Source organism: Burkholderia sp. B10 (genome assembly GCF_004368385.1).
Lineage (GTDB): Bacteria > Pseudomonadota > Gammaproteobacteria > Burkholderiales > Burkholderiaceae > Burkholderia > Burkholderia vietnamiensis.
The window spans coordinates 166,323-221,069 of sequence record NZ_PQMX01000001.1 but is presented as its reverse complement, the minus strand read 5'-3'; the positions used below and the strand labels follow the sequence as shown (position 1 = coordinate 221,069).

General features: G+C 69.2%; 58 protein-coding genes and 3 pseudogenes (2 of these 61 running past the window's edge). 40 read left to right on the top strand and 21 right to left on the bottom strand.

Features of this window, described 5'->3' with window-relative positions; all coding sequences use genetic code 11:
• Both C3Y15_RS01030 and C3Y15_RS01025 read right to left on the bottom strand, forming a co-directional pair.
• Positions 1 to 47 carry the 5' end (the start) of a GTP cyclohydrolase I gene (locus C3Y15_RS01030; protein WP_046427402.1) on the bottom strand. Its footprint begins 685 nt before the window's first position, so only the first 47 of its 732 coding nucleotides appear in the window; it begins with the start codon at positions 45 to 47; the stop codon falls past the left edge of the window.
• Between the two features lie 93 nt (positions 48 to 140).
• Entirely contained in the window at positions 141 to 941 is an 801-nt protein-coding gene (locus C3Y15_RS01025; RefSeq protein WP_045579631.1) for a hypothetical protein, read from the bottom strand.
• Positions 942 to 1,259: 318 nt separating this feature from the next.
• Here C3Y15_RS01025 and C3Y15_RS01020 point away from each other — a divergent pair, with 318 nt between their 5' ends.
• The gene (locus tag C3Y15_RS01020; RefSeq protein WP_124259692.1) at positions 1,260 to 1,448 is read left to right on the top strand and encodes a hypothetical protein; all 189 of its coding nucleotides are present in this window, start codon (positions 1,260 to 1,262) and stop codon (positions 1,446 to 1,448) included.
• 36 nt (positions 1,449 to 1,484) lie between these two features.
• Here the strand turns inward: C3Y15_RS01020 and C3Y15_RS01015 are convergent, their stop codons facing one another.
• From C3Y15_RS01015 to C3Y15_RS00970, 10 genes are all read right to left on the bottom strand, one after another.
• Positions 1,485 to 1,655, bottom strand: coding sequence for a DUF2256 domain-containing protein (locus tag C3Y15_RS01015; protein WP_080484387.1), 171 nt, complete (start codon positions 1,653 to 1,655; stop codon positions 1,485 to 1,487).
• Positions 1,656 to 1,749: 94 nt separating this feature from the next.
• Positions 1,750 to 2,286 carry a chalcone isomerase family protein gene (locus C3Y15_RS01010; RefSeq protein ID WP_124259693.1) on the bottom strand — a complete coding sequence of 179 codons (537 nt, stop codon included), beginning with the start codon at positions 2,284 to 2,286 and terminating at the stop codon, positions 1,750 to 1,752.
• Between the two features lies 1 nt (position 2,287).
• Complete coding sequence (locus tag C3Y15_RS01005; RefSeq protein WP_124259694.1) at positions 2,288 to 3,505, bottom strand: cyclopropane-fatty-acyl-phospholipid synthase family protein; 1,218 nt, start codon at positions 3,503 to 3,505, stop codon at positions 2,288 to 2,290.
• Positions 3,502 to 4,356, bottom strand: a complete 855-nt coding sequence (locus C3Y15_RS01000) for a DUF1365 domain-containing protein (protein WP_124259695.1) — start codon at positions 4,354 to 4,356, stop codon at positions 3,502 to 3,504. The genes C3Y15_RS01005 and C3Y15_RS01000 overlap by 4 nt, the downstream gene beginning before the upstream one ends.
• Positions 4,353 to 5,663: an FAD-dependent oxidoreductase gene (locus C3Y15_RS00995; protein WP_124259696.1), complete on the bottom strand. Its 1,311-nt coding sequence runs from the start codon at positions 5,661 to 5,663 to the stop codon at positions 4,353 to 4,355. Before C3Y15_RS00995 ends, C3Y15_RS01000 begins: the two co-directional genes overlap by 4 nt.
• A gap of 92 nt (positions 5,664 to 5,755) precedes the next feature.
• Positions 5,756 to 6,370 (bottom strand): lipocalin family protein, encoded by a 615-nt coding sequence (locus C3Y15_RS00990; RefSeq protein WP_011880042.1) that lies wholly within the window; start codon positions 6,368 to 6,370, stop codon positions 5,756 to 5,758.
• A gap of 8 nt (positions 6,371 to 6,378) precedes the next feature.
• Positions 6,379 to 7,479, bottom strand: coding sequence for a class I SAM-dependent methyltransferase (locus C3Y15_RS00985; protein WP_011880043.1), 1,101 nt, complete (start codon positions 7,477 to 7,479; stop codon positions 6,379 to 6,381).
• Positions 7,479 to 8,309, bottom strand: coding sequence for a DUF1295 domain-containing protein (locus C3Y15_RS00980; protein ID WP_046427407.1), 831 nt, complete (start codon positions 8,307 to 8,309; stop codon positions 7,479 to 7,481). The genes C3Y15_RS00985 and C3Y15_RS00980 overlap by 1 nt, the downstream gene beginning before the upstream one ends.
• A 155-nt stretch (positions 8,310 to 8,464) precedes the next feature.
• Positions 8,465 to 9,196: an anti-sigma factor gene (locus C3Y15_RS00975; RefSeq protein ID WP_124259697.1), complete on the bottom strand. Its 732-nt coding sequence runs from the start codon at positions 9,194 to 9,196 to the stop codon at positions 8,465 to 8,467.
• On the bottom strand, positions 9,193 to 9,804 hold the full coding sequence (locus tag C3Y15_RS00970) for a sigma-70 family RNA polymerase sigma factor (protein WP_124259715.1): 612 nt from the start codon (positions 9,802 to 9,804) through the stop codon (positions 9,193 to 9,195). Before C3Y15_RS00970 ends, C3Y15_RS00975 begins: the two co-directional genes overlap by 4 nt.
• 242 nt (positions 9,805 to 10,046) lie before the next feature.
• Here C3Y15_RS00970 and C3Y15_RS00965 point away from each other — a divergent pair, with 242 nt between their 5' ends.
• Complete coding sequence (locus C3Y15_RS00965) at positions 10,047 to 10,616, top strand: lipocalin family protein (RefSeq protein ID WP_124259698.1); 570 nt, start codon at positions 10,047 to 10,049, stop codon at positions 10,614 to 10,616.
• A gap of 139 nt (positions 10,617 to 10,755) precedes the next feature.
• On the opposite strand, the gene C3Y15_RS00960 is transcribed toward C3Y15_RS00965, so the two are convergent.
• Complete coding sequence (locus tag C3Y15_RS00960; RefSeq protein ID WP_014725781.1) at positions 10,756 to 11,415, bottom strand: carbonic anhydrase; 660 nt, start codon at positions 11,413 to 11,415, stop codon at positions 10,756 to 10,758.
• 25 nt (positions 11,416 to 11,440) lie between these two features.
• Here C3Y15_RS00960 and C3Y15_RS00955 point away from each other — a divergent pair, with 25 nt between their 5' ends.
• From C3Y15_RS00955 to C3Y15_RS00945, 3 genes are all read left to right on the top strand, one after another.
• Positions 11,441 to 11,698, top strand: coding sequence for a hypothetical protein (locus C3Y15_RS00955; RefSeq protein WP_134206798.1), 258 nt, complete (start codon positions 11,441 to 11,443; stop codon positions 11,696 to 11,698).
• A 111-nt stretch (positions 11,699 to 11,809) separates the two neighbouring features.
• Positions 11,810 to 12,763 carry a GlxA family transcriptional regulator gene (locus C3Y15_RS00950; RefSeq protein ID WP_046427413.1) on the top strand — a complete coding sequence of 318 codons (954 nt, stop codon included), beginning with the start codon at positions 11,810 to 11,812 and terminating at the stop codon, positions 12,761 to 12,763.
• 530 nt (positions 12,764 to 13,293) lie between these two features.
• A complete protein-coding gene (locus C3Y15_RS00945; protein ID WP_046427415.1) occupies positions 13,294 to 13,935 on the top strand; it encodes a response regulator in 642 nt (213 codons plus the stop codon).
• Between the two features lie 198 nt (positions 13,936 to 14,133).
• Here the strand turns inward: C3Y15_RS00945 and C3Y15_RS00940 are convergent, their stop codons facing one another.
• Entirely contained in the window at positions 14,134 to 15,375 is a 1,242-nt protein-coding gene (locus tag C3Y15_RS00940; protein ID WP_243860155.1) for a sensor histidine kinase, read from the bottom strand.
• A 378-nt stretch (positions 15,376 to 15,753) separates the two neighbouring features.
• Between C3Y15_RS00940 and C3Y15_RS00935 the strand changes: the two genes are divergently transcribed.
• Together C3Y15_RS00935 and C3Y15_RS00930 are read left to right on the top strand one after the other, a co-directional pair.
• A complete protein-coding gene (locus C3Y15_RS00935) occupies positions 15,754 to 16,203 on the top strand; it encodes a DUF3331 domain-containing protein (protein WP_043292624.1) in 450 nt (149 codons plus the stop codon).
• Positions 16,204 to 16,376: 173 nt separating this feature from the next.
• Positions 16,377 to 16,709, top strand: a complete 333-nt coding sequence (locus C3Y15_RS00930; protein WP_045579636.1) for a response regulator — start codon at positions 16,377 to 16,379, stop codon at positions 16,707 to 16,709.
• Positions 16,710 to 17,001: 292 nt separating this feature from the next.
• Here C3Y15_RS00930 and C3Y15_RS00925 read toward each other — a convergent pair whose 3' ends face one another.
• Positions 17,002 to 17,358: a hypothetical protein gene (locus C3Y15_RS00925; protein WP_226092221.1), complete on the bottom strand. Its 357-nt coding sequence runs from the start codon at positions 17,356 to 17,358 to the stop codon at positions 17,002 to 17,004.
• Here C3Y15_RS00925 and C3Y15_RS00920 point away from each other — a divergent pair.
• A complete protein-coding gene (locus C3Y15_RS00920) occupies positions 17,357 to 18,556 on the top strand; it encodes an AraC family transcriptional regulator (protein WP_226147637.1) in 1,200 nt (399 codons plus the stop codon). The two genes, C3Y15_RS00925 and C3Y15_RS00920, sit on opposite strands and share 2 nt — an antisense overlap.
• Positions 18,557 to 18,774: 218 nt before the next feature.
• Here the strand turns inward: C3Y15_RS00920 and C3Y15_RS00915 are convergent, their stop codons facing one another.
• Both C3Y15_RS00915 and C3Y15_RS00910 read right to left on the bottom strand, forming a co-directional pair.
• Positions 18,775 to 19,671, bottom strand: a complete 897-nt coding sequence (locus C3Y15_RS00915; protein WP_059496354.1) for an oxidoreductase — start codon at positions 19,669 to 19,671, stop codon at positions 18,775 to 18,777.
• Entirely contained in the window at positions 19,668 to 20,888 is a 1,221-nt protein-coding gene (locus C3Y15_RS00910) for an MFS transporter (RefSeq protein ID WP_011880058.1), read from the bottom strand. The genes C3Y15_RS00915 and C3Y15_RS00910 overlap by 4 nt, the downstream gene beginning before the upstream one ends.
• A 138-nt stretch (positions 20,889 to 21,026) precedes the next feature.
• Here C3Y15_RS00910 and C3Y15_RS00905 point away from each other — a divergent pair, with 138 nt between their 5' ends.
• Positions 21,027 to 21,962, top strand: a complete 936-nt coding sequence (locus tag C3Y15_RS00905) for a LysR substrate-binding domain-containing protein (protein ID WP_059496356.1) — start codon at positions 21,027 to 21,029, stop codon at positions 21,960 to 21,962.
• Here the strand turns inward: C3Y15_RS00905 and C3Y15_RS32095 are convergent.
• Positions 21,959 to 22,285, bottom strand: a pseudogene (locus C3Y15_RS32095) (IS3 family transposase); the annotation flags it as partial. The gene C3Y15_RS00905 and the pseudogene C3Y15_RS32095 sit on opposite strands and share 4 nt — an antisense overlap.
• Positions 22,286 to 22,348: 63 nt before the next feature.
• On the opposite strand from C3Y15_RS32095, the pseudogene C3Y15_RS32090 reads away from it, so the two are divergent.
• Positions 22,349 to 22,477: pseudogene (locus C3Y15_RS32090) on the top strand (IS110 family transposase); the annotation flags it as partial.
• Positions 22,478 to 22,483: 6 nt separating this feature from the next.
• On the opposite strand, the pseudogene C3Y15_RS32085 reads toward C3Y15_RS32090, so the two are convergent.
• The 3 genes and pseudogenes from C3Y15_RS32085 to C3Y15_RS00875 form a co-directional block, all read right to left on the bottom strand.
• Positions 22,484 to 23,052: pseudogene (locus C3Y15_RS32085) on the bottom strand (IS3 family transposase); the annotation flags it as partial.
• Positions 23,053 to 23,282: 230 nt separating this feature from the next.
• The gene (locus tag C3Y15_RS00880) at positions 23,283 to 24,893 is read right to left on the bottom strand and encodes a carbamoyltransferase C-terminal domain-containing protein (RefSeq protein WP_059493742.1); all 1,611 of its coding nucleotides are present in this window, start codon (positions 24,891 to 24,893) and stop codon (positions 23,283 to 23,285) included.
• Positions 24,894 to 24,924: 31 nt separating this feature from the next.
• Entirely contained in the window at positions 24,925 to 25,992 is a 1,068-nt protein-coding gene (locus tag C3Y15_RS00875) for a HoxN/HupN/NixA family nickel/cobalt transporter (RefSeq protein ID WP_059493744.1), read from the bottom strand.
• Positions 25,993 to 26,658: 666 nt separating this feature from the next.
• Here C3Y15_RS00875 and C3Y15_RS00870 point away from each other — a divergent pair.
• The 30 genes from C3Y15_RS00870 to C3Y15_RS00725 form a co-directional block, all read left to right on the top strand.
• The gene (locus tag C3Y15_RS00870) at positions 26,659 to 27,735 is read left to right on the top strand and encodes a hydrogenase small subunit (protein WP_011880062.1); all 1,077 of its coding nucleotides are present in this window, start codon (positions 26,659 to 26,661) and stop codon (positions 27,733 to 27,735) included.
• Positions 27,736 to 27,792: 57 nt separating this feature from the next.
• Positions 27,793 to 29,649, top strand: coding sequence for a nickel-dependent hydrogenase large subunit (locus C3Y15_RS00865; protein WP_059493746.1), 1,857 nt, complete (start codon positions 27,793 to 27,795; stop codon positions 29,647 to 29,649).
• A 118-nt stretch (positions 29,650 to 29,767) separates the two neighbouring features.
• On the top strand, positions 29,768 to 30,478 hold the full coding sequence (cybH, locus tag C3Y15_RS00860) for a Ni/Fe-hydrogenase, b-type cytochrome subunit (protein ID WP_059493951.1): 711 nt from the start codon (positions 29,768 to 29,770) through the stop codon (positions 30,476 to 30,478).
• Between the two features lie 7 nt (positions 30,479 to 30,485).
• The gene (locus tag C3Y15_RS00855; protein ID WP_059493748.1) at positions 30,486 to 31,163 is read left to right on the top strand and encodes a HyaD/HybD family hydrogenase maturation endopeptidase; all 678 of its coding nucleotides are present in this window, start codon (positions 30,486 to 30,488) and stop codon (positions 31,161 to 31,163) included.
• Positions 31,154 to 31,504, top strand: coding sequence for a HypC/HybG/HupF family hydrogenase formation chaperone (locus tag C3Y15_RS00850; protein WP_059493750.1), 351 nt, complete (start codon positions 31,154 to 31,156; stop codon positions 31,502 to 31,504). Before C3Y15_RS00855 ends, C3Y15_RS00850 begins: the two co-directional genes overlap by 10 nt.
• The gene (locus tag C3Y15_RS00845; RefSeq protein WP_059457498.1) at positions 31,501 to 32,034 is read left to right on the top strand and encodes a hydrogenase; all 534 of its coding nucleotides are present in this window, start codon (positions 31,501 to 31,503) and stop codon (positions 32,032 to 32,034) included. Before C3Y15_RS00850 ends, C3Y15_RS00845 begins: the two co-directional genes overlap by 4 nt.
• Positions 32,035 to 32,051: 17 nt before the next feature.
• Entirely contained in the window at positions 32,052 to 32,915 is an 864-nt protein-coding gene (locus C3Y15_RS00840) for a hydrogenase expression/formation protein (RefSeq protein WP_059493752.1), read from the top strand.
• Positions 32,916 to 32,917: 2 nt separating this feature from the next.
• Positions 32,918 to 33,145 carry a rubredoxin gene (locus tag C3Y15_RS00835; RefSeq protein WP_011880069.1) on the top strand — a complete coding sequence of 76 codons (228 nt, stop codon included), beginning with the start codon at positions 32,918 to 32,920 and terminating at the stop codon, positions 33,143 to 33,145.
• A 2-nt stretch (positions 33,146 to 33,147) separates the two neighbouring features.
• Positions 33,148 to 33,696, top strand: a complete 549-nt coding sequence (gene hybE / locus C3Y15_RS00830; protein ID WP_081052185.1) for a [NiFe]-hydrogenase assembly chaperone HybE — start codon at positions 33,148 to 33,150, stop codon at positions 33,694 to 33,696.
• Entirely contained in the window at positions 33,693 to 34,946 is a 1,254-nt protein-coding gene (locus C3Y15_RS00825) for a hypothetical protein (protein ID WP_059493754.1), read from the top strand. Before hybE ends, C3Y15_RS00825 begins: the two co-directional genes overlap by 4 nt.
• Complete coding sequence (locus C3Y15_RS00820) at positions 34,934 to 35,281, top strand: hydrogenase maturation nickel metallochaperone HypA (RefSeq protein ID WP_011880072.1); 348 nt, start codon at positions 34,934 to 34,936, stop codon at positions 35,279 to 35,281. The genes C3Y15_RS00825 and C3Y15_RS00820 overlap by 13 nt, the downstream gene beginning before the upstream one ends.
• A gap of 29 nt (positions 35,282 to 35,310) precedes the next feature.
• Positions 35,311 to 36,348 (top strand): hydrogenase nickel incorporation protein HypB, encoded by a 1,038-nt coding sequence (hypB, locus tag C3Y15_RS00815; RefSeq protein ID WP_059493756.1) that lies wholly within the window; start codon positions 35,311 to 35,313, stop codon positions 36,346 to 36,348.
• Entirely contained in the window at positions 36,345 to 37,520 is a 1,176-nt protein-coding gene (locus C3Y15_RS00810) for a hypothetical protein (RefSeq protein WP_059493758.1), read from the top strand. The genes hypB and C3Y15_RS00810 overlap by 4 nt, the downstream gene beginning before the upstream one ends.
• Positions 37,511 to 37,768: a HypC/HybG/HupF family hydrogenase formation chaperone gene (locus tag C3Y15_RS00805; protein WP_059493760.1), complete on the top strand. Its 258-nt coding sequence runs from the start codon at positions 37,511 to 37,513 to the stop codon at positions 37,766 to 37,768. The genes C3Y15_RS00810 and C3Y15_RS00805 overlap by 10 nt, the downstream gene beginning before the upstream one ends.
• Complete coding sequence (gene hypD, locus C3Y15_RS00800) at positions 37,765 to 38,901, top strand: hydrogenase formation protein HypD (RefSeq protein ID WP_059457503.1); 1,137 nt, start codon at positions 37,765 to 37,767, stop codon at positions 38,899 to 38,901. The genes C3Y15_RS00805 and hypD overlap by 4 nt, the downstream gene beginning before the upstream one ends.
• A complete protein-coding gene (gene hypE, locus C3Y15_RS00795) occupies positions 38,898 to 39,974 on the top strand; it encodes a hydrogenase expression/formation protein HypE (protein WP_059457504.1) in 1,077 nt (358 codons plus the stop codon). Before hypD ends, hypE begins: the two co-directional genes overlap by 4 nt.
• A gap of 120 nt (positions 39,975 to 40,094) precedes the next feature.
• Positions 40,095 to 41,597, top strand: a complete 1,503-nt coding sequence (locus C3Y15_RS00790; RefSeq protein WP_045579647.1) for a sigma-54 dependent transcriptional regulator — start codon at positions 40,095 to 40,097, stop codon at positions 41,595 to 41,597.
• Positions 41,594 to 42,631 carry an NADH-ubiquinone oxidoreductase gene (locus C3Y15_RS00785; RefSeq protein WP_011880079.1) on the top strand — a complete coding sequence of 346 codons (1,038 nt, stop codon included), beginning with the start codon at positions 41,594 to 41,596 and terminating at the stop codon, positions 42,629 to 42,631. The genes C3Y15_RS00790 and C3Y15_RS00785 overlap by 4 nt, the downstream gene beginning before the upstream one ends.
• A gap of 8 nt (positions 42,632 to 42,639) precedes the next feature.
• On the top strand, positions 42,640 to 44,097 hold the full coding sequence (locus tag C3Y15_RS00780; protein WP_059493762.1) for a nickel-dependent hydrogenase large subunit: 1,458 nt from the start codon (positions 42,640 to 42,642) through the stop codon (positions 44,095 to 44,097).
• 54 nt (positions 44,098 to 44,151) lie between these two features.
• Positions 44,152 to 45,555 (top strand): ATP-binding protein, encoded by a 1,404-nt coding sequence (locus tag C3Y15_RS00775; protein WP_081052186.1) that lies wholly within the window; start codon positions 44,152 to 44,154, stop codon positions 45,553 to 45,555.
• 770 nt (positions 45,556 to 46,325) lie between these two features.
• Positions 46,326 to 47,030: a beta-ketoacyl synthase chain length factor gene (locus C3Y15_RS00770; protein ID WP_059493764.1), complete on the top strand. Its 705-nt coding sequence runs from the start codon at positions 46,326 to 46,328 to the stop codon at positions 47,028 to 47,030.
• Positions 47,014 to 47,808, top strand: coding sequence for a lysophospholipid acyltransferase family protein (locus C3Y15_RS00765; RefSeq protein ID WP_059493766.1), 795 nt, complete (start codon positions 47,014 to 47,016; stop codon positions 47,806 to 47,808). Before C3Y15_RS00770 ends, C3Y15_RS00765 begins: the two co-directional genes overlap by 17 nt.
• On the top strand, positions 47,783 to 48,088 hold the full coding sequence (locus tag C3Y15_RS00760) for a phosphopantetheine-binding protein (RefSeq protein WP_059454731.1): 306 nt from the start codon (positions 47,783 to 47,785) through the stop codon (positions 48,086 to 48,088). The genes C3Y15_RS00765 and C3Y15_RS00760 overlap by 26 nt, the downstream gene beginning before the upstream one ends.
• The gene (locus C3Y15_RS00755; protein ID WP_011880087.1) at positions 48,085 to 48,333 is read left to right on the top strand and encodes an acyl carrier protein; all 249 of its coding nucleotides are present in this window, start codon (positions 48,085 to 48,087) and stop codon (positions 48,331 to 48,333) included. The genes C3Y15_RS00760 and C3Y15_RS00755 overlap by 4 nt, the downstream gene beginning before the upstream one ends.
• A gap of 17 nt (positions 48,334 to 48,350) precedes the next feature.
• Positions 48,351 to 48,971 carry a hypothetical protein gene (locus C3Y15_RS00750; protein WP_059493957.1) on the top strand — a complete coding sequence of 207 codons (621 nt, stop codon included), beginning with the start codon at positions 48,351 to 48,353 and terminating at the stop codon, positions 48,969 to 48,971.
• Positions 48,968 to 50,659: an AMP-binding protein gene (locus C3Y15_RS00745; protein ID WP_059493772.1), complete on the top strand. Its 1,692-nt coding sequence runs from the start codon at positions 48,968 to 48,970 to the stop codon at positions 50,657 to 50,659. The genes C3Y15_RS00750 and C3Y15_RS00745 overlap by 4 nt, the downstream gene beginning before the upstream one ends.
• The gene (locus tag C3Y15_RS00740; RefSeq protein WP_059493774.1) at positions 50,656 to 52,362 is read left to right on the top strand and encodes a glycosyltransferase family 2 protein; all 1,707 of its coding nucleotides are present in this window, start codon (positions 50,656 to 50,658) and stop codon (positions 52,360 to 52,362) included. The genes C3Y15_RS00745 and C3Y15_RS00740 overlap by 4 nt, the downstream gene beginning before the upstream one ends.
• A complete protein-coding gene (locus C3Y15_RS00735; RefSeq protein ID WP_059493961.1) occupies positions 52,349 to 53,959 on the top strand; it encodes an aromatic amino acid ammonia-lyase in 1,611 nt (536 codons plus the stop codon). Before C3Y15_RS00740 ends, C3Y15_RS00735 begins: the two co-directional genes overlap by 14 nt.
• Positions 53,956 to 54,384: a thioesterase family protein gene (locus tag C3Y15_RS00730; protein ID WP_034192762.1), complete on the top strand. Its 429-nt coding sequence runs from the start codon at positions 53,956 to 53,958 to the stop codon at positions 54,382 to 54,384. The genes C3Y15_RS00735 and C3Y15_RS00730 overlap by 4 nt, the downstream gene beginning before the upstream one ends.
• Positions 54,385 to 54,410: 26 nt before the next feature.
• On the top strand, positions 54,411 to 54,747 hold the 5' portion of the coding sequence (locus C3Y15_RS00725) for an outer membrane lipoprotein carrier protein LolA (RefSeq protein ID WP_059457749.1). It continues 302 nt past the right edge of the window; only the first 337 of its 639 coding nucleotides appear in the window; the start codon lies at positions 54,411 to 54,413; the stop codon falls past the right edge of the window.

The window sequence follows — 54,747 nt, the reverse complement described above, 5'->3', positions numbered from 1 at the left end:
TCGATCGCGGTCAACGTGTGCTCGGGCGCGTCGATTACATTTCCCATTTCGGTTCGTTTCTCGAGGTTGGATGGTGGTGCGGCAGATCGTGATCCGGTGCGATGCCGTGCGTGCCCGAAGAGGTATCGGCCGCGCGTGGCTCAGGTGCGAACGCGCGCGCGTGCCTGCCGACCGGGCCGGCCCGCGCGCTCGCGACGGCGGCGTGCGTGCGATGTGCGGTGTCGCGCGGCAGGCGTCGTGTCGTCGCGATGCCGCATGCGCGGCAACTCCGGTTCGCTGTCGGTTCGTTCCGGCGCGAACGTGGCGGCGACCGCGCGTTTCAGTTTCGCCAGCACGAACTGACGGTCGACCTGACCGTCGGCCGCACGGAACAGATCGAAGCCGGCGACACGCAGCAGCTCGACGGCGCGCACGCTGCCGTATTCGTAGACGACCGCGGCCGCACGGACGCGACGCCCGTGCGCCAGCGACACGAGGAGCTGCGCAACGTCGCTGTGCAGCCACGTGACGTGCGCGACGAATGAATCGACGAATAGCTCCGGATGCCGCAGCGCCTGGAACACCGACTCGGCGCGCTCGCTTATGCGCAATCCGGGCGGCGCGGCCGGCGCGACCGGCATGTCGGCGGCGAACAGGTCGCCCATCACCAGCAGCGTCGGATAGGCGGGCGTACCGAGGTCGGCTTCGGCGAGCGTCGTTCCGTCAGTGCGGACGAACGTCGCTTCGGCGCGCGCGCATCGGTCGATCGCCTGTGGTTGCGGGCGACGACGGCGTTCCCCGCGCGTCAGCGCCGCGAGCCGCTGGCGCGAAGCGGGTTCGTCGGCGTTCGCGGCGGGACGGTGCGAGCGCGCGCGCGCGGTGGCGGCGGCCGCACGCATCCGGCCCGCGGCCGCACGGATGGCGAGACGGCTCAGCTTGATGTGGTCGTTGCGTGTTGGCACGGGGCCTCCCTTGGGTCGATACCTGCGTCACGGCTCGATTGTATGCAAATTTTCGGGAATGTGAAGCAGAAAAGCGAGTCAAGAGTTGTGAAAATGCGAATTTAGTGGGTCATTGTCTCTGAGGTATGGGGTATTCGTGTGGAATTGTGCGCGTGATATGGCCTGTTGAGCCGAATCTGCTTCAATTTTGTGCCGATAGAAACGGAATTGTGAGTCACGAATCCGTGATGAATCTGCGCCAAACGATACGCATCATACGAATGCAAGGCAGTGGAGTGGGGTGTGTTGGGCGTCTGACTCAGGATATGACTCAGATAGATGAGTCAATGGCTCAAATTCGATTCATTCAACCTCGGTGGCGCGCTGGATCTCCTCCTGCTGGCCCATCTCGACCGGACACCGGCAGGGACAGCCGGCGTGCAGCTCTTTCGACTTGCGTCAACCGCGGAGAACGCACGGCGCGCATGGGCCAACAGCGCTCAACCGCGCGACGAGGTTCACCCCTGATTGGCCCGGCGCTATGCGCGACGAGCCAGCGCGACCTCAATCGCGCGAACCGACCGACTTCCCCCTCCCGGTCGATCGCCGGTTTCGCCGGCAGCGATCCGAGCAATATCGGACGTCCTCCCACACTGCCTTCCACTTCTTTCTCCAGCTGAAAGGCAACCCACAGGCGGCACACGTTTTTCGAGGCAAGTGAATCTTGTCGACCATGGCGAACGACGCGTTGAAAGCGATCCTCACGAAGTTCGATCACGCGGCAACGCGGCCGCGTGCGGTATTCGGCCGGCCGCGCCCGCCGGCCGAATCAGCGCGCGTCGTCGCCGAGCAACTGGCGGCGCAACGACGTCGCGCGTGTGCGCGGATCGAGCCAGATCTCGAAGAACGCGCGCGCGAACGCCGGATCGGCCACTTCCGCGGTGAAGCGGCCGTTCGTATAGAAGCGTGCGCCGCGCTCGGGCAGATACACGCCGCAGAGCACGTCGCCGCGCGACACGTCGGTGAACGCGCGGGCGATGTCGCGGCGCCACGCGTCGCGCGTCGCGGCGGGCAAGGGCGCCGCTGCGAGGCGCTCGATTTCGTCCATGCCGGTCGATACGAGCCGCTCGCCCGTCACGTCGTGGCGATAGGCCAGCGACAACGCGAACGGCGTGTCGAACGCGCCGGGCGCGCGACGCGCCCACAGCTGCGCGTCGTACAGACAGATCCCGAACACGCAGAAGCGGCCCGAGCCGATCAGCCGCGCCGACGCGACATCGTCGACGCAATTTGCATCGGCGGCGCCCGGCATCGCGAACGCCGCCCACGCCGAAACGGCCGCGAGGACCGCGAACCGGCGCGTCACGTCAGCGGCCCGCCGACACGACGAAATGCATCACGTCGGTCCGCCGTTCGGCAAATCCCGCTTCGCAATAGGCGAGGTACAGCCGCCACGTGCGAATGAAGGTCTCGTCGAATCCTTGCGCGCGCACCAGATCGGCGTGTGCATCGAACGTCGCCCGCCACGTGCGCAGCGTGCGCGCGTAGTCGTCGCCGAACGCGTGCACCGGTGCGGCGGCCAGTCCGGCGCGGCGCGCTGCGGCGACGAAGCGCTCGGCGCTCGGCAACATCCCGCCGGGAAAGATGAATTCGCGGATGAAGTCGCTCGACGCGCGGTACGCCTCGAATTGCGACTCGGCGATCGTGATCGATTGGATCAACGCGCGTGCACCGGGCTTCAGGCGCCGCACGAGCACGTCGAAGTACACGGGCCAGAACCGTTCGCCGACGGCCTCGAACATTTCGATCGACACCGCCGCGTCGTATTGGCCGTCGACGTCGCGATAGTCGCGCAATTCGATCGTGACGAGATCGGCCAGCCCCTCGCGCGCGACCCGTTCGCGGGCCAGCGAATATTGCTGCTGCGAGATCGTCACGCCGTGCACGCGGATGCCCTGACGCGCCGCGTGTACGGCGAAGCCGCCCCAGCCGCAGCCGATCTCGAGCACGCGCATGCCGGCGCGCAGGCCGAGCGTCGCGACGATGCGCTGATACTTCGCCGCCTGCGCGTCGGCGAGCGGGCGGCGATCGTCGCCGTCGAAGCATGCGCTCGAATAGGTCCACGTATCGTCGAGCCACAACCGGTAGAAGTCGTTGCCGAGGTCGTAATGCGCGTGGATGTTGCGGCGGCTGCCCGCGCGCGTATTCGCGCGCAGCCGATGGCGCAGCGCGTACCACACGCGTGCGAAGAGGCCGCCCGTCACGGTCTGGGCGATCACCGGCTGATTGCGGATCGCGACGCGCAGCAGCGCGACCGGATCGGGCGTGTCGACCCAGCCGGCGCGATACGCGTCGGCAAAGCCGATGTCGCCGGCGCGCAGGATCGCGCGGCAGGCGCGCCAGTCGCGGATCTGCAGCGTCGCGGCCGGCTGGCGGTGCGGATCGCCGAACACGTGTTGTGCGCCTTCGGGCGTCACGAGCGTGAGATGGCCGTCGTGGATGCGTCGCAGCAGCGCGATGAACAACCGGGCCGACAGCGGCAGCGCCGCTTGCGAGGCGGCAGAGAGCAGGCGCAGCAGGGTCATGGGCGGGCCTCGTGATCGGACGTCGCCGGGCGGCCGCGTGACGACGCGTCCGGCGAGCGGGACAGGGACGAATCGGCGCCGGCCGCATTGTCGGGCGGCGTCTTGCCGTAGAACGGCACGCGCGCGAGCCACAGCCGCAGCGCCTGCCAATGGATGCGGATGACGACGTTCACCGCGTTCAGCGGCTGGCGAGCCAGCGCTCGCCACGCGCGTGCGGCCGTCAGCGGTTCGGCGCGCATGCCGAGCGCTGTGCGCAGCACCAGGCCGTCGTCGTCGCGATAGTCGATCGCGACGCTCAGGCGGTCGCCGCGCTGACGCACGCGAAACGCATAACTGCCGGCCACCTCGCAAAACGGCGAGACGTGAAACGTCTTTCGACAGACGAGGGCGGTGCCGGCGTCGATCGGCGCGTGATGCAGCGCCGTCAGCAGATAGCCGTGGTACGCGCCGAAGGTGTTGCGCACGTCCGCGTAGAGCGCGCGCAGCCGGCCCGCGCGGTCGTAGCAGTACCAGAAGCTGACCGGGTTGAACGCGTATCCGCAGATGCGCGGGATCGTCTGCAGCCAGATCGGGCCGTCGGCCGGAATCCCGGCCCGCGCGAGCAGATCGCGCATCCACGGCCCGAGCGGCCGCCCGTCGCGCGGGCCGTAGTCACGCGATGCGAGCGCGAGCGGGCGCCAGCGGTCGACGCCGAACCAGCGGCCGTCGATCTCGTCGAGCCGTTCGACGTCGCAGCAGACCTGGAAGATCGGATACGTGAACGCATGGCGCACCGGCCGCAACCGTTCGTGCATCACGTGGCCGACCAGAAGCCGCGCGGCATGGCCGTCGCGGGCGAACGGCGCGTTCATGGGCGCGCCCACACCGGCGCGATGCCGAAGTCGGCGGCGACGCGCAACGCCGATTTCAGCCCGTCCTCATGAAACCCGTAGCCCGTCCACGCGCCGGCGAACCACGTGTTGCGCCGTCCCTGCAGCGCGGGCAGACGTTGCTGCGCGTCGACGGCCGCGAGATCGAGCAGCGGATGCTCGTAGTCGTAGCGCCCCAGCTGCGTGCCGGGCGCGGGCTCGTCGACCGGATTCAGCGTGACGACCACCGGCGAACGGAACGGCAGCGGCTGCAACTGGTTCAGCAGATAGCTGACGCACACTGGCGCTGCGTCGCCGCCGCCCGGCGCGGACCGGCCGCTCAGGTAGTTCCAGGCCGACCACACGCGCTTGCGGCGCGGCAGCAGCGCCGTATCGGTATGCAGCACCGCGACGTTGTGCTGATAGCGCACGGCGCCCAGCACGTCGCGCTCGGCGTTGCTCGGGTCGGCGAGCAGCCGCAGGCTCGTCGGCGCGTGGCAGGCGAGCACGACCGCATCGAAGCGCTCGTGACCGGCCGCGTCGGTGGCGACCGTGACGTAGCCGTCGTCGCGCCGGATCGCGCGCACCGGCGTGCCGACGCGCACGTCGTCGAGCGTCGCGGCGATGCGCTCGACGTACTGCCGCGCGCCGCCGGCGACCGTGCGCCACGGCGGGCGGTTGTTGACCTGCAGCAGCGCGTGATTCAGGCAGAAGCGCAGGAACGTCGCCGCCGGAAACCGCAGGATGTCGTTGGCCGCGCTCGACCAGATCGCCGCCGCCATCGGCAGTAGATAGTGATGCTGGAACGGCGCGCCGTAGCGGCCGGCGGTGAGCAGTTCGCCGACCGACAGACGCTGGCGGTGCGCCGCGTCGAGATGATCGCGCGCGGCCGCGTTGAAGCGCAGGATGTCGCGCAGCATGCCGAGAAACGTCGGCGAAAACAGGTTGCGGCGTTGCGCGAATACCGTGTTGAGATTGCGGCCGGCCCATTCGAGCCGGCCGCCGTCGACCGACACCGAGAACGACATGTCGGTCGCATGTGCCGCCACGCCGAGTTCGTCGAACAGCGCGATCAGGTTCGGATAGGTGCGGTCGTTGAATACGAGGAACCCCGTGTCGACGGGGTGGCGCGCTCCGTCCAGTTCGACGTCGACCGTGTGCGTGTGGCCGCCCAGATAGTCGGCGGATTCGAACAGCGTCACGCGGTGACGGCGGGCCAGCAGATAGGCGCTTGCGAGGCCCGCGATGCCGGCGCCGACGACGGCGATTCGTCGTCCGCGCGGCAGCGAGCCGATGTATTGCGGGTGCATCGCGAAGGGTCTCCGTCAGTCACAATAGCGCAATCGGAAATGACATGTCCGGATATACGTGGCGCGCGCGCGTGCGGATGCACGGCAAGCCGTCAATCGCGCCGGCCGGGCGACGCGAAGCCGGGTTGGCCGAGCTGGTCGGGCGTTTGCGGCACGCGCCTGAAGCGCGACGTGTCGTAGCCCATCGCGTCGAGCCGCGCGAGCAGCGACCGATAGGTGGCGTCGTCCATGGTCGGCTCGCGCGAGAAGATCCAGCCGAGCGTCTTGCCCGGGTAGCCGAGGATCGTGTAGCGATAGTCGGCGTCGACATACAGCGTCAGCTGCGTGACGTACACCGGCCAGAACAGCCGCACGCGCCATTCGCCGCCGCCGCTGCCGGGCTTGACCGAATCGACGAACCGGTAGCGCGTCTCGGGTCGATCGAAGCCGCCTTTGCGGCCGACGAACGCGTCGTCGATCCGACCGTCTTCGCGTAGCCGCCATTCGGCCCGACTGCCGACGAAATCGCGTTCCGCGAAATACGGAATGTTCGCGATCACGTACCAGCGGCCCATGTAGCGCGGCAGGTCGACGGGAACGGTCGACAGCGGAACGCCGGCGCGCGGATTCGGGTTCGGCGGAGCGTCGGAGCAGCCTGCGGCGCCGAGCGCGAGAGTCATCGCCATCGCCATCGCGACGGCCACGCGACGCACCGCGCCGTGCGACATGACGGGCCTCACGCGTGCCCCCGGCGCTTGTCGAACAGATAATGGGCGACGCCCCATTCCTGCCCGCCGGCATAGCCGAACAGCTCGGCGACGGCCATGTAGAACATTCGCCAGCGCTGGAACCAGACGCGCGCGTCGGCGCCATAGACGGTGTCGAAAATCGGCATGATCCGGTCGCGCGCCGCGTCGAGCGACGCGAGCCACTGGTTCGCCGTGCGCGCGTAGTGCGTGCCGTCGAGCCACCATTGGCGGGCGATGCGCACGTCGTCCTGGAACCGCAGCAGCAGATCGGCCGACGGCATCGTGCCGCCGGTGAAGAAATGGCGCGACATCCAGTCGGTGTCGTCGCGCACCGCGAAGTGATAGGCGAGCAGCTTGTGCGCGAAGATGTGCACGAACAGCTTGCCGTCGTCGCGCATCCAGCGCGCGATCTTCGCGAGCAGTTGCCCGTAGTTCTTCATGTGCTCGAACATCTCGATCGACAGCACGCGGTCGAAGCCGGCGTCGTCGGCGTCGAAATCGAAGTCGACCACGTCGCCGGTCACGATGCGCAGATTGGTCAATCCGCGCCGCGCCGAACATTGCTCGATGAACAGCCGTTGGCCGTGCGAGTTCGACAGGCCGACGATCTGCGCGTGCGGATAGCGTTCGGCGAGCCACAGCGACAGCGAGCCCCAGCCGCAGCCGAGGTCGAGAATGCGCTGGCCGTCCGCGAGCTGGGCGCGCTCCACGTACAACTCGAGCATCGCGTCCTCGGCCTGCGGGAGCGTTTCGGTGCCGCGCGGGTAATAGCCGCACGAATACTTGAGCCGCGGGCCGAGATGCGCCTCGAAGAACGCGCCGGGCACCTCGTAGTGCTGCGTGTTCGCTGCTTGCGTGTCGATCGCGATCGGGCTCGCGCTCAGTTCGCGCACCAGCGCGTCATGGGCCGCCGCTCGCCCTTCGCCGTCGTAAGCATGTTCGGCGCGCAGGCGGTCGCGCATCAGCGAGCGCATTCCGGCGCGGATCAGCGGGTCCGGCAGCCAGCCGCGCTCGCAACAGCGGATCAGCCAGGAGTCGTCGGGTGCCGGCAGCGTGGCCGGCGACGGTGGCGAGGTGGTAGCGGTCATCAGCGTGAGCTCCGGTCTTCGGGGTGATCGGTCGGCGCGGCGGAAGTGCCGCGCATCGGCCTGGGCGGCCACGGCACGAGCGCGCTGGTCGTGCGCATGTAGTCGCGGTAGCCCGGCCGGGTTTGCACGAGACGCGCTTCGAGCAGCGGCAAGCCGGATATCTTGACCAGCAGCACGGCCATCAGCAGCGGCGGCAGCAGCGTCAGCCAGCCCCACGGCATCGCGATCGCCAGCGCCGTGTACGCGAGCCAGTGCACGCACTCGAAAAAGTAGTTGGGGTGCCGCGAATAGCGCCACCAGCCGACGCGACAGACCTGGCCGCGGTGGCCGGGATCGGCGAGGAAGCGCGCGAGCTGCCGGTCGGCGGCCGTCTCGCCTGCCACGGCGGCGATCCAGATCGCGACCGCGGCGGCAAGCGCCGCCCCCGACGGCGCTTCCGCGCTATAGGCGGGGACGAAGAACGCGATCGACAGCAACATCGAGATCAGCGCTTGCAGCTGGAACAGCCAGAACATGTTGCGCGGCGCGGCGTCGCCCCATTGCTCGCGGAACCGGCGATAGCGCGGATCTTCCGGCTGCCCGCGATTGCGCCGCCACAGATGCCGCGCGAGCCGCAGGCCCCAGACGCCGCCGCCGATCGCGACGAGCGCGCGATTCGCGGCGAGGCCGGTGCCGAGCGCTGCGACGAACACGGCTACGCCGCCGAGCGTCGCGGCCCAGACGGGGTCGATCATTGCGGCGTTGCGGGAATGCAATTGTTCGATCCATACCGCCGTGAACGACAGGAACAGACCGATGAAAGCGAGCAGGGCAACGGCGACGGCGGGCATACGGGCTCCGAGGACGCGATGTCTTCGATATACGGAGCCGTGGGCGGAACGGATGCAGCAGGCAGGATGCAGCGCGGTTCGGCGGTGTCGGGAAGGGGCGGGTGAGACGTAGTCGCGCACCGCGCGGTTGCGCGGCGTGCGTCATGTGGTGCGCGTTATGCGGCGTGCATCGGCCCGGTGGCGAGCACGGGCCCGGTCGGTTGACCGGTCGGCGAGCCGCCGCGCGGCTCGAGCGACACGGCGAGAACCGCGCGCGCGCCGAGTTGCGCGACGATCGCATCGGGCAGCGTCATCGACGCCGGCGCGTTCGGCGCGAAGACGCCGAGCGAAATCGGCTTCGCATTCGGCGGAATCAGCCACAGTTCGGTCGAGCGATCGGCGGCGATCGCCGGCGTGTTCGCCGGCACGACGACCATCGTCGCGCGCCGCAGGTCGACCGTGGCCGTCCAGTCGGCCACGCCGTCCTGCCGCGCGAGCGTGGCGGCCATGTAGGGCGTGCCGACGGCGGCGCGCTGCGGCGCCTCGCCGATGCGGAGCACGTTGACCGCGAGCAGCCCGAGCGCCGCGGCGCTCGCGCCGATGCCGACCCAGCGCCACAGTTGCAGGCTGTTCCACCATCCGCTTGATCGTGCGTCGCCGCGAACGGGCGGCGCAGCGGCGAAGTCGAGCTCGCGCTGGATTTTCGTCCAGACGCGCGCGGGCGGCGCGACCGGCGCGACGTCTTCGGCGAGCGGCGCGAGACGGCGCTGCCAGCGCTCGAGCGTGGCGCGCAACATCGGATCGCGTGCGGCGGACTGCTCCAGCTCGCGGCGTGCGTCGGCGTCGAGCACGCCGAGGGCGTATTCCGCGCAGCGCAGTTCGGGATCGTGATCGGGCGGCGTATTCATTGCTCCAGACACACCTTTAGCTGCATCAGGCTGCGCCGGATCCAGCTTTTCATGGTTCCGAGCGGCACGCGCAACTGCGCGGCCAGCTCACTGTAGGTCGCACCGCTGAAGAACGCCTCGCGCACCGCGCGGCCGTGGTGCGGATCGAGCCGCTCGAGGCAGCGCTCGAGGCGTTGGCGCTGCTGACTCGCCTCCGCGAGCGCGGCCGGCGTCGGATCGTCGTCGGGGAGCGTCAGCCGGTGTTCGTCGTCGAGCTGCGCGTCGCGATGCTGCCGCAACCGGTCGATCGTCCGGTTGCGCGCGAGCGTGACGAGCCATGTCATCGCGCCGCCGCGCGCCGGGTCGAACGCATCGATGCGCCGCCACGCGGCGGTGTAGACCTCCTGAAGGAGATCCTCGGCTTCCCCGTGATCGTGCACCATCCGCACGATGACGCCGAACAGGTGCGCCGCGCTCAGCCGGTAAAGCTCGGCGAAAGCGGCCTGATCGCCGAGCGCCGCCAGCGACATCACGCGATTCAGGTGTTCGCGGCGCGCGGCGTCCGCGTCGCCGTCGCGCGCAGACGCTGACGGAACGACGCGCCCGGCATCCTTCGGCCTGTCGTTCATGCGGAGAAAATGGCGCGCAGAGCCATGGCTTGAATGTGGAGCGAAATATAGCACTGTCGGACGTAGCGGTTGAGCGATCGCGGTCGACACGCCGCCTGTCGTGCAGGCCCGCGCGCGTCGCGGGATCTTCAGGCAGATACGAGCGTCGCGCGCGTGCAGATGCACGCGTCGTTCGCGGGAGGCTGCAGCATCCCGTCGGTCGAGTGCACAATGGCCGCACATCGTGCCTGGAGAGCAAGCCAATGAAGCAAAGTACCGTCCGTAGGCCCGCGCGTGCGGTGTGCGTGATCGTCGCCGGCGCAGCGCTGTTGCTCGCCGGATGCGCCGGCCTGGCCGGCGGGCCGAGCGGCAATGCGCAGGTGCCGCAACCGGCCAGGCCCGTCGATCTCGATCGCTACGTCGGCCGATGGTACGAATTCGCGCGCTACGAAAACCGCTTCGAACGGGGATGCGACGGCGTGACGGCCGACTATGCGAAGCGGGAGGACGGCCTCATCGGCGTGCGCAACAGCTGCCGCGAAGGCGGCCCGAACGGGCCGGTGCGGAGTTCCGAAGGGCGGGCGAGAATCGTCGCCGGCAGCGGCGACGCGAAACTGAAGGTGTCGTTCTTCGGGCCGTTCTTCTTCGGCGATTACTGGGTGCTCGATCACGCCGACGACTACGCATGGTCGATCGTCGGCGAGCCGTCGGGGCGGTTCCTGTGGATCCTCACACGCAGCGCGAAGCCTTCTGCCGACGAGGCCGCGGCGCTGATCGAACGCGTGCGCACGCTCGGCTACGACACGAAGATGTTGCGCCGCACCGCGCATTAGGGCGGCCGCGCGAGGTCGGCCGAGCGAGGCGGCGCACGCAAGCCGCATGCGCGCGGTCGATCGAAGCGCATGGCGCGCGCGCCGACCGGCCGGCAACCCGGCTCGCGCCGCACTACTGCCGGCGCGAGCCGGTAAGCGACTAAACCTGCCCGCGATCGCGCGCGTTCACGGCGACCACCGACGGCGATTCCGCAAGCGGGACGAAGCGCCGCGTCGCGCCGTCGAGCGCGTCGATGCCGCCGCTCTCGATGTCGTAGACCCAGCCGTGCAGGTTCATGCGGCCTTGCTCGAGCGCGAGCGCGACCGACGGGTGGGTGCGCAGGTTCGCGAGCTGCGCGATCACGTTTTCGCGCACCAGCCCGTCGAGCTTGGCGCGCGGCGTGTCGTATTCATGGGCGGCATTGATGACCTTCGCGGCATCGGCATGGCGCAGCCAGTTCGCGACGGCCGGCAGATGATCGAGGCACGTGCAGCGCGAAATCGCGCCCATCGCGCCGCAATCGGAGTGGCCGCAGATCACGATGTCGCGCACGCCGAGGACGGCGACCGCGTATTCGACGGTGGCCGACACGCCGCCCGGCTCGGGGCCGTACGACGGCACGATGTTGCCGGCATTGCGGATGACGAACAGTTCGCCGGGTTCGCGCTGCGTGAGCAGCTCGGGGACGACGCGGCTGTCGGAGCACGTGACGAACAGCGCTTTGGGGCTCTGTGACGTGGCGAGTTGCTTGAACAGCGCCTCGCGTTGCGGAAAGATGTCGCGCTGAAAACGCAGAAAACCGTCGATGATGTCTTGCATGCTTGCTCCAAGGCTTCAAGTTCGGATGCCGGCGCAGAAGCGGCACGTGCCCCTGCGCGGCGCGCAATATTATCCCGATATCGAGCCGGTGTGGTATCGCGCCTTCGCGAGCATTCGTGTGGGGGCAGAACGCTCGCGCGCAAATGCTGCTGCGCAGATTCCGCCGGATTTTTGGGGTCGCACCGAAAACGAGAGGGCCGCGCGAAGCGTGCCGCTCGGCACTCGGCGCCGGTTTTCCCGGCTCGCCGTATGGCCATTCTCCCGCGCCGGAAAAATCTTGTAGCATCGCCGGCGTGCCAGCGGGCGGGCAGCGAGCGCCGCTGCCTGCCGGCTTTTTCCTGTTTGTCGCGGTCATGCCGGGTGGGCCGGCGGTGCCGATTCACATGAGGTCAGTATGCGTCGCATTGGGCTCGTCCTCGTCCCGCAGTTCCAGGTGATGAGTTTGCTAGCGTTATCCGTGTTCGACATCGCCAATCTGCGGGCCGGGCGCTCGCTGTACGAGGTCAGCGTCATCTCGGAGGATGGCGGCCCGGTGGAGGCGTCGTTCGGCATGTGCGCGTCGACCCGGCCGGCTCACGCGGCGGAGCTGCACACCGTATTCGTCGGTGCGTCGTTGTCGAAGCCGCCGCTGACCGACGGCATGCGCCAGTTGCTGCTCGATCTCTCCGGCAAAGTCGAGCGGATGGCCTCGATCTGCCTCGGCGCATTTCTGCTGGCCGACGCCGGCCTGCTCGACGGGCGCCGCGCCACGACGCACTGGGCGTACGTCGACCAGTTCAGGGAGCGCTTTCCGGCGGTGAGCGTCGAGAAGGACTGCATCTTCGTGCGCGACGGCAGGATCTGGAGTTCGGCCGGGATGAGCACGGCCATCGACATGGCGCTCGCGATGCTCGAGGAGGATCTCGGCGCGGATGCCGCGCTGGAGGTCGCGAAGGATCTCGTGATCGAACGGTGGCGGCGCTCGGGCGCGCAGCCGCAGACGTCGGTGCTGCTCGAGCATCCGGCGCGCAGCAACCGGATCCACGACGTCATCACCTACATCCGGCAGCATCTCGGCACCGAGCTGACCGTAGAGAAGCTCGCCGACGTGGCGCGAATGAGCAAGCGCCAGTTCACGCGTCGCTTCAAGGACGAAACGGGCCTGACGCCGGCCAAGGCGGTCGATCGCATCAGGCTCGAAACGGCGCGCGATTTCCTGACGAGTTCGTCATGGACCATCGACACGATCGCGCGCGAAACCGGATACGCGGATCCGGAGCGCATGAGGCGCTCCTTCGTGCGCGCGTTCGGACAGCCGCCGCAGGCGCTGCGGCGGCCGGCCGCGACCGAGCCCGTGGATTCCGACTGACGCGTGCCGGCGGATGTCGCCCCCAGCATGGCGCGAAACGAGGGAACTGTGTCCCTCCGCGCGCATCGTTGATAAATAAAATGAGCGCTGTCCGGATGGCATCGGTTCCGGGATGCCGCCGGCCGGGGCCTCGCAGCCGACGGGACGCATCCAGCAGATCTCGCGTCAACCCGTCGACATCGTTTCCGCCAGTTGGACGAACTTTCCGCACCCGATTTCAGTGCCGCGCTCGGCTGCGTTCGCGCATGGGGCGTCGATGCTGGTGCTCGCCGATCCGGCGATGGCGGCCCGGCCACCTCGATGCGACGCGACGCTCGCCGCACGACGGCCGGCCGCTGGTTCGGCGGCGAAGGGACGCGGTCGGTCGGCTGCGCGCCGGGTACGCGCGCGAATGCGCTCGCAGGCAATTGCCCGCGGCCCGCATCGAGCACCGGTGACGCAAGCGCCGTCGGACACGCCGGCGCGAGATGCGTCGCGGCCCGCATTCGCGGCACTGAACCATGACTGAATGGACCGTTGAGACGCAGGATATGGCAGAGGTAGCGACGCAAGACGGTTCGACGCCGGTCGTGTACATCGTCGACGACGATGCCGCGGTGCGCGCGTCGCTCGATACGCTGTTGCGCTCGATGGGCATGCGCGTCGCGACGTTTGCGAGCACCGCCGAATTGCGCGCGACGCAATGGGCGGACGCGTCGAGTTGTCTGCTGCTCGACGTCCGGCTGCGCGGCGAGAGCGGGCTGGTGTTCCAGCAGGCGCATGATCGGCCGCCGGTGCCGATCGTCGTCATCAGCGGCTTCGCCGACGTCGAGGTGTGTCGCAAGGCGCTGAAGGGCGGCGCCGTCGATTTTCTGGTGAAGCCGTTTACCGACCAGGAGCTGATCGACGCCGTGAACCTCGCGCTGTCGCTCGATACGGCTCGGCGTACGAACGACAGCACGCGCCGGCGGCTGCAGCAGTTGTTCGAGCAGCTCACGCGGCGCGAGCGCGAGGTGCTCGCGCACGTGGTCAGCGGGGCGTTGAACAAGCAGATCGCTTCGCAGCTCGGATTGAGTCTGATCACCGTCAAGCAGCATCGCGCGTCGGTGATGCGCAAGATGAATGCGTCGTCGCTGGCCGACCTCGTGCGCAAGTCGGAAGCCATCGGCGTGCACGCGCCGGCGGCGGCTTAGGCGGCGCGGCGATGACGCCGGTTCGGTGCGGTTCCAGTTCGGCTTGCCGATCGAGGTGCCGGGCTCGAACCTGTCGGTGACCGTCTATGGGGGGCGGCCGTCGTGTTGATCCGGCGCTTGGGCGAACCGCGCGTTAAGCCGCCCCGCGGCGACGAGGGCAAGCGTTCAGCAAAACTGCGTCCGGCGCTACGGCGCTCGTCACGCGTCGGCGGCGTCGGCGGGCCGGCGCGCCGGCAGCGCGAACGAGAAGCGGCAGCCCGCGCCCGGTTCGCCGTGTGCCCAGATCCTGCCGTGGTGCGCGTCGACGATCGAGCGAGCGACGGTGAGGCCCATTCCCATGCCGTCGCACTTGCTCGTGAAGAACGGCTCGAAAAGCTGGTCGATCGTCGCCTGTTCGACGCCGGGGCCCGTATCGCAGACGTCGAACACGACTTCGTCGGCATTCGCGGTGACCGACACGCTGAGCACGCGCTCGCGCGACGAACCGATATCGATCGCCTGGATGCCATTGAGCAGCAGATTCGCGAGCACCTGCTGGATCAGAACCGGATCGGCGAATACGCGCGCGTCCGGATCGATCGAACGTTCGATGCGGACGTCCTTTGCGCCGGCTTCGGGCGAGACCAGGAACAGCGCGGCATGCACGGCGTCCGACGCCGCGAACTCGACGAACTGGACCGGCGCCTTGGCGATGAAGCCGCGAATCTTGCGGCATATCTCGGTCGCGTCGCGCGCCCAGCGCGCGGCGCGGGCGATGGCGGCCGTCGCTTCGCCGATGTCGGGCTCGTCGCGAGCGAGCCAGCGCAACGCGGCTTCGGCCGATGAACCGACGGCCGACAGCGGCTGGCTCACCTCGTGCAGGATCGACGCGGACATCTCGCCGAACAGCGACACGCGCGCGGCACGCGCGGCTTCCGCGCGCAACGCGTCGAGCCGGTCGCTGTGCTCCTTCTGTTCGGTCACGTCGAACGCGTAGAAATGCAGGCGCCGGTAGCCGTCCTCGTGCTTCGGCAGCGAGCAGCGCCACACGATCGGCACGCTGCGGCCCTTGAAGGTCAGCAGCGTGCGCTCGCCCTGGCACGCGGGGCTAGCGTCGTAGATGGCGCGCAGCACCGCGCGGTTGCTCAATCGATCGGGCGGCAACAGGATCTGCGCATGCTCGAGGAAATGCGCTCTCGACTCCGCTTCGAACAGGCTCACCACCGCGTCGTTGACGGCCACCAGCGTGTGCTGCGCGCGCAGCTCCGCGACGGCGTGCGGATGCTCGTCGAAATAGCGGTCGAGATCGACGATGCCCGACCGCCGCAGCGCCTGCACCGCCCGATAAACGTGCGACCAGTCTTCGATCAGGATCGGTATCGGCGCCGACAGAAAGAGCTCGCTTTCCGCCGGAGGTGAGTCGCCTGGCGGCTTGAGCGTGAGGGTTGCGGACGTGGGCATGAGGACCAGGTGCTTGCGCTGTGGGCTCGCGTTGCGCGCGAAAAACCGGATGGACAGACGTGACGCATCGGGCCGGCGATCGATGCGTTGCATGTGCGTTCGAATGCAAGTGCAACTATAAGGTAGATCGTTGCGCGTTGCAGTGCGTGCCGCGGGCGGCGGGTAGCCGATCGGCAACCCAAACCTTGGTATGAGACGGCATCCACCACCGGCTGATGGTTCAGACGAAATCGTTCCACTAGACTCGCCTTCGACGTGAGTGAAGGGCGTGGTGCCGCGAAGCGGGGAATCGGCGAGGCGGCAGCTTCGCGGTTTCGTCGGCGCAACGCACCGATGGCGGGCGCCGCATGCGCGGTCGATGCAAGGGGAACGGAAGATATGACGCAGCCAACGTTTGCATACGACGATGTGTTCGAACGTGCACTGATGCGCTTGCTCGATCCGTCGAGAGGCGCCGGCGCGTGCGATGGCGTGGCCGACGCGGCAGCGCGGCGCACGCGGCGCGGGGCGACCGGCGACGTTGCGACCGACGCGGCCGACATGACGGCACCTGCGGCCGTCAAGATCAGGATCGTCGAGATTCTGTCGGCGACGTCGGTCAGTGTGCGCTGGAGCGATCCGCGATTCGGGCATTTCGGCGAACAGGTATGGCGCTGCGTGACCGCGCGGATGGCGTCGCGCTGCGTGCTGACCGGTGTGCCGATCCATTGCGGCGACCGTGTGTACCGCCCGCAGGGGCGCGGCCGTACCGTGCCGTGCAACTGGGACAGGATGATCCACGCGGCGGCCGTCGCGCCGGGCATTTCGTGCATGTCGGACGGTCAGTGACGCACGAGGGACCGCGGCCGGTATCGCACACTTCCACCTGGGCATGACCGTCGCGGCAGCGCGCCGACGATACGTTGCCCGAAATCCGGTTGCGTTCCCGGCCCGGCCGGCGAGCGTGGCGTCACGCGAGACATGCTGTGCACGACAAGACGGTTTGCATCATCGACGATGAAATGGCGGTAAGGCAGTCGCTGGAATCGCTCGTGCGCTCGATGGGCGTGCGCGTGATGTTGTACGCGTCGGCCGAAGCGTTTCTCGCGCACGGAAGCGGCGCGCCGTTGCACTGCATCGTATGCGATATCCAGATGCCCGGTATGTCGGGCATCGAACTGCTCGCGTGCCTGCGCGCGCGCTGCTGCGACGTGCCGTTCATCTTCGTGACCGCGCATCTGAGCGCGCGGCGGCTGGGCGACGCGCAACGCCTCGGCGCATTGTGCGTGCTGGAGAAGCCGTTCGATCCGGGGGAACTCGTGCAGCGGCTGATGTGGGCGCTCGCGGGTTGCTGACAGGGCGGCAGCGGGACACCTTGACTGCGTGCATGCGCTCTGACGGAGGCGCGTTGTGCCGCTTCCACCGTGGTCGCGATCCATTCGCCGGGACGCGTCGGCCGTGTTGCCGTGCAGCGTGCGAGCCGGATGTGGGCCATACCATCGCGATCGTACGGCGCCGACGAGGCGGCGGGCGCCGCCATAGCGAGCGCCGCCGATGCGCCGCTCGCGTCGTGTCCGCCATGCTCCACGGCGACACACTGCCGCGAGCGGCTGTCACTTTAGGCAACACGTGATCGGTGGCGCGCCGTCACGCACGCGCCGCCTGCTGTGCTTCGAACATGCCGTGCAGAAGCTCGAGCGAGATCTCCGCGATCGGCGTGCCGTCGTCGCTCAGGATTTCATACAGCAGTTCACCGGGCCGCGGGCGCATGCTGAACAGCACGATGGCGTCCTCATCGCCGCCGCCTTCGCGATGCGGCGTCTCGCCCGCCGGCGTGATCGTGTAGCTGCCGGCCGGACGCGCTTCCCGCAGGCTGCCGTCGTGTTCGTAGATGCGGTGCTCGCCTTGCACGACGAACGTATGGTTCAGCGATGTATGGCGATGCGAAACGATCTGCCGGCCCGCATCGAACCTGAAGATCACATCGGCGATTCGCTGCTCCATGTCGACGTTCATGATGAAGAACGCGAAGTGCGGGAATTCGCCGAAGGGCTGCCAATCAATTGCGCTGGCGTTGAAATTGCTAACGGTCATGCGTCTGTCTCCTGAATGGATCATGTTCGTTTCCTTGGGGTGGGGCGGAAACGTCCCATCAAGATATGCGCCGGATCGCACCCACACTTGCCATTTCGCGCCACGTGCCGATGCGGTGGTTCACCGGATCGGCGCGATGTCGGCTGTAGGCCTGACGCGCGCGCGGTCGATGGGGCCGCTGGTCGAGGCCGTGGTGCAATGCGGCGCATCGGTCGAGCGCCTGTTCGCGCGGGCCGGCTTGCCGTCGCGATTGATCGACGACCCGGACCATCTGATTCCGCTGCGGGACCAGTTGGCACTGGTCGAGCACGCGCGGCGCGAGCTCGGCGATGCGACGTTGCCGGTGCGGCTGTCGTCGGACGGCGGCGTGAACGTCCTCGGACCGTTCGCGGCGCTGCTGCGGACCACGGCGACGCTCGGCGACGCGATCGACTGCGCGAGCCGTCTGATTAACCGTGCGCTGCAGACGGCCACGAAGATGCAGATCGCCCGGCACGGTCGCGACGCGCGCTGGACCTACCATGTCGCCGAGCCGGTCGAATTCGGCCGGCAGGCGAACGAACTGCTGGCGCTCGGCTATATGCGCGACCTGGTGCGGATGTTCGTCGGCAAGGACTGGCAGCCCGAGTTCCTGGTGATGCCGGGCGAGCTGATGGCGCAGGCGGCGGTCGAACAGGCATTGGGCGTGGGGATCGCGCGCGGCGCAGTGGCCACGCTCGCCATGCCGATGGAGCTGCTCGACGCGCCGAATCCGATGCGCACAACCGGCCCGCTGCGCATTCCGCCGTCGCTGCCGGACGAGGACGACTTCGTCGGTACCGTGACCGAATTGGTTCGTACCAGCACGTTGCTGGACCAACAGGCGCGCGTCGACTGGGTAGCGAAACGGCTCGACATATCGAGCCGAACCTTGCAGCGGCAGTTGGCGATGCACGGGCGCGATTTCCGGACGATTCGTCAGGCGGTTTCCTGTGAACGGGCGCACGCGCTGCTCGCAGCCGGGATGCGCGTGACCGAGATCGCGTATGAACTCGGCTACAGCGATCCCGCGCATTTTTCGCGCGCGTTTCGCGCGTGGACCGGTCGGCCCCCGCAGCGGTGGCGGTAGCGCCGCATTGGCAGTGCGTCGAGGCCGGGATCGCGAACGCGGAAATTCAGCACAGCCGCGTGCTTCGGAGGCGATACGACGGGGAACAGATCGCGGCCACCGTCGATGCAGAGAACGCGCGCATGTCCGTGGTGAATCCGGTCAACCAGTTCGCGATATGCGTCACTGCGTTTGCCGAACGGTGCGGCTCGATTCGCTCGCGTGCCGGTTCCCTGCGCCTAGCCCGGCCCATCGCTGGCGGCGGCAAGCAGCGGTACGACCAGATCGCTGATCGGCGTCGGAATGCCGTGAGATCGACCGAATCGCTGCACGACGCCGTTCCGGCAATCCCATTCGAGCGGGTGACCGTGCTGCCGGTCGGCGAGAATGGACGTGCCCAGATCGGGCGGATAGCCCTGAAATGCATCGACGATTTCCTGCGGCACGTCGTCGCCGAGCTTCGCCCCTTCCGCGCGGGCGACCGTCAGACATTCGCGCAGATAGGCGAGCGACAGATCGGCGATGTCGCTTCGCGCGTACATTCCGGCGCGACGGCCGGTCAGCACCATGAGCCCCGCGACCGCGTTCTGCAGCAGCTTGCGCCACGCGAGCGAGATGAAATCCTCGGCGACCTCGACCGAGCAGCGCGTGCCGCGCAAGGCCGACACCACCACGCTGCTCGCCGGCGTATCGGGCACGGTGAGACGCGGCGCGGCGCGCAGCCACACCGACGCGCCCGACTCGCGTTGCGCAGGAAACCAGACCACCGACGGCACGACCGTCGCGCCCGCCGCATACGGGGCGAAGGCGGCCTGCTGCTCGACGCCGTTCTGCAACACGCAGACGACGGAGTTCGTATCGCTGAGCGCGGTGAGCCATGGTGCGGCGCTCGCCACCTGGGTCGACTTAACCGCGACGAACACGAGATCGAACCGTGCGCGGATCGCATGCGGATCGGTGATGACGGGCCCCGGCACGACGATCTCGCCGCCATCGAAGCGCAATCTCAGTTGCGCGTGCGCCGAGCGGCCGCAGATCGCCGGCGTGCAGCCGGCTTCGTGAAGCGCGGCGGCGATGGTGGTTCCGATCGCGCCCGGGCCCACGACGGCGATGGTTGGATGGTCACGCTTGGTCATCGTGTTCCTCCTGATTGGTCATGCGCCAGATGCGGACGCAGTGCGACGGCGAACGGAAAAATCGCCAGCGCGGTCAATGCGGTGGCATAGGTCGCGGCGCGCACGCCGATCGCGTCGCCGAGGAAGCCGTAGAGCACCGGCGAAAGCGCGCCCGATGCAATCGTCCCCGTGTAGAAGATCGCGAACGCGCGCTCGGTGCGGTCGGGTGACGACATCTCCGGAACGGTTCCGTACAGCACCGACGATGTGCCGTTGAGCATCATGCCGAGGATCGGCAGCAGCACCATGGTAAGCGTCAACGGCAGATACATCACCGCGACGATGCACGCGGCCGTCCCGCCTTCCGTGAGCAGCACCGTGGTCACCACGCCGGTGCGCGCGCCGAGCCAGCCGCACATGAATTTGCCGGCCGCCCCGCCGATGAAGACGAGCGCGAGCGCCGTGCCGACGAGTGGCGGCGACACGCCCTTTGCGTTGAGCAGGAACGGTAGAAACGTGAGCAAGCCCATGCGTACGGCCGTATCGAGCACGCCGATCGAGAACAGCGCGCGGAATCCGCTTCCCACGGCGCCGTCGCGGCGAGCCGGCGCCGCGGCGCCGGCCGTCACGTCGCGAGCCGCCGACGGCACCGCGGGAAACGACGACGCGATGACCGCGGCGAGTACGCAGCCTAATCCGGCGACGATCCACAGCGCGTGACGCCACGGCATCATCGTCGCGAACAGCGAAATGGCCGCCGGCAGCGCGGATTTCCCCAGATCGCCCGAAAAGTTGTAGATACCGAGCGGGCCTCTCGCGTCGCGCCCATAGCTGCGCGACACGGCCGCCGATGCAATCGGATGCTGCGTGCTCGACCCGACACCCGAAAGCGCCAAGGCCGCGGACAAACCGAGCAGCCCGCCCGACATCCCCGCCAGCGCATAGCCCAGCGCGGCCAGCAGCGTGCCGACGGCGAGCGTGGCGCGACTGCCGAAGCGTTCCGCGAGACGCCCCACAGGCAATTGCAGCGTCGCCATCGTGCCGGCATAGACGCCGCGCACGATCGCGAGTGCGGCGAAGTCGAGCCCGAACTCCGCCTGCCACACCGGCAGCAAGGCGTAAATCATGTCCGTATAGCCGTCGTGCAATGCGTGCGCAATGCACGATAGCCACAGCACGCGCGGCCGCGATTGCGCAGCGGCCGCGGCCATCGGAGGGGAAAAATCCGGCAAGCGCATCGTGGTTCTCTCCGTACGCGAGGGAGGTGGGAGCCGCTCGTAGTGTCGATTTCAGCCTCGCCATGCGAATTCTATGACCGAGCTCAATGGCATTTCAATTGAGCTAAAATCGCGCCATTGGAGAGAAAAAGTCACGTCATGGGCGGAATCGGAGAAATTGCGAAGTATCGGGACGAGCTGCCGCCGCTCAATGCGCTGCGCGCGTTCGACGCGGTCGCGCGGCATGGCAGCTTCGCGGGCGCCGCGGTCGAACTGCACGTCACCCACTGGGCCGTAGGAAAGCAGATCCGCTTGCTGGAAGACTGGTTCGGCCGCCCGTTGTTCGACCGTCGGCCGCGCGGCGTCGTGCTGACCGACGACGGCGCCGCGTTGCTCGGCGACGTCAGCAGTGCGTTCGAGCGCCTCGGGACTGCGGCTGTGCGGCTGCGCCAGCACGCATCGACGCAGCGGATATCAGGCGTCGTGCGGGTGAACGTGCCGATGAGCTTCGCGTTTTGCTGGCTGCTGCCGCGGCTCGCCGATTTCCATGCGCGTTACCCCGACATCGACGTGCGGGTGTCGACGACATCGCGCAAGCTGCGCTATGTCGCCGACGCGTTCGATATCGGTGTCCGGTCCGGTGCAGAGGAAGGCGCGAGCGTGGTGTCGCGATCGTTGATGGCCGACTTGCGTGTGCCGGCGTGCGATCCCGCATTGTTGCGTCAGCATCCGATCCAGAGCGTGACCGACCTGCGCCATCACACGCTGCTGCATTCGGCCACCACGCGCTCTGCATGGTCGCACTGGTTGAAGGCGGCCGGCGCTGCCGATCTGCGGGCGGCGCGCCACGTTGAATTCGATCACGTGAATCTTCAGCTCTGCGCGGCCGTCGAGGGCCTTGGCGTGGCACTGGCGTCGCTGCCGCTGATCGGTCGCGATCTCGCCGAGGGGCGCCTCGTGTGTCCGCTTGCGGCGCCGAGATGGCGCGCCGACGACTACATGCTGGTGACGAATGCCGATCGCGGCGCGGATCCGGCGGTAGCCGCGTTCGAGCAATGGATCGAGCGCATGGCGGGCCGCGACGGCGGCGTGTGACTGCCGGGTTGCTTGCAAATCAACCCCAGCTCTTCCATCAAGCGGCCAACCTTGAAGCGGCCAATCGCCGTACCTTCCTCGCGCATCATGCCCATGATGCTGCGACTGCCGGCTGAGCTTCGACTCTCGATGAACAGCTCGCGTACCCGGCTACGCAGTGCCATTCGCTCGGCATCAACACGTCGGGCTCGCCCTCGGTGGGCATACAGGCAGGACCGCGACACGTCGAATACCGCGCAGATCAGCTCGACCGATTCGCTTGCGCCAATCTGATCAATTACTTCGTACGTTCGATGCCTTCCGACATCAAGAGCGCGGTAGCCTAATGGAATGGTCTGCCCCACCTCCTGCGCGATACTAGGCGCGTCCACCCTGGGAGAGCGACCATGAACGATCACCGCGTCTATGTCATTGGCATTGATCTCGGCAAGAATTGGTTCCACCTCGTAGCGAACGACGAGCGAGGTACTGAACTATTCCGCAAGAAGCTCAACCGAGGCCAACTGGCAGAATTTGCGGTCACGGCACAGCGCCTCGGCGCCCATGCGCTTCATCAGCGTGCGCACGCGACGGCGACCCACTTCATGGCCTTCCCGGCGCAACAGGCGCGCTAGCATCCGTGCTCCGGAAAACGGAAACTCCATGTGCTGTTCGTCGATTCGTCGCATCAGCAACCGATCGACCTCGCTGACCGGCTGCGGTCGGTAATACACGCTCGATCTCGCAATGCCAACCAGCCGCGTCTGTCGCGAAACCGGCAGCGCATGCGTACGGTCGATCATCGCTTTGCGCTCAGCAGTCCGGCCTTGCCGAGCGCTCCGGACAAAAAATCGTTCTCCAGTGTCAACTGGCCGATCTTCGCATGCAGCGTCTTCACATCTACCGGCGATTCGTTCGATGCCGGGCCCGCTGCGCCGAACACATCCGCAGCGCGCTCCTGCAACTGCCGTTTCCATTCCGTGATCTGGTTCGGATGCACATCGAACTGCTGCGCCAGTTCGGCCAGCGTCTGCTCGCCTTTGACCGCTGCCAGCGCCAGCTTTGCTTTGAACGCCGCCGCTGAGTGCGTCCGTCCGGTTCTCTTCGTCATTTCCTCGGTTCCTTTGCCAGCATTATCTCTGGCTCTGGCCCCGGCCAAACCACTTATCCGACTGTCCGAATTTGCGCGGCCACCTTTGGTCTGCGAGGTGATGAACTGGCCCGCTCGCGACAAGTGCGGCGCGCAGAGTCTCGACGAGCACTTCTCGGTGAACTACATCGGCCGCCGCATTGCGCAGTTCGGCTGACACGTGCGCGGCACGTTCCACCCGAGCGCCCGCATCACCGTTTCTCGAGCAGCCGGTCGCCGATCCACAGCGCGTCGATGTCGTTGCGCGCGAAGCCGCGCAGCGCATCGGCCGGCGTCTCGACGAGCGGCTCGCCCGCGACGTTGAACGACGTATTGAGCAGCACCGGGATGCCGGCCACGCGTTCGAACGCGCGCAGCAACCGATGGAGATGCGGGTTGTCTTGCGGCGAAACGGTCTGCGGCCGCGCGGTGCCGTCGACGTGCGTGATCGCGGCGAGGCGCGCGCGCCACTGCGGCCGGACCGCGCAGATCCGCAGCATGTACGGGCTCGGCGTGTCGAGCTCGAAATAGCGCGCGGCGTCCTCGACCGGAACGCATGGCGCAAACGGCCGGAACGCCTCGCGCCGCTTCACCCGCAGATTCATCCGGTCGCGCGCGTCCGCGTGCGCGGGGCTCATCAGCAGCGAGCGATTGCCGAGCGCGCGCGGGCCCATCTCGGCGCGTCCGGCGTGCAGCGCGACGCACTGCCCGGCGGCCAGCAGCGCCGCCGTGCGTTCGGCCAGTTCGTCGATCGTGCCGCGCGTGTCGCGGTAGCGCGCGCGGTCGGGCAGTGCGGCGAGCGCGGCGTCCACGTCCGCATCGCCGTACGGCCGTCCGCCGTACGGAGAAAACGGTCCGGGCCGAAACGGCACGCCCTGCACACCGTGATACCCCCACAGCGCCGCGCCCAGCGACGTTCCGCAATCGGCGCCGGCCGGCCCGGCGAACACCGCGTCGAAGCCCGCGTCGCGCCACACCAGATCGTTGGCGCGCCCGTTGAGCGACACCTCGCCCGCGAGACAGAGCCGGCGCATCCCGGTCGTCTCGCGCACGGCCCGCGCGAGATGCAGCATGGCGCGCTCGCATTCCCGCTGCGCCGCGCGCGCGAGCGTGGCGCGCGCGGCCAGGCTTTCGTCGTCCGTCGCGCCCGCGCGCGGCGACAGGCCGAACAGCCGCACGCCGTCGGCATCGCAGCGGGCGCCGTAATCCACGGCCAGGCCGTCGAGGCGTCCGCCGAGGTCCGGTGCGGCCGCATCGTCGCCATACGGCGCGAGCCCCATCGTCTTGCCGGTTTCGTGCGCGCCGAAGCCGATCGCGACGGTGACCGCCTCGTACAGCGCGCCGATGCCGCACGACGCGCTGCGCATCACGGGCTCGATGCGCCCGTTCCAGCCGATCCACACGCTGTGCGACGACGGCGTCGCGCCTTGCTCGCGTCGATGGCCGTCGACGACGAGAATCGCGGCTTCGTCGAACGGCGAGCAGTAGTACGCGGCGGCGGCATGGCAGAGCGCGTGTTCGACGCGCAGCTGCGGCACGGTATCGACATATGGCGACAGTGGCGCGGCCTGCCCGGTGTCGACGCACGCGACGAGCGACGGGCGCGCGTCGGCGGGCAGGTCGAGCGCGATGCGGCACGCGTCGACCGCGGCGGCGGGATACGCGCCCGACTGCTTGATGCGGTCGAAACGCTCCTGCCCCGCATGCGCGATGCGGCGCGCGCCGGCCGCCGTCGCGACCCATGCGGCGCCGGTGTTCGGCGCGGGGCCGGTTTGCACGCCCAGCACGCCGTCGGCGTGCGCGGGCGGAATTCGGTGTGACATCGACGACGTACTTCCCTGAAAATCGCGGCGCCTAGCCTTGATCGTGCTCGGCGAGCGGCGCGAAGCTGCCGCGCCTGAACCGATAGATCGCCGCGCACACGAGCCAGCTCGCCGCGCACAGCACGACGATCGCGTAGCCGAGCGCGCCGAGATGCGCGTTCAACGCATCGACGACATCGCGGAACGCGCCGCGGATCCCGAACGTGTCGCCGAGCAGCGCGAAGCCCTCGACGCAGCCGATCAGCAGCGCGACCGCCGCGGACAGCGCGGTGATCCCGACGTTGTAGTAGAGCTTGCGCACCGGCTCGCGGAACGCCCAGCCGTACACGCCGAGCATCAGCATGCTGTCGGCGGTGTCGACGAGCGACATGCTCGCGGTAAACAGCGCCGGAAACACCATGATCGACCACGCGGACATCCCGTGCGCCGCGCTGGTCGCCGAGATGCCGAGCACGCCGATCTCGGTGGCGGTGTCGAAACCCAGCCCGAACAGCGCGCCGAGCACGTACATGTGCCAGCTTTTGGTGACCATCCGGAGGACCGGCCGCAGCAGCCGTGCGAGAAATCCGTGGTGGTGCGGCGCCGTGTCGGCATGCGCGTCCGCGTATCGCTCGCCGCGTTTCACGCGGCGCAGCGTGCGGACGACCGAATGCAGCGTCACGAGGTTCGCGACGGCGATCGCGAGCAGGAACGTCGTCGACACGAGCGTGCCGATCGTGCCGGCGATGTCGTGAAACGCGGCGAGGCGCTCGCGCAACCCGAAGGCCGCGGCCGCGATGGCGGCCGACGCGACGATCACGATGGTCGAGTGCCCGAGCGAGAACATCAGCCCGACGGTCAGCGGACGCCGGCCTTCGTGCATCAGCTTGCGCGTCACGTTGTCGATCGCGGCGATGTGGTCGGCGTCGACCGCGTGGCGCAGCCCGAACGTGTAGGCGAGCACGCAGGCGCCCATCAGCGTGGGCTGGCCGCCGAACACGGCGACGGCCCAGCCCCAGGCGGCCAGGTTGAACGCCGCGAGCGCCGCGAGCAGCAGGACGAGCTTGCCGCGCGCGCCGCTTGCGCGAACGCCGGCGCCGGGCAGGACGGGCGCGGTCATGACGACCGCCGGCGCACGGCCGGTACACGGGCTGCCGCGTGCGGTGCGGCGCGCTCACCGTGGCGTGACGGCGCGAGAGGCGCGGCGCATGAGCGTCGCTGCGGCGGGAGGAAGGCGTTCACGGGAAGTTCCATCGTGTCTGGGTCGAAGCGGTTGCGTCGCCGCGCAATGGGCCAATGGCGCGTGCGGCAGCGGCCCGCATTGTGCCGCTTTGCTGAACCGCGCGCCATGAGCGGCACATGCGCGGCACATGAGCGCGCGGCGCGACAAAGCCGCTGACTCATGCAACTTCCGTTCCAATTGGAATCACGCCCGACCGCGCGCATATGCCGCCGGGCATCGCCGCCGAGCCCGGCGCCGCGTGCCGCCGCGCGGCCGTGCGAACGCGCTGGTCACGCCATTGCCAGTTTGGCTGGCCAACCGGATGCGCCGTGACTACCCGCCCAACCGGCGTGCGCCGCCGCCGCACCGGCCCCGGCGCCGATTTTTCCTTTTTGATACAGATCAATGGCGCCGAGCGGGCCTGCCCGTACCGTGTCGGCGCGGCCCTGGCACGGTTCTTGTTTTAAAGCACGGCATTCACGCCGAAGCCACGCTCCGGCGCCCGCTCCGGCAGCGCCCCCGCATGCCGGGCCGTCGGCCAGATGGCCATCAAGGAACCACACCGTGATTGAAACGTTTTATGAGGTCATGCGCCGCCAGGGCATCTCGCGCCGCAGCTTCCTCAAGTTCTGCTCGTTGACCGCCACGTCGCTCGGCCTCGGGCCGGCCTTCATGCCGAGGATCGTCGAGGCGATGGAAACGAAGCCCCGCACGCCGGTGCTGTGGCTGCACGGCCTCGAATGCACGTGCTGCTCGGAATCGTTCATCCGCTCCGCGCATCCGCTCGCGAAGGACGTCGTGCTGTCGATGATCTCGCTCGACTACGACGATCTGCTGATGGCGTCGGCCGGCCATCAGGCCGAGGCGATCCTCGAAGAGGTCATGACGAAGTACAAGGGCAACTACATCCTCGCCGTCGAGGGCAATCCGCCGCTGAACCAGGACGGGATGAGCTGCATCATCGGCGGCAAGCCGTTCGTCGATCAGCTGCGCCGCGTGTCGAAGGACGCGAAGGCCGTGATCTCGTGGGGTTCCTGCGCATCGTGGGGCTGCGTGCAGGCCGCGAAGCCGAACCCGACGCAGGCGGTGCCGATCCACAAGGTGATCACCGACAAGCCGATCATCAAGGTGCCCGGCTGCCCGCCGATCGCGGAAGTGATGACGGGCGTCATCACCTACATGCTGACGTTCGACCGCGTGCCCGAGCTGGACCGCCAGGGCCGGCCGAAGATGTTCTACAGCCAGCGCATTCACGACAAGTGCTACCGCCGCCCGCACTTCGACGCCGGCCAGTTCGTCGAGGCCTGGGACGACGACGCCGCGCGGCGCGGCTACTGCCTGTACAAGGTCGGCTGCAAGGGCCCGACGACCTACAACGCGTGCTCGACGGTGCGCTGGAACGGCGGCACCAGCTTCCCGATCCAGGCCGGACACGGCTGCATCGGCTGCTCGGAGGACGGCTTCTGGGACAAGGGTTCGTTCTACGACCGCCTGACCCACATCAACCAGTTCGGCGTCGAAGCGAACGCCGACAAGATCGGCGGCACCGCGGCCGTCGTCCTGGGCGCCGCCGCCGCCGCGCATGCGGCCGCCTCGGCGATTCAGCGCGTCAGCTCGAAACGCGATCGCGACGGCCGCTAGCCGTCAGCCGCCCGACGCCACGCGCAGCCCCCACACGCACAGGAACTACACAACAGCATGACAGCCTATTCCACCCAGGGTTTTCAGCTCGACAACAGCGGACGCCGGATCGTCGTCGATCCCGTGACGCGCATCGAAGGCCACATGCGGGTCGAAGTGAACGTCGACTCGAACAACGTGATCCGCAACGCGGTGTCCACCGGCACCATGTGGCGCGGACTCGAAGTGATTCTCAAGGGCCGCGACCCGCGCGATGCGTGGGCGTTCGTCGAGCGCATCTGCGGCGTCTGCACCGGCTGCCACGCGCTGGCGTCGGTTCGCGCGGTCGAGGACGCGCTCGACATCCGGATTCCGCCGAACGCGCACCTGATCCGCGAGATCATGGCGAAGACGCTGCAGGTGCATGATCACGCGGTGCACTTCTATCACCTGCACGCGCTCGACTGGGTCGACGTCGTGTCCGCGCTGAAGGCAGACCCGAAGCTCACCTCCGAACTCCAGCAGCGCGTGTCGCCGTCGCATCCGATGTCGTCGCCGGGCTATTTCCGCGACATCCAGACGCGGCTGCGCAAGTTCGTCGAAAGCGGCCAGCTCGGCCCGTTCATGAACGGCTACTGGGGCAACCCGGCCTATCTGCTGCCGCCGGAAGCGAACCTGATGGCCGTCACGCATTACCTCGAGGCGCTCGACCTGCAGAAGGAGTGGGTCAAGATCCACACGATCTTCGGCGGCAAGAACCCGCACCCGAACTACCTGGTCGGCGGCGTGCCGTGCGCGATCAACATCGACGGCGATCTCGCGGCCGGTGCGCCGATCAACATGGAGCGCCTGAACTTCGTGCGCTCGCTGATCGACCAGGCGGAGACGTTCTGCCGCAACGTCTACGTGCCCGATCTGCTCGCGATCGGCACGATCTACAAGGCGCGCGGCTGGCTGCATGGCGGCGGCCTCGCCGCCACCAACGTGATGGACTACGGTACGTATCCGCTCGTCAACTACGACCCGTCCACCAACCAGATGCCGGGCGGCGCGATCCTGAACGGCGACTGGGACAACATCCTGCCGGTCGACGCGCGCGATCCGGAGCAGGTGCAGGAGTTCGTCACCCATTCGTGGTACCAGTACCCCGACAACGACCGCGGCCTGCATCCGTGGGACGGCATGACCGAGCCGCACTACGAGCTCGGACCGAACACGAAGGGCACGCGCACGGCGATCGAATCGGTCGACGAAAGCGCGAAGTATTCGTGGGTCAAGGCGCCGCGCTGGCGCGGCCACGCGATGGAGGTCGGGCCGCTCGCGCGCTACATCCTCGGCTATGCGCATGCGAAGCAGGGCAACCCGCACGGCGCGCGGATCAAGGAGCAGATCGACGCGGCGCTGCAGTCGGTCAACCAGGACATGCCGAAGCTCCTCGGGCTGCCCGAGACGACGCTCGGCGCGAAGCAGCTGCTGCCGACCACGATCGGCCGCACGCTCGCGCGCGCGCTCGAAGCGCAGTACTGCGCGGAGATGATGTCGGACGACTGGCAGCGGCTCGTCGACAACATCCGCAACGGCGACACGTCGACCGCCAACGTCGAGAAGTGGGATCCGTCGACGTGGCCGGCCGAGGCGAAGGGCGTGGGCACGGTCGCCGCGCCGCGCGGCGCGCTCGGTCACTGGATCAAGATCAAGGGCGGCCGCATCGAGAACTACCAGTGCGTCGTGCCGAGCACGTGGAACGGCGGCCCGCGCGACGCCAAAGGCCAGATCGGCGCGTTCGAGGCGAGCCTGATGAACACGCCGATGGCGAACCCCGAGCAGCCGGTCGAGATTCTGCGCTCGCTGCACTCGTTCGATCCGTGCATGGCCTGCTCGACGCACGTGATGAGCGAAGACGGCGCGGAAATGACCACCGTCACGGTGCGTTGATCGTGCAGCGCCGCTGGCGATACTTCCCGCGTCGACGCACCGTCGCCTGACGCACCACCGGTAACAACAGGACGCCGTCGCGGCCGGCTTCGGCCGGCCCGCGCGGCAAGGAAGAATGATGACGATGCAAACGCAGTCGCGGCGCGGCCGCGCGCCCGATACCGTTCCGGCCGCCAAGGCGATCTACGTGTACGAAGCGCCGGTGCGCATCTGGCACTGGATGAACGCGGCGTCGATCGCAGTGCTGTCGATCACCGGCTACCTGATCGGCTCGCCGCTCGCGACGCAACCGGGCGAGGCCAGCGCCCATTTCCTGATGGGGTACATCCGGTTCGCGCATTTCGCGGCCGCGTACCTGTTCGCGGTCGGCCTTGCGGGCCGCGCGTACTGGGCGCTGGTGGGCAACCACCACGCGCGCGAGATGTTCTGGGTGCCCGTGTTCACGCGCGACTACTGGGTCGACGTGTTCGGGATGCTGCGCTACTACATGTTCCTCGGTCCGTGTCCGCGGCAGTACAGCGGCCACAATCCGCTGTCGCGCTTCGCGATGTTCTTCGTGTTTCTGACCGTCTCGCTGTTCATGGTCGTGACCGGCTTCGCGCTGTACGGCGAAGGCGCGCAGGCCGGCTCCTGGCAGCAGCGCACGTTCGGCTGGATCCGGCCGCTGCTCGGCCAGTCGCAGGGCGTCCACACGTGGCACCACCTCGGGATGTGGGCGATCCTGCTGTTCGTGATCCTTCACGTGTATGCGGCGATCCGCGAGGACATCATGGGGCGCCAGAGCGTGGTCGGCTCGATGATCTCCGGCTACCGCACGTTCAAGGACTGACGCGCCGATGGACACTTCCCCGCAAACCATCCCGCCGGCGCAGGACGGCGCCGCGATCGTCGCGCTCGGCATCGGCAACGTGCTGTGGGCCGACGAAGGCTTCGGCGTGCGCTGCATCGAGGCGCTGCAGCAGCGCTTCGAATGCGCGCCGAACGTCACGCTGATGGACGGCGGCACGCAGGGCCTCTATCTGATCCAGCACGTGCAGGCGGCCGACTTCCTGCTGATCTTCGATGCGGTCGACTACGGCCTCGCGCCCGGCGAGCTGAAGATCGTCGAGGACGACGAGGTGCCGAAGTTTCTCGGCGTGCGCAAGATGAGCCTGCACCAGACCGGCTTTCAGGAAGTGCTGATGCTCGCGCAACTGACCGGCAAGTATCCGCGCCGCGTGGTGCTGATCGGCTGCCAGCCGGAAGAGATCGAGGACTACGGCGGCAGCCTGCGTCCGTGCGTGAAGGCGGCGCTCGAGCGGGCGCTGGACGCGGGCGTCGCGTATCTGCGCGAGTGGGGCGGCGCGCCGCTGCCGCGACGCACCGCGCTGCGCGACGACGAAGCCGTCACGCTGCACCATCTGGCGCTGGCGCGCTACGAAGGCGAGCGCCCGAGCGAAGCCGACGCGTGCCGCATCGGCGACGAGCGCGTGCTGGTGCGCGCGCTCGCCAAGGAGTCGCCGTCATGTGCATAGGGCTGCCGATGCAGGTCGTCGAGGCGCAACCCGGTCATGCGTGGTGCGTCGGCCGCGGCGTGCGACGCCGCGTCGACACCGCGCTGGTCGGGCCGTGTGCGCCCGGCGACTGGCTGCTGGTGTTTCTCGATGCGGCGCGCGAACGGCTCGACGCCGCACGCGCGGCCGAAATCGACGCGACGCTCGCGCTGATCGAGTCGGTGATGGCGGGCGAGGGCGGCGCGGCAAGCCCGGCCGCGTTCGCGCTGCCGTCGGCGCTCGGCGTGGATGAATTGACCCGGCTCGTCGGCGGCCCGCAGCGCGCGGCCGGCAGCCTTGCTGTTCCTGAGGAATCGAAATGAGCGAAACAAGCGGCTCCGTGCCCGGAGCAACGCAGGCCGAGGCGCCGAACGTGCCGAACGTGCCGAGCGCAGCGGCGGCCGGCCAGGATTGCCCGGCCGTCGTGCAGCGGCTGATCGAGCAAGCGCACGCGACCTTCGTCGACGAGCACACGCTGGACGGCTGGCTCGCCGACGGCGGCGAGTGCGTCGTGCTGCTGATGGGCGACCCGGTGCGGTTTCCCGAATCGCTCGACGTCGCGGCCGTGCTGCCGGAGCTCGCGCACGTCGCGGCGGTCCGCTTCGGCCGGGCGCTGCGGCTGGCGGTGGCGACGCGCGCCGGCGAGAACGCGATCGCGCGCCGCTTCGGCTCGCTGCGCTGGCCCGCGCTGCTGTGGCTGCGCGACGGCCAGTACGTGACGGTGCTGTCCGGCATGATGGACTGGGACGATTACGTGAAGTGCGTCGCCGACGCGCTCGCCAGCCCGACCACGCGTGCGCCGTCGATCGGCATTCCCGTCAACGTCGCCGGCGGCTCGTCCGGCTGCCACTGAATTCACGCTCGCCGACCATGCAGATGAAAACCTTTCCCGTCCCCGTCGTGCCGTTCGGCCCGGGCAGCCAGCCCGAAGGCGATGCGGTGCTCGACTACATGCCGATGCCGCAGGCGATGCACACGTTCGTCGCGCCGTCGCTGCCCGAGCGCGCTGACGCGCGTGCGCTCGACGTGGTGCGCGGCATCCTGCTCACCGTGCTCGACGCGCTCGACGCATGCCGCCGCGGCGAACAGCCCGCGCCGGTCGATCTGACGGCCTGCGACGCCGATGCGCTGCGCATCCTGAACGCGGTGCTCGGCGAAGGCGAGGTCAGCGCGCGCATCGACACCGCCGACGCCGGCAGCGTGCTGATCCAGGAGACCGTGTTCGCGGGCGTGTGGTGCATCGCCGAGGACGGCCCGGCCGGCCGCGCCGAGCGCATCGAGGTCGGCGGCGCGCCGGCCGCGCTGGCCGCGGCCGCGCACGCGGCGGCCGCACCCGATCTGCCGGTGTCCGACACGCACCCGAGCGGCGTGATGAACGCGCCGGCGATCCTCACCGAAGTGCGCGACCAGGTCGCCCGCTGGCGTGCCGGCGCTGCGCCGCACGTGATCAACCTGACGCTGCTGCCGCTGTCGTCCGAAGACGGCGCGTTCATCGACGCGGTGCTCGGCGGCGGGCCGGTGTCGGTGTTGTCGCGCGGCTACGGGAATTGCCGGATCGCCAGCACCGGCGTCGTTCATTGCTGGCGCATCGCGTACTTCAACTCGCAGGACACGCTGATCCTGAACACGATCGAGATCACCGATCTGCCCGAGATCGTCCAGGCGGCGCCCGAGGACATCGACGACTCGCACGAGCGTCTCGCACAATTGATCGACTGGGTCGAGGAGGCGTGACCATGAACCAGACCGCGGCGCTGTTCGAAGGCAGCTATCTCGGCGATCGCAGCCGGATCGCGGCCGATACGCGGCTCGAATGCAAGATCTGCTGGTGGATCTACGATCCGCGCCAGGGCGATCCGGTTTGGCAGATTCCGCCCGGCGTGCCGTTCGCCGCGCTGCCGGCGCACTGGCGCTGCCCGACCTGCGACGGCGATGCGGAGCAATTCATGGTGCTGAGGGACTGACGTTGACCACGCGAAGCCCGACCCGCGACGGCGCTGCGTTGCGGGCGTCCCTGCCGGGCGGATCGTCCGATCCGCGCATCGGCGCGCTCGTCGCGCACTACACGACGGTCGCGGCGACCACGATGCTCGGCATGCCGGTCGTGCATCCCGGCTTGCGGGTCGAGGCCGTGGCGTTCGGGCCGTATCCTGCGGGCGGCGATGCCAGCGGCGATCTGCTCGGCATCCTCGTCACGCCGTGGTTCATGAACCTCGTGTGGCTGCCGGGCGGGAACGGCGCGGCTCAGCCGTGCCCGTCGCCGGGGCAGCTGGCCGCGCGTCGCGTGGGCGCCGTCGAGTTCGACTGGATCGGCGCACACGTGCCGCAGGCCGGCGCGCACGCGTGCTGTTCGCTGTTTTCGCCGATGTTCGACTTCAGCGATCACGCGAGCGCGGTGGCGACTGCGCGCGCGGTGCTCGCCCAGCTGCGCTCCGCGGCCGCCGACGCGCCGCCGCGCACGAGCCGGCGCGAGTTCCTGCTGCGCCGGCCCGCGACGCGCGAGGCCGGCGCATGACGGGCGTCGCGAGCACGAGCGAAGATACGTCCGGGTTCGCCGCGCTGGCCGGGCGATACGTCGTGCGCCCGGGCCGCTCGCCGAGCATCGACGGCGGCCGGCCGCCGCTCGCCGGGTTGCTGCTCGCCGGTCAGCCGGCCGCGCTGGCCGCGCCGCGGCTGTCCGCGGTGTTCTCGCTCTGCGGGCGCGCGCACGCGCTGTGCGCCGAGCTCGCCGTGACGGCGGCCGGCGCGTATGCGAATGCGGGCGGAGCGGCTGGCGATTGCGGTGGCAAAGGCGACGCTGATGGCAACGTCGATCGCAACGGCGCGGGCGATGACCATGACGCGAGCCGTGGTGAAGGCGAGCGCGACGGCGAAGACGCACGCTCGGCCACGCTCGCGCGCGAAACGATCGCCGAGCATCTGCGCCGGATCTGGCTCGACTGGCCCGCGCGCCTCGTCGGCGGCGCGCCGTGCGCGCTGCCCGACGTACGGGCGGCCGGCACGCGCGAATGGATCGAACGTCACGTGCTCGGCGAACCGGCCGACGGCTGGCTCGCCCGCTGGGATCAAGATCCGCGCGCCTGTCTGAGCGCATGGACGGCGCGCGCGACGAGCTTCCCGGCGTCGCTGCTGCTGCACTGCCGCACGGTCGCCGACGCGCTGCGGATGCCGCCGCGCGCGCTGCGTATCGACGGCGCGGACCGCGCGCGGCTGCGCCGGATCGGCGCGGCGATCGCGGGCGACCCGCGCTTCGCGCAGCGGCCCGAACAGGACGGCGCGCCGGCCGAAACCGGCGTCTGGACCCGCTGCGGCGATCCGCACGCAGCCGCTTACGACAGCGCATGGCTGCGGCTCGGCGCGCGCGTCGCGGAGCTCGCGCGGCTCGCCGCCGGCGGTCCGGCCGCGTTCGCGCTGCGATCGGGCACGCTGGCGCTCGCGCCCGGCGAGGCGATGGCATGGTGCGAGACGGCGCGCGGCGTGCTGATCCACTGGGTGCGCCTCGTGCCCGGCGACGCCGCGCGCGTCGCCGACTACCGCGTGGTGTCGCCGACGGAGTGGAATTTTCATCCGGACGGCACGCTCGCGCACGCGCTCGCCCGCGTCGATGTGCGGCCGGACGGCGGCGACGATGCCGCGCTCGCGGCGCGCGTCGGCGCATTGATGGGCGCGTTCGATCCGTGCATCGCCTATGCTCTCGAAACCGCCGCGCCGGTTCGGCGCGACGATGCTCATACGAATGGAAACCGATCGACATGCATGAAGTGAGTCTGGCGGGCGGCGTGCTCGCGGCGGTCGAGGCGGCCGCCGCGCGCGAGCGTTTCGCGCGCGTCAACGTGCTGCGGCTCGAAGTGGGCCGGCTCGCGGGCGTCGAGGTCGACGCGCTGCGCTTCGCGCTCGATGCGATGGCGCCCGGCACCTGCCTGGCCGGCGCGCGCATCGAGATCGCGGAGCCGCCGGGCCGCGCGTGGTGCCTGAACTGTCATTGCGACGTGCCGCTGGCCGCGCGCGGCGAGCCGTGCGGCCGCTGCGGCGGCTACTGGCTGCAGCCGAACGGCGGCACGGAATTGCGCATCGTCGACATGCTCGTCGACGATGCCTGAAATCAACCGAATTGCGGAAGGAGAACGACATGTGCGTGGTATGCGGCTGCGACAGCCCCGACGGGGCGCACCGGGATCGGCACGATGCGCATCACGCGCACCACGACGCTCAAGCGCACGTGCGCGCCGATGCGGCGAGCGGTGACCTGCATTACGGCCTCGGGCCGGCCGGCGTCACGGTGCACGGCCTCGATCAGGGGCGCACGGTGCGCATCGAGCAGGACGTGCTCGGCGAGAACGATCGCCATGCGGCGCACAACCGGCGGCACTTCGCGGCGCACGGCGTACGCGCGCTGAATCTCGTGTCGAGCCCCGGCTCGGGCAAGACGACGCTGCTGTGCGCGACGATCGCTGCGCTGCGCGCGCGCGCGCCGACGTTGCCGATCGGCGTGATCGAAGGCGACCAGCAAACCGCGAACGACGCCGAGCGCATTCGCGCGGCCGGCGCGCCGGCAATCCAGGTCAACACCGGCAAGGGATGCCATCTCGATGCGGCGATGGTCGCGGCGGCCTATGAACGGCTGCCGCTGCACGCGCATGGTCATGATCACGGCCACGCGCATGGCCACGGCCACGAACATCACCACCACGATCACGATCATCACCACCCGCACGACGCGCACGCTTCGTCCGAGCGCCGCGGCGCGGCGCAGCAGCCCGACAGCGTGCTGTTCATCGAGAACGTCGGCAATCTGGTGTGCCCGGCGTTGTGGGATCTCGGCGAGGACGCGAAGGTCGCGATCCTGTCGGTGACCGAAGGCGAGGACAAGCCGCTCAAGTACCCGGACATGTTCGCCGCCGCGCGGCTGATGATCGTCAACAAGACCGACCTGCTGCCGTACGTGCAGTTCGACGTCGAGCGCTGCATCGAATACGCGCGCCGCATCAATCCGGCGCTCGACGTGATCTGCGTGTCGGCGACCACCGGCGACGGGATCGACGCGTGGCTCGACTGGGTTCTGCGCACGGGCGACGAGCACGATCCGCTGGCCGCGCGAATCAGCGAGCTGGAGGCCGAGCTGGCGGCGCTGCGCGCGCAGCAGCGTCGCGCCGGAGACGCGGCATGACGCTGCGGCGCGAACGCCTGCCGCGCGCGTGGGGCGCCGACACCGTGCTCGCGACCGGCGCGTGGCTGAAGAATGCCGCGTGCGTGTACGTCGACGGCGACGTGTACTGGTCGCCGCTGCACGGCGATCTCGACGATCCGCGCCATTGCGTCGCGCTCGAGGCCTCCGTCGCGTCGCTCGTCGATGCGGCCCGGCAAGCCGGTCGGCCGGTGCGCGCGATCGCACATGACCTGCATCCGGACTTCCACAGCTCGCGGCTGGCCGTCGAATGGAGCGAGCGCCTCGGCGTGCCGGCGATCGCGGTGCAGCATCACCATGCGCACATCGGCGCGGTCGCGGCCGAGCATGGGCTCGCGGAGCCGGTCGTCGGCCTCGCGCTCGACGGCGTCGGGCTCGGCACCGACGGCGCCGCGTGGGGCGGCGAACTGCTCGAGGTCGCGCCGGACGGCTGGCGGCGGCTCGGGCATTTGACGCCGCTCGCGCTGCCCGGCGGCGACGTCGCGGCCCGCGAGCCGTGGCGCATGGCCGCCGCGGCGCTGCACACGCTCGGCCGCGCGGACGAGATCGAAGCGCGGCTCGGCGGCGACGTTGGCGCGCGCGCGGCGCGCACGATCGGCACGATGCTGGCGCGCGGCCTGAACTGTCCGCCGAGCACGGGTGCGGGCCGATGGTTCGACGCGGCGGCCGGCTTGCTCGGCATCTGCCGCCATCAGCGCACCGAGGCGGAAGCCGCCATCGCGCTCGAACGACACGCCGCCGACTATCTGCGCGACCATCCCGAGCCCGATACGGACGGACTGTGGCGCATCGCCGACGACGGCGAGCTCGACCTGCGCCCGCTGCTGGTTCGCGTGCTCGAACTGGCCGATGCCGGCGCGAGCGCGCATGGCGCCGCGCTGTTTCATCTCGCGCTCGCCGACGCGCTCGCCGCGTGGGCCGCCGCGGTCGCGCACGGACGTGCCGTGCTGCTCGGCGGCGGGTGCTTCGCCAACCGGCTGCTGTCGGCGCGCTTGCGCGCCGCGCTCGACGCGCGCGGCGTGCGCAGCTGCGCGCCGTCGTCGGTGCCATGCGGCGACGCCGGCCTGGCGCTGGGCCAGGCATGGGTCGCCGCGCATACATTGACGTCGGGCGCCGTGCGCGCGACGTCCGAAGGAGTTTCGACATGTGTCTAGCCATTCCCGCACGCGTCGTCGAGCTGCGCGACGCCGACATGGGCGTCGTCGACCTCGGCGGCGTGCGCAAGACGATCTCGCTCGCGCTCGTCCCCGACGCGCGGCTGGGCGAATACGTGATCGTGCACGTGGGCTACGCGCTCGGCAGGATCGATCCGGCCGAGGCCGAGCGTACGCTCGCGCTGTTCGGCGAACTGGCGCACGCGGCCGGCGACGGCGACGTGCCTCCGAGCGGAGCGCCGCAATGAAGTACATCGACGAATTCCGCGACCGCGCGCTCGCCGAACGCATTTCCGCGCGCATTCAGGCCGAGGCGCAGCCCGGCACGCGCTATCACTTCATGGAATTCTGCGGCGGTCACACGCACGCGATTTCCCGCTACGGCGTGACCGACCTGCTGCCTGCCAACGTGCGGATGATCCACGGCCCCGGCTGCCCCGTCTGCGTGCTGCCGGTCGGACGCATCGATCTCGCGGTGCAGCTCGCGCTGGAGCGCGGCGTGATCGTCTGCACCTATGGCGACACGATGCGCGTGCCGGCCTCCGGCGGGATGTCGCTGATGCGCGCGAAGGCGCACGGCGCCGACATCCGGATGGTTTATTCGCCGCTCGACGCGCTGAAGATCGCGCGCCTGAATCCCGACCGCGAGGTCGTGTTCTTCGCGATCGGCTTCGAGACCACCACGCCGCCCACCGCGCTGATCGTGCGCGACGCGGCCGCTGCCGGCGTCGACAATTTCAGCGTGCTGTGCTGCCATGTGCTGACGCCCGCCGCGATCACGCATCTGCTCGCGGCGCCGGCCGTGGCGGCCGACGCCGTGCCGCTCGACGGCTTCATCGGCCCCGCGCACGTCAGCATCGTGATCGGCTCGGCGCCGTACGAGGGCTTCGCGCGCGACTATCGGAAGCCGGTCGTGATCGCGGGCTTCGAGCCGCTCGACGTGATGCAGGCGATCCTGATGCTGATCCGCCAGGTCAACGACGGCCGCGCCGAGGTCGAGAACGAGTTCTCGCGGGCGGTCACGCGTGCCGGCAATGCCGCCGCGCAGGCGCTGATGGACGACGTGTTCGAGGCCCGCGAGAGCTTCGAGTGGCGCGGCCTGGGCGAGGTGCCGGCCAGCGCGCTGCGGATCCGCGCGAAATACGCGCGCCACGACGCCGAAGCGCGTTACGGGCTGGTCTACCGGCCCGTCGCCGACCACCGCAAATGCGAGTGCGGCGCGATCCTGCGCGGCCTCAAGCAGCCGCGCGACTGCTCGCTGTTCGGCACCGTGTGCACGCCCGAGAATCCTATGGGTTCGTGCATGGTGTCGAGCGAGGGCGCGTGCGCCGCGCATTACTCGTATGGCCGTTTCAAGGACATTCCGCTGGTACCCGCATGAGCTCGACACCGACCCCCCGGACCAAGCCCGCGTACGTGCGGCCCCTCAATTTCCGCGACGGCCGGATCGACATGGGTCATGGCGCGGGCGGCCGCGCGTCGGCGCAGCTGATCCGCGAGCTGTTCGTCGCCGCCTTCGACAACGAATGGCTGCGGCAAGGCAACGATCAGGCCGCGTTCGCGCCGCCTGCGACGGCGCCCGGCGAGCGCGTGGTGATGGCTACCGACGCGCACGTCGTGTCGCCGCTGTTCTTTCCGGGCGGCGACATCGGCAGCCTGGCCGTGCACGGCACGGTCAACGACGTCGCGATGTCCGGCGCGCGGCCGCTGTACCTGGCCGCCAGCTTCATCATCGAGGAAGGCTTCGCGCTGGCGGACCTGAAGCGCATCGTCGAATCGATGGCGCACGCGTCGCGCGAGTGCGGCGTGCCGATCGTCACCGGCGACACCAAGGTCGTCGAGCGCGGCAAGGGCGACGGCGTGTTCATCACGACCACGGGCGTCGGCGTCGTGCCGGCGGGCATCCGGATCGACGGCGCGCTCGCGCGGCCGGGCGACGCGGTGCTGCTGTCGGGCACCATCGGCGAACACGGCGTCGCGATCATGTCGACGCGCGAGGCGCTCGAGTTCGACGTCGAGATCAGCTCCGACAGCGCCGCGCTGCACACGCTGGTCGCGAGCATGCTGGCGGCCGTGCCGGGCGTGCGCGTGCTGCGCGACCCGACGCGCGGCGGGCTGGCGACCACGCTCAACGAGATCGCGAGCCAGTCGGGCGTCGGCATGCTGATCCGCGAGGACGCGATTCCGGTGCTGCCGCAAGTGGACGCGGCATGCGAGCTGCTCGGCCTCGATCCGCTTTATGTGGCCAACGAAGGCAAGCTCGTCGCCGTCTGCGCGGCCGAGGACGCGCCCGCGCTGCTGGCCGCGATGCGTGCGCATCCGCTCGGCGCGCACGCCGTGCAGATCGGCGAGGTGACCGAGGACGCGCACGGTTTCGTGCAGGTCGAGACGAAGTTCGGCGGACGGCGGATCGCCGACTGGCTGTCGGGCGAACAGCTGCCGCGCATTTGCTGACGCCGCGGAACGGCGAGGATCGTCCGACGCGGGTATCATGCGCGTTGTCAGGCCGCCTGCTGCCGCATTCCGCGTGCGGCGGGCCTGAATCGGCCGGATCTGCACGGCCTCGATCGACCCATGAGCTCGCCTTTACCCGTCCATCCCAGCACCGACCCCGAACCCGACCCGGCGCCGCTGCGCAGGCCCCCCACCGTGCTGGTCGTCGACGACGAGCTGCGCGCGCAGGAAACCATTCGCCGCGTGCTGGACGAGGAGTTCGAGGTGCTCACCGCGAGCTCCGCCGACGAGGCGCGGGCGATCCTGCAACAGCAGCCGGTCGCCGTGATCCTCTGCGATCAGCGGATGCCGGGGCGCACGGGCGTCGAGTTCCTGTCCGAAGTGCGCGAGACGTGGCCCGACACCGTGCGGATCATCGTGTCCGGCTACACGGATTCGGAGGACATCGTCGCGGGCATCAACCAGGCCGGCATCCACCGCTTCGTGCTGAAGCCGTGGATGCCCGACCATCTGCTCCACACGGTGCGCCAGGCCGCGGAGGCGCAGTCGCTGCAGCAGGACATGCATCGGCTCGACCTCGAGTTGCGCAACAGCGTCCCGCTGCTGCGGCAGCGCAGCCACGAGAAGCTCGCGCAGGTGCAGAACACGCTCGGCTTCGATGCGATCGTGCGCGCGCCGGGCAGCCCGCTCGATCCGATCTGCAAGCTCGCGTCGAAGCTCGCGCGCTACGACCTGTCGATCCTGATCCTCGGCGAGTCCGGCACCGGCAAGGAGATGCTCGCGCGCGCGATCCACTACGCGAGCCCGCGCGCGGCCGGCCCGTTCGTGGTCGAGAACTGCGCGGCCGTGGCCGACACGCTGCTCGAATCGGAGCTGTTCGGCCACAAGCGCGGCGCCTTCACCGGCGCGGTTCACGACCACGCGGGGCTGTTCCAGCGCGCGAACGGCGGCACCATCTTCCTGGACGAGATCGGCGACACGTCGCTCGCCTTCCAGGTCAGGCTGCTGCGCGTGCTGCAGGAAGGCGAGGTGCGGCCGGTCGGCGCGACGCGCGCGGTGCCGGTGGACGTCCGCGTGATCGCCGCGACGCATCGCGACCTCGAGCGCGAAGTCGAGGCCGGGCGTTTCCGCGAGGATCTCTACTACCGGATCGCGACGGCCACGCTGGCGCTGCCGCCGCTGCGCGAGCGCAGCGGCGATCTGGTGCCGATCGCGCACCGGCTGCTGCAGGCCATCGCCGAGCACGAGTCGCGCCCGGCCGGGCTGGACTTCGCCCGCGATGCACTGGCCGTGCTGCTCGGCTATGCGTGGCCGGGCAACATTCGCGAGCTGCGCAACGAGATCTACCGCGCGGTCGCGCTGAGCGACGACGACCTGATCCGCGCCGACGCGTTCTCGCCGAAGGTGCTGCGCGGGCAGTCGGGGCCGGCCGCACGCGGGCCGGAAGCGCAGATTGCGTCGGCCGGCACGTTGCAGGAGCGGCTCGATGCGATGGAGACGATGTTGATCAAGGAGGCGCTGTTGCGGCACCGGTGGAACAAGACGCGCGCCGCGTCCGAGCTGGGCCTGTCGCGCGCCGGGCTGCGCCAGAAAATGCAGCGATTCGGTCTGGAGAAGAAATGAGCGTCGATACCCGCGCGCCCGACGGCACCGGCGCGTTCAACGTGTTGTGGCTGCAGTCGGGCGGCTGCGGCGGCTGCAACATGTCGCTGCTGTGCGCCGACACGCCGGACTTCTCCGGCATGCTGTCGCGCGCCGGCATTCGGCTGCTGTGGCATCCGTCGCTGTCGCTCGAAACCGGCGCGGACGCCCGCGACGTGCTGCTGGCGTGCCTCGACGGTACCGTCGAGCTGCATGCGCTGTGCGTCGAAGGCGCGATGCTGCGCGGCCCGAACGGCACGGGGCGTTTTCACGTGCTGGCCGGCACCGGGGTGCCGATGATCGACTGGGTCGCCCGGCTCGCGAGCGTCGCGCATTACACGGTGGCGATCGGCACCTGCGCCGCTTACGGCGGCATCACCGCGGCCGGCGCGAATCCGGCCGATGCCTGCGGGCTCCAGTACGACGGCGATCAGCCGGGCGGGCTGCTGGGCGCGGCGTACCGGTCGCGCAGCGGCTTTCCGGTCGTCAACGTGGCCGGTTGCCCGACGCATCCGGATTGGGTCGTCGAGACGCTGAGCGCGCTGTCGATGTCGCTGCTCGATCCGGCTGCGCTCGATACGCTCGGCCGGCCGCGCTTCTATGCCGACCAGCTCGTCCATCACGGTTGCACGCGCAACGAGTTCTACGAGTACAAGGCGAGCGCCGTGCGTCCGTCCGATCTCGGCTGCATGATGGAGCACATGGGCTGCAAGGGCACGCAGGCGCATGCCGACTGCAACACGCGCTTGTGGAACGGCGACGGCTCGTGCACGCGCGGCGGCTATGCGTGCATCAACTGCACGGAGCCGGGCTTCGAGGAGCCCGGCCACGCGTTCCACCGCACGCCGAACGTCGCGGGCATCCCGATCGGCTTGCCGAGCGACATGCCGAAGGCGTGGTTCGTCGCGCTCGCGTCGTTGTCGAAGGCCGCGACGCCGAAGCGCGTGCGCGAAAACGCGACGGCCGATCATCTGAAAGTCGCGCCCGCGGTCCGTTCGCGGCCCCGTAATAAATAGGTGTCTTGATGTCTCGACTCGTGATCGGTCCGTTCAATCGCGTCGAAGGCGACCTCGAGGTGCGCATCGAGGTCGTCGACGGCCGGGTCAGCGACGCGCACGTGAACGCCACGATGTTTCGCGGTTTCGAGCAGATCCTGCTCGATCGCGATCCGCTCGATGCGCTCGTCTACGTGCCGCGCATCTGCGGCATCTGCTCGGTGTCGCAGGGCGTGGCGGCCGCGCGCGCGCTGGCCGACCTGGCCGGCGTGACGCCCGCGCCGAACGGCCAGATCGCGACGAACCTGATGCTCGCCGCCGAGAACCTCGCCGATCACCTCAGTCACTTCTATCTGTTCTTCATGCCGGATTTCGTGCGGCCGGTCTATGCGGCGCGCGCGTGGCACGCCGAAGCGGTGTCGCGCTTCACGCCTTATCAGGGCGAACGGCACCGCGCCTCGCTTGCCGCGCGGCAACGCTGGCTGCGCCTGATGGGCACGCTCGGCGGCAAGTGGCCGCACACCGGTTCGATCCAGCCCGGCGGCAGCGCGCGCGCGATCGACAACGCGGAGCGGATCCGCCTGCTGGGGTTCATCGGCGAATTCCGGCAGTTTCTCGAAGAGGTGCTGTTCGACGCGCCACTCGAGGAGATCGCGCAGCTCGACAGCGAAGCCGCGCTCGCCGCCTGGCGCGCGCGCGGCGAGCGGCGTGGCGATTTGCGGTTCTTCCTGACGCTCGCCGACGATCTCGGTCTCGACCGCCTCGGCGCCGGCCCCGACCTGTACCTGTCGTATGGCGCGTATCCGCAACCGGACGGCGCGCACGCGTTCCGCGGCGGCGTCTGGGACGCGCAGCGCAAGCAGGCCGATGCGCTCGATCTCGACGCGATCACGGAAGACGCGACGCATGCATGGCTGGACGATGCGGGCGGCGCGCGGCATCCGTTTGCGGGGCTCACCGAGCCGCGCGCGGACAAGCCGGGCGCTTACACCTGGAACAAGGCGCCGCGGCTGAACGGCGCGGCGCTGGAAACCGGTGCGATCGCGCGGCAACTGGCGGATGGTCACCCGTTGATCGCCGACGCCGTCGCGCGTTGCGGCGGCTCGGTGTACACGCGCGTGCTGGCGCGATTGCTGGAGCTGGCCCGCGTCGTGCCGATGATGGAGCAGTGGGTGCGCGCGCTCGCGCCCGGCATGCCGTATTGCGCGGCCTTCGCGCTGCCGGACGAGGGCCGCGCGGTCGGCCTCAACGAAGCCGCGCGCGGCAGTCTGGGCCATTGGCTGGCGGTGAAGGACGGCAGGATCGCGAATTATCAGATCATTGCGCCGACGTCGTGGAATTTCTCGCCGCGCGATGCCGGCGGCCGTCCGGGCGCGCTCGAAGCCGCGCTGATCGGCGCGCCGGTCGAGCCGGGCGAGACGACGCCCGTGGCGGTCCAGCACATCGTGCGGTCCTTCGACCCGTGCATGGTCTGCACGGTGCATTGAGCCGGCCGCCACGGTCGGCCGAACCCGGATTACGAACAGCGTACTGACAGCGTCATGGCGAGCAATCGATCGAACCCACCCAAACCGACGGCGAAGCGTCGCGCGGCGCCCGGCGCGGACGCGCTGAGCCACGCCGCCGCGGGGCCGGACGCCCGGCCCGATGCCGAAGGTCTCGACGACGCAGCCTGGCTCGAAGTGATCCACAAGATGGACGAGGTCTACTCGCAGCTCGTGCAGGACGAGATTGCGCTCGAGGAGAAGAACGCGCAGCTCGAGCAATCGCAGCAGTTCATTCTCGGGCTGCTGTCGTCGATGTCGGACGTGCTGGCCGCGTGCAACGCGCGCGGCGAGGTCGAGGAAACCAATGCCGCGATGTGCGAACTGCTCGGGCAGCCGGACAGCGTGCTGCGCGGATCGCGCTTCGAGAGCTGGCTCGCCGACGACGCGAGCGTCACCGCGCTGCGCGCCGTCACGGCGTCGGGCACGCCGGCGCAGGGCACGGTGGTCGAACTGAACATGCGCGACCGGCAGGGCGCGGCCGTGCCGGTCGACTTCAGCTGTACGCCGCGCGGCGGCCCGCGCGGCCGCCGGCTCGGCTACCTGCTGGTGGGCCGCCCGACGGGCGAGCTCAAACGCGCGTATCGGCAGTTGCGCGAAGCGCACGACGCGCTCAAGCATGCGCAACAGCAACTGCTTCACTCGGAGAAAATGGCGGCGCTCGGGCGTCTGGTCGCCGGCGTCGCGCACGAGCTGAACAACCCGATCAGCTTCGTGCTCGGCAACGTGCATGTGCTGAAGCGGTATGGCGAGCGCCTGACGCGCTTCATCGACGCGACGGCGCAGCCGCTATCGGCGGCCGAGCGCACCCGGCTGCGCACCGAACTGCGGATCGATCCGATCCTGGCCGACTTGCCGTCGCTGGTCGACGGAATGGTCGAAGGCGCGCAGCGCACGGCGGACATCGTCAGCGCGTTGCGCAGGTTCTCCGCGGTCGATCGCGAGGAGCTCGGCGCGGTGGACATCAACGAGGTCGTGACGCGCGCGATTCACTGGATCAGGAAAGGCGCGGGGCCGGATTTCGACGTTCACTGGTCGCCCGGCGAGCCGCAACTCGTGCACGGCAGCGCGGGGCAATTGCTGCAGGTGATGATGAACCTGATCCAGAACGCGTGCGACGCCGCGTCGAGCGCGCATCGAGGCACGCCGGAGATCTGGATCGACGCGACCCACCGTGACGGCCAGGTGATCGTCACGGTGCGCGACAACGGCACGGGCATCATGGAGGAGCATCTGCCCCATCTGTTCGAGCCGTTCTTCACGACCAAGCCACAGGGGCGTGGAACGGGGCTCGGCTTGTCGATCAGCTACGGCATCGTCGATCGTCACGGCGGAACGCTGACGGCCGGCAATGCGGAGCAGGGCGGCGCGGTCTTCACGCTGGCGTTGCCGCAGAGTTGAAGCGGCGTCGGGCGGGGCGCGGCAGGTCAGACGCCGCCGAGCGATTTTGGAAACGCCGAGGCGAAGGCCAACGCCCGTTTCACCAAAAGAAAATACCGGGTATCGCGACGACAACGTGATCGCCGCATCGAATCGGGAAACGTCACGATGTAATCGAATACCTCCGCGGCGGCCGATACTGGATTCGGATAATGGTCCGCATTGCGCGTTCTTCGGCGCGCTCGAAATGCCCGCGACTACATCGCCGGTTGCGCCAAGCGCGTCAGTGTCACGAACGAGGCCCGCGGTTCGACGCAACGGTGCGCCCGCCGGCGACATGCGCCCGCATACCGCGTCGAGACGCGCGCGCGAATGAACGCCGGCGATCCGGTTCACGACATCGCGCTCGCCGGTTATGCGCCCGACCGCTAACGCGTTATACTCCCGTCCGTTTGACGCTTTCGAATCGAGCGTTTGATAACAATTGACAAATCGGATTAAGTATTGTGTGACGCCGGCGTCGTCGCGTTGATTTCGCACGACGGTCCTGTTACAGTCTCGCCGAAACAAGACCGCCCGACGGTCGGCCGTCCGTCGATTGTGTTGCGTGACCGCTGCGATTTCCTGCGTGATCGGCTGTATGGCTCCGGGGAGCCGGTAAGCCGATGTCTCGAACCGTCGAGTCCGACGTGCAGGACGGCATGCTGGATGAAACGGCATCTGACTGCGCATCGCGAGCGGCGCATTAAAAAAACTACCCTCAGCGAAGTAACCGTAAAGAGAACAAAAAAATGGCCGATTTGCATTGGACCATGCCAATCGCCAGATGGACGTCGATTTCGACCGCGGGGGCACCGGGCGTCGAAGCCCTCGATCCGATGGTGCGACGCCGCTTGAGCCGGCTGTCGCGTGTCGCGCTTCAGGCAGCGTACGACTGCGCAGGATCGGACGACGATCCGCTGCGCATGGTGTTCGCATCGCGCCACGGGGAGCTGGCGCGCACCACCGGCATACTCGCCGCCATCGACGCGCGCGAGCCCGTGTCGCCGACGGCGTTCAGCCTCTCGGTTCTCAATGCGGTCACCGGCATCTTCGGCATCGCCAGGCGCGACCGCTCGCCCGCGACCGCGATCGCGGCCGGACACGAAACGCTCGGTTACGCGCTGCTCGAAGCCTATTCCCAATACGAAACCTCGCCGGCGTCGCCGGTGATGCTCGTCTATGCGCACGAGCCGGCCGATCCCGTGTACGGCGCGGTCGACGACGATCCGGAGAGCGTCGGCCTCGCCATCCTGCTGGGCGCCGCCGAACCGGCCGGTTATCTGACCTGCGAGATGGCCGCCGAGGATGCGGACGACTGCGCGGACGAAGAGGCCGACGACGCAGCCGGCACGCAAAGCGCCGCGCTGCTGCGTTGCCTGTCGACGCGCGCGACGGCGTCGTGGCGCAGCCGTCATGCATCGTGGCGATGGAGCTGGCATGATCGCGCGGCTTGACTACGGCTGGCGCCTGTTCGCGACCGGCGCGAGCCTGGCGTTTTTCGCGCTGTGCGGCTCGGTCTTCTCGTTGCTGGCGATCGTCGCCGGCGCCCTGTGGCCGCATCGGCGTTCGCGTCAGCGCGGCGTCACGCTCGTCATCCATCATTTCTTTCGCGCGCTGGTCGCGCTGCTGCAGCGCGTCGGCGTGATGAAGCTCGAACTGAGCGGCGTCGAGCGGCTGGCGCAGCGCGGCCCGGCCATCGTCGTGGCGAACCACCCGACCTGGCTCGACGTGATGGTGCTGCTGTCGCTGACGCCGAAGGCTTGCTGCGTGGTCAAGCGCGGCCATTGGGGCAACCCGTGCTTCTGGGGCATCGTGCGCGCCGCCGAGTACGTGAGCAACGCGGACGCCACGGAGCTGGTCGACGCCGGCGCGCGCCAGCTGGCGGCCGGCTACACGATGATCATCTTTCCGGAAGGCACGCGCAGCCCGGGCGGCAATCGCCTGCACGCGTTCTCGCGCGGTTTCGCGCACATGGCGCTGCAGTCGGGCAGCAGGATTCAGCCGGTGCTGATCGATTGCGACCCGCCGGTATTCACCAAGACGCTGCGCTGGTATCACGTGCCGTCTCGTGCGTTCCGCATGCGCATCGACGTGCTCGAACCGATGGACCTGGACCGGCTGGCGGCGAACGTCGCGTCGCCGTCGATCGCCGCGCGCAGCATTGCCCGCGAGGTGGAAGTGCACATTACTCAAAGTCTCATTCAGCATGGTTACTTTAAAACTGCAAATTAAGCAGCTTCTGATCGAGACGCTCGATCTCAGCGACATGACGATCGACGACATCGACGACGATGCGCCGCTGTTCTCGACCGACGGCATCGGGCTCGATTCCGTCGATGCGCTCGAAGTCGGCATCATGCTGCGCAAGAAGTTTCATTTGACGATCGCCGCCAACGACGAGCGCACGAAGGCGCATTTCCGGTCGGTCAACACGCTCGCGGCGTTCATCGCCGAGCAGCAGTCTCATCAGGCATCGCACGAAGCCGTGCTGGAAAAGGGGAGTCTCTCGTGACCGACGCAGAAATCCTGGAGCGCATCCGCGCCATCTTTCACGAGAACTTTGCGATCGAGCCCGAACAGGTGCAGCCCGACACGCACCTGTTCGAAGAACTCGACCTGGACAGCATCGACGCCGTCGATCTGGCGATCAAGCTCCAGGAAATGACCGGCAAACGCATCAAGCCCGAAGAGTTCAAGTCCGTGCGCACGGTCGGCGACGTCGTGGCCGCCGTGCACGCGTTGCTCGCCGACGCGTGACGACGGCGGTGACGGGCATGCGCGCGAGCACCGGCACGCGCGGTTCGCGGCGGCTGGCCGTCGCGGGCCGGGCGGTGCTGGCGCTCGCCTATCCGCTCGTCATCCTGTTCGCGTGGCAGAGCATGTCGCCGCGTTACGTCGGTTGCCTGCTGGTTGCGCTGCTGTGGCTGCAGCGCACCGTCGGCAACGGGCCGTTCGCGAACGCGCTCAGACGCCTCGCGCTGCTCGACTGGTGCGTCGCCGGCGCATTGACCGCACTGTCGGTTGCGATCGCCGCCACCGACAGCGAGCGGCTTCTTCATCTGTATCCCGCATGCGTGAGCGCCGGCTTGCTGATCGCGTTCGGCGCGACGCTGCGGCACGGTCCGACCATGATCGAAAAATTCGCGCGGCTCACCTATCCGGAGCCGAGCCCTGAAATCGTCCGCTACACGCGCCGCGTGACCCAGGTGTGGTGCGCGTTCTTCGTCGCAAACGGCGGCTTCTCCGTCTACACGGCGCTGTACTGGCGCCCGGCCGCGTGGGCGATCTACAACGGGCTGGTCGCATACGTGCTGATCGGTGCGCTGATCGCCGGCGAGTGGCTGTGGCGCAGGACCTTCATCGCCGCTGCGCGCAAACGGGCAGGTGTCGCATGATCGCGCTGCACGAGATGCTCGCGGCCGAAGCGGACAGCGGCGCGGCTGTCTGTCGCGACGGCGCGCAGGCGCTGACGCTCGGCGACCTGCGCGCCCATGCCGACGCCATTGCGCGGCGCGTGGAGGCGAGCGGCGCGCGGCGCGTGGCGATCAGCACGGACGATCCGTTCGCGTTCGCGTGCGCGCTGTTCGCGGTAGCGGCCGCGCGCGCCGAAGCCGTGATTCCGGCCAGCAATGCGCCCGGTTATCTCGCCGAGCTGGCCCACGCATACGACCTCGTGCTCGATGCGCCCGCGCTGGCCGCGTGCGCGGCGGCCGCGGGCGGCGAGGCCGCACCCGCGGCCCGCACGATCGCCGCCGACGCCGCGGTGACGCTTTACACGTCGGGCAGCAGCGGCAGCGCGAAGCCGGTGCGCAAGTCGCTCGCGCAGTTCGACGCGGAGGTGCGTACGCTGCAGCGCGAATGGGCCGAGCGCGTCGGTGCGGCGGTCACGCTGTCGAGCGTGCCGCATCACCACATCTACGGATTGCTGTTCAGGATCCTGTGGCCGCTCGCGGCCGGCCGCGCATTCGACCGGATGACGGTGCTCGAGCCGTTGCAACTGCAGCAGCGGCTCGCCGCATACGGCGGCGGCATCGTCGTCTCCACGCCGGCGCAACTGGCGCGCTGGCCGGCGCTGCCGGGCTTCCCGATGCAGACGCCTGCGCCTCGCGCGTTCTTCTCGTCGGGCGGCCCGTTGCCGGCCGATGCGGCAGCCGCGTATGCGAACGCGTTCGGCGCGGCGCCGCTCGAAATCTTCGGCAGCACCGAAACGGGCGGCATCGCATGGCGGCGTCAGGACGTTTCGCCCGCATGGCAGCCGTTCGCGGGCATCGGCGTGCGCTGCGACGACGACGGCGCGCTGTGCGTGCGCTCCGCGCATCTCGGCGACGATCGCTGGCACCGCACCGACGACACCGCGCAGTTCGATGCGTCCGGCCGCTTCGTGCTCGCCGGGCGGCGCGATCGCATCGTCAAGCTCGACGGCAAGCGCGTGTCGCTGCCGGAGCTCGAGGCGCGGCTGCTCGCGCACGCCTACGTCGCGCAGGCGGCGGCCGTGGTGGTCGACGGCGCGACGCGCGCGCACGTCGGCGTCGTCGCGGTCTTGTCCGCGGCCGGGCGCGACATGCTGGCCGCCGACGGACGGGTCGCCGTGGCGACCGCGCTGCGGCATGCGCTCGGCGACTATTTCGACGCGGCCGCGCTGCCGCGCTACTGGCGCTTCCTGCACGCGATGCCGTTCGACGCGCGCGGCAAATTGCCGGCCGCCGCGCTCGCGGCCGCCTTCACGGCCACGCCGGAAGGTTACGAACTGCTCGCGTCCTGGCGCAGCGACGACGCGTTGCATTACGAACTGCGCGTGCCGGCCACGCTCGCGCATTTCGACGGGCATTTTCCGGAGCTGCCGATCCTGCCCGGCGTCGTGCAAATCGACTGGGCGGCGCGTCTGGCCGCGCGTGAGCTGCCGGCCGTGCGCGAGCTGCGTTGCGTCGAGCATCTGAAATTCAAGGCGCCGGTGCCGCCCGGCGCGGTGCTGACGCTGCGCATCGCGCACGACGCGGCGCGCGGCCGCGCGCGCTTCGCGTTCCGCCGCGGCGAGCGCGAATGCACGTCGGGCGTGCTCGTCTACGAGGCGGCGGCGCAATGAGCGGCACCTGCATCGTCGTTCCGATCTACAACCATCGCGACGCGATCGGCGGCACGCTGGCGCGGCTCGCCGTGCACGGCCTGCCGATCCTGGTGGTCGACGACGGCAGCGACGCGCCGACGCAACAGGTGCTGACCGCGCTCGCCGCGCGCTACGCAGGCGCGATGACGCTGCTGCGGCTGCCGGCCAACCGCGGCAAGGGCGCGGCCGTGATGGAAGGATTGCGCGCGGCGCGCGCGCGCGGCTATCGGCACGCGATTCAGATCGACGCCGACGGCCAGCACGACGCCGCCGACGTGCCGAAGTTCGTGGCGGCCGCGCAGGCCGAGCCGGACGCGGTGATACTCGGCCGGCCGCGCTTCGACGACAGCGTGCCGAAGGCGCGCCTGTACGGCCGCTATCTGACGCACGCGTGGGTATGGATCGAAACGCTGTCGCTCGACATTCCCGATGCGATGTGCGGCTTTCGGCTCTATCCGGTCGACGCCGTCTGCGAGCTGATCGACGCGGTGCCGCTGCCGACGCGCATGGCGTTCGACAGCGAAATCCTGGTGCGTCTGCACTGGCGCGGGCTCGCGTTCAGGACGATCGAGACGCGCGTGATCTACCCGGCCGACGGCGTCTCGCATTTCGACGTCTGGCGCGACAACGTACGCATCAGCGCGAGCCATACGCGGCTCGTGGCCGGCATGCTCATGCGCGCGCCGCTGCTCGTCGCACGCCGGCTCGTCGGGCGGCGCGGCGCCGCGCCGACGGCGCGCGCACGCGCATGGTGGCGCACGCCGGAGCGCGGCAGCCGCCTCGGCATGGCCTTGCTGGCGCTCAGCTTCCGCTGGTTCGGCAAGCGCTTCACGTCGTGCTGGCTGCATCCGATCGTCGGCTATTTCGTGCTGACGAATCGCACCGCACGCGCGGCATCGCATACCTATATCGCCCGCCTGCGCGATGCCAAGGCCGCGGCCGTGCCGCAGCCCGGATGGCGCAGCGCGTACCGGCACATGCTGGCGTTCGCGCAGGCCGGCTTCGACAAGTTCGTCGCGTGGTCCGGGCGGCTCGACGAACTCGACGTGCGTTTCGACGATTCGTCCGCGTTCGACGCGCTCGCGGCGAGCGGCCGCGGCGCGCTCGTGATCGGCGCGCATCTCGGCAACCTGGAGATGACGCGCGCGCTCGCGCTGCGCGACGCGCACACGAAGGTGACCGCGATCGTCTACACCGAGCATGCGAAGCGCTTCACGGGCGTGCTCGCCGGCGCGAACCGCGACTACGGCAAGCATCTCGTCGAAGTGTCGGACTTCGGGCCGGACACGGCGATGATGATGCAGGCGCGCATCGACGCGGGCGAGCTGCTCGTGATCGTCGGCGATCGCGTGCCGCCGAACGATTCGGGCAAAACGGTCGACGCCCGGTTTCTCGACGCGACGGCCGCGTTCGCGCAGGGCCCGTACGTGCTCGCGCATGCGCTCGGCTGCCCCGTCTATCTGTTCTTCTGCCTGAAGGAGGCGCGCGGCTATCGGCTCTATTTCGAGCCGTTCGCCGAGCGCATCGAGCTGCCGCGCCGCGAGCGCGCCGCGCACGTCGCGGCATGGGCCCAGCGCTATGCCGCACGGCTCGAACACTATTGCCGCAAGGCGCCCTACCAATGGTTCAACTTCTTCGATTTCTGGGCGCGGCCCGATGGAGGTCCGCGTGGCCGAGCATGAGATGAGCGACGTCGCGGCAAGCGCCGCGGCAGCACCGGGCCGGGCGGCCGTCGTGGTCGGCGCACGGCATCTGACGATCGAGGACGTCGTCGCGATCGCGCGCGACGGCGCGCCGCTCGCACTGAACGCGGCGCCTGCCTGGCGCGCGCGGATCGAGCGCGGCGCGGCGTGGCTGCGCGACCATCTCGCGAACGGCGGCACCGTGTACGGCGTCACGACCGGATATGGCGACGCGTGCGTCGTCGACGTGCCGCCGTCGCTCGTCGAAGCGCTGCCCCTGCAGCTGACGCGCTATCACGGCTGCGGAATGGGCGACTGGTTCGACGCGACCCAGACGCTGTCGATCGTCGTCGCGCGCCTGAACTCGCTCGCGTTCGGCTACTCGGGCGTGCGCTTCACGTTGCTCGAACGGCTGGCCGACATGGTGAATCACCGCATCCTGCCGCGCATTCCGTCGGAAGGTTCGGTCGGCGCGAGCGGCGATCTGACGCCGCTGTCGTACGTCGCCGCGGCGCTGGTCGGCGAGCGTAGCGTCGGGTTCGCCGGCGGCGAGTGCGACGCGCGCGACGCGTGGCGCGCGATCGATCGCACGCCGCTCACGCTCGCGCCGAAGGAAGGGCTCGCGCTGATGAACGGCACGGCCGTGATGACGGGCCTCGCGTGTCTCGCGTTTGCGCGCGCCGACCACCTGACGCGCGTGGCGGCGCGTCTGACCGCGTTGACGACCATCGCGCTCGACGGTCGCGCCGGACACTTCGACGCGCGGCTGTTCGACGCGAAGCCGCACGCGGGGCAGGCGGAGGCGGCGGCGTGGATTCGCGCCGACCTGGCCGGGCGCGACGAATTGCCGGGCTGCCGGCTGCAGGACCGCTATTCGGTCCGGTGCGCGCCGCACGTGATCGGCGTCGCACGCGACGCATTGTCGTGGATGCGCCGCGATATCGAGAACGAACTGAACAGCGCGAACGACAACCCGCTGATCGATCCGGACGAAGGCTGCGTGCTGCACGGCGGCAATTTCTATGGCGGGCACATCGCGTTCGCGATGGACGCGCTCAAGACCGCGGTGGCCAATCTGGCGGACCTGATGGACCGCCAGCTCGCGCTGCTGGTCGACGACAAGTTCAGCAACGGCCTGCCGCGCAACCTGAGCGGCGCCGCGCCCGAGCGTGCGGCGATCAACCACGGCTTCAAGGCCGTGCAGATTTCGGCTTCCGCATGGACGGCCGAAGCGCTGAAGCACACGATGCCGGCGAGCGTGTTCTCGCGTTCGACGGAATCGCACAATCAGGACAAGGTCAGCATGGGCACCATCGCCGCACGCGATTGCCTGCGCGTGCTGGCGCTCACCGAGCAGGTCGCCGCCGCGCACGTGCTCGCCGCCGTGCAGGCCGTGCGCTTGCGGCTGCGTGACGATCCGCACGCGCAGCTGACGCCGGCGCTGCGCGCGTTCGTCGACGACGTGGGCCGGCAATCGCCGCTCGTGGTCGAGGACCGGCCGCTCGAAGCGGAGCTGCGTGCGCTGTGCGCACGGCTCGCCGCATGCGAGCCGCTCGGCGCATCGCGCGACGGCATCGGGCAGGAGGAGGCGGCATGAACGAAGCTCGCCCGGCGCTGACCGCGACGGCACGCGTCGAAGTGCTGTTTCACGACGTCGATGCGATGAACGTCTGCTGGCACGGCCACTACCTCAAGTATTTCGAAAGCAGCCGCGCGGCACTGCTGCGCATGATCGACTACGACTATCCGACGATGCTGGCGTCCGGCTACATGTGGCCGGTGGTCGAGGCGCACCTCAAGTACGTGCGTCCGGCCCTGTACGGCCAGCAGCTCGACGTGCGCGCGACGCTGCTCGAATTCGAGAACCGGCTGAAGATCGGTTACGAGATCGTCGACGCCGCGACCGGCGAGCGTTTGACGAAGGGCTACACGGTGCAACTGGCCATCGACGCGACGACGCGCGAACTGCAGTTCGTGTCGCCGCCGGCCTTGATCGAACGGGTGCGTGCGCAATGGGCCTGATGCTGCGCAACGGACGGCTCGTGACGATGTTCGCGGCCGCATGCCTGACGCTGAGCGGCGGCGCGGCCGCGGCCGTGGCCGCGCCGGCGTCGGGCGCGGCGGCGCAATCCGCGAATGCCGCGCTCGTGTCGAACATCGCCGCGCGGCTTGCGCGGGTCGGCGCGATCCGCGCGGAGTTTCGGCAGACCCAGACGCTGTCGGCGATGAAGCAGCCGCTCGTCAGCACCGGCTCGATGTTGTTCGATCGCCGGGCCGGCGTCGTGTGGCGCATCGAGACGCCGTACCGGGCGACTTACGTGATCACCGACGGCGGCGTGCGCGAGGTCGGCGCGGACGGACGCCTCGTCGCAGCCGGCGGCGGCG

Coding starts and splice junctions, on each gene's coding strand:
- C3Y15_RS01020 (WP_124259692.1), top strand. CDS start 1,260: ATGAGTCAATGGCTCAAATTCGATTCATTCAACCTCGGTGGCGCGCTG.
- C3Y15_RS01015 (WP_080484387.1), bottom strand. CDS start 1,655: ATGGTCGACAAGATTCACTTGCCTCGAAAAACGTGTGCCGCCTGTGGG.
- C3Y15_RS01005 (WP_124259694.1), bottom strand. CDS start 3,505: ATGACCCTGCTGCGCCTGCTCTCTGCCGCCTCGCAAGCGGCGCTGCCG.
- C3Y15_RS01000 (WP_124259695.1), bottom strand. CDS start 4,356: ATGAACGCGCCGTTCGCCCGCGACGGCCATGCCGCGCGGCTTCTGGTC.
- C3Y15_RS00995 (WP_124259696.1), bottom strand. CDS start 5,663: ATGCACCCGCAATACATCGGCTCGCTGCCGCGCGGACGACGAATCGCC.
- C3Y15_RS00990 (WP_011880042.1), bottom strand. CDS start 6,370: ATGTCGCACGGCGCGGTGCGTCGCGTGGCCGTCGCGATGGCGATGGCG.
- C3Y15_RS00985 (WP_011880043.1), bottom strand. CDS start 7,479: ATGACCGCTACCACCTCGCCACCGTCGCCGGCCACGCTGCCGGCACCC.
- C3Y15_RS00980 (WP_046427407.1), bottom strand. CDS start 8,309: ATGCCCGCCGTCGCCGTTGCCCTGCTCGCTTTCATCGGTCTGTTCCTG.
- C3Y15_RS00975 (WP_124259697.1), bottom strand. CDS start 9,196: ATGAATACGCCGCCCGATCACGATCCCGAACTGCGCTGCGCGGAATAC.
- C3Y15_RS00970 (WP_124259715.1), bottom strand. CDS start 9,804: ATGAACGACAGGCCGAAGGATGCCGGGCGCGTCGTTCCGTCAGCGTCT.
- C3Y15_RS00965 (WP_124259698.1), top strand. CDS start 10,047: ATGAAGCAAAGTACCGTCCGTAGGCCCGCGCGTGCGGTGTGCGTGATC.
- C3Y15_RS00960 (WP_014725781.1), bottom strand. CDS start 11,415: ATGCAAGACATCATCGACGGTTTTCTGCGTTTTCAGCGCGACATCTTT.
- C3Y15_RS00955 (WP_134206798.1), top strand. CDS start 11,441: ATGCCGGCGCAGAAGCGGCACGTGCCCCTGCGCGGCGCGCAATATTAT.
- C3Y15_RS00950 (WP_046427413.1), top strand. CDS start 11,810: ATGCGTCGCATTGGGCTCGTCCTCGTCCCGCAGTTCCAGGTGATGAGT.
- C3Y15_RS00945 (WP_046427415.1), top strand. CDS start 13,294: ATGGCAGAGGTAGCGACGCAAGACGGTTCGACGCCGGTCGTGTACATC.
- C3Y15_RS00940 (WP_243860155.1), bottom strand. CDS start 15,375: ATGCCCACGTCCGCAACCCTCACGCTCAAGCCGCCAGGCGACTCACCT.
- C3Y15_RS00935 (WP_043292624.1), top strand. CDS start 15,754: ATGACGCAGCCAACGTTTGCATACGACGATGTGTTCGAACGTGCACTG.
- C3Y15_RS00930 (WP_045579636.1), top strand. CDS start 16,377: ATGGCGGTAAGGCAGTCGCTGGAATCGCTCGTGCGCTCGATGGGCGTG.
- C3Y15_RS00920 (WP_226147637.1), top strand. CDS start 17,357: ATGTCGACGTTCATGATGAAGAACGCGAAGTGCGGGAATTCGCCGAAG.
- C3Y15_RS00925 (WP_226092221.1), bottom strand. CDS start 17,358: ATGGAGCAGCGAATCGCCGATGTGATCTTCAGGTTCGATGCGGGCCGG.
- C3Y15_RS00915 (WP_059496354.1), bottom strand. CDS start 19,671: ATGACCAAGCGTGACCATCCAACCATCGCCGTCGTGGGCCCGGGCGCG.
- C3Y15_RS00910 (WP_011880058.1), bottom strand. CDS start 20,888: ATGCGCTTGCCGGATTTTTCCCCTCCGATGGCCGCGGCCGCTGCGCAA.
- C3Y15_RS00905 (WP_059496356.1), top strand. CDS start 21,027: ATGGGCGGAATCGGAGAAATTGCGAAGTATCGGGACGAGCTGCCGCCG.
- C3Y15_RS00880 (WP_059493742.1), bottom strand. CDS start 24,893: ATGTCACACCGAATTCCGCCCGCGCACGCCGACGGCGTGCTGGGCGTG.
- C3Y15_RS00875 (WP_059493744.1), bottom strand. CDS start 25,992: ATGACCGCGCCCGTCCTGCCCGGCGCCGGCGTTCGCGCAAGCGGCGCG.
- C3Y15_RS00865 (WP_059493746.1), top strand. CDS start 27,793: ATGACAGCCTATTCCACCCAGGGTTTTCAGCTCGACAACAGCGGACGC.
- cybH (WP_059493951.1), top strand. CDS start 29,768: ATGACGATGCAAACGCAGTCGCGGCGCGGCCGCGCGCCCGATACCGTT.
- C3Y15_RS00855 (WP_059493748.1), top strand. CDS start 30,486: ATGGACACTTCCCCGCAAACCATCCCGCCGGCGCAGGACGGCGCCGCG.
- C3Y15_RS00850 (WP_059493750.1), top strand. CDS start 31,154: ATGTGCATAGGGCTGCCGATGCAGGTCGTCGAGGCGCAACCCGGTCAT.
- C3Y15_RS00845 (WP_059457498.1), top strand. CDS start 31,501: ATGAGCGAAACAAGCGGCTCCGTGCCCGGAGCAACGCAGGCCGAGGCG.
- C3Y15_RS00840 (WP_059493752.1), top strand. CDS start 32,052: ATGCAGATGAAAACCTTTCCCGTCCCCGTCGTGCCGTTCGGCCCGGGC.
- C3Y15_RS00835 (WP_011880069.1), top strand. CDS start 32,918: ATGAACCAGACCGCGGCGCTGTTCGAAGGCAGCTATCTCGGCGATCGC.
- C3Y15_RS00825 (WP_059493754.1), top strand. CDS start 33,693: ATGACGGGCGTCGCGAGCACGAGCGAAGATACGTCCGGGTTCGCCGCG.
- C3Y15_RS00820 (WP_011880072.1), top strand. CDS start 34,934: ATGCATGAAGTGAGTCTGGCGGGCGGCGTGCTCGCGGCGGTCGAGGCG.
- hypB (WP_059493756.1), top strand. CDS start 35,311: ATGTGCGTGGTATGCGGCTGCGACAGCCCCGACGGGGCGCACCGGGAT.
- C3Y15_RS00810 (WP_059493758.1), top strand. CDS start 36,345: ATGACGCTGCGGCGCGAACGCCTGCCGCGCGCGTGGGGCGCCGACACC.
- C3Y15_RS00805 (WP_059493760.1), top strand. CDS start 37,511: ATGTGTCTAGCCATTCCCGCACGCGTCGTCGAGCTGCGCGACGCCGAC.
- hypD (WP_059457503.1), top strand. CDS start 37,765: ATGAAGTACATCGACGAATTCCGCGACCGCGCGCTCGCCGAACGCATT.
- hypE (WP_059457504.1), top strand. CDS start 38,898: ATGAGCTCGACACCGACCCCCCGGACCAAGCCCGCGTACGTGCGGCCC.
- C3Y15_RS00790 (WP_045579647.1), top strand. CDS start 40,095: ATGAGCTCGCCTTTACCCGTCCATCCCAGCACCGACCCCGAACCCGAC.
- C3Y15_RS00785 (WP_011880079.1), top strand. CDS start 41,594: ATGAGCGTCGATACCCGCGCGCCCGACGGCACCGGCGCGTTCAACGTG.
- C3Y15_RS00780 (WP_059493762.1), top strand. CDS start 42,640: ATGTCTCGACTCGTGATCGGTCCGTTCAATCGCGTCGAAGGCGACCTC.
- C3Y15_RS00775 (WP_081052186.1), top strand. CDS start 44,152: ATGGCGAGCAATCGATCGAACCCACCCAAACCGACGGCGAAGCGTCGC.
- C3Y15_RS00770 (WP_059493764.1), top strand. CDS start 46,326: ATGGCCGATTTGCATTGGACCATGCCAATCGCCAGATGGACGTCGATT.
- C3Y15_RS00765 (WP_059493766.1), top strand. CDS start 47,014: ATGATCGCGCGGCTTGACTACGGCTGGCGCCTGTTCGCGACCGGCGCG.
- C3Y15_RS00760 (WP_059454731.1), top strand. CDS start 47,783: ATGGTTACTTTAAAACTGCAAATTAAGCAGCTTCTGATCGAGACGCTC.
- C3Y15_RS00750 (WP_059493957.1), top strand. CDS start 48,351: ATGCGCGCGAGCACCGGCACGCGCGGTTCGCGGCGGCTGGCCGTCGCG.
- C3Y15_RS00745 (WP_059493772.1), top strand. CDS start 48,968: ATGATCGCGCTGCACGAGATGCTCGCGGCCGAAGCGGACAGCGGCGCG.
- C3Y15_RS00740 (WP_059493774.1), top strand. CDS start 50,656: ATGAGCGGCACCTGCATCGTCGTTCCGATCTACAACCATCGCGACGCG.
- C3Y15_RS00730 (WP_034192762.1), top strand. CDS start 53,956: ATGAACGAAGCTCGCCCGGCGCTGACCGCGACGGCACGCGTCGAAGTG.